Annotated in this window: 47 protein-coding genes and 2 pseudogenes; 11 read left to right on the top strand and 38 right to left on the bottom strand. The window is 64.0% G+C overall.

The genetic code is table 11. The features are described 5' to 3' along the window. The 6 genes and pseudogenes from AWB66_RS27620 to AWB66_RS27595 all read right to left on the bottom strand — a co-directional run. A pseudogene (locus AWB66_RS27620) lies at positions 1-494 on the bottom strand (hypothetical protein); the annotation flags it as partial. Then, positions 491-940 (bottom strand): DUF2844 domain-containing protein, encoded by a 450-nt coding sequence (locus AWB66_RS27615; RefSeq protein ID WP_087633259.1) that lies wholly within the window; start codon positions 938-940, stop codon positions 491-493. The gene AWB66_RS27615 and the pseudogene AWB66_RS27620, both read right to left, overlap by 4 nt. Before the next feature lie 186 nt (positions 941-1,126). Beyond that, positions 1,127-1,654 carry a chromate transporter gene (locus AWB66_RS27610; RefSeq protein ID WP_087633258.1) on the bottom strand — a complete coding sequence of 176 codons (528 nt, stop codon included), beginning with the start codon at positions 1,652-1,654 and terminating at the stop codon, positions 1,127-1,129. Next, on the bottom strand, positions 1,651-2,208 hold the full coding sequence (locus AWB66_RS27605) for a chromate transporter (protein ID WP_087633257.1): 558 nt from the start codon (positions 2,206-2,208) through the stop codon (positions 1,651-1,653). Before AWB66_RS27605 ends, AWB66_RS27610 begins: the two co-directional genes overlap by 4 nt. Before the next feature lie 80 nt (positions 2,209-2,288). Beyond that, the gene (gene panE, locus AWB66_RS27600) at positions 2,289-3,230 is read right to left on the bottom strand and encodes a 2-dehydropantoate 2-reductase (RefSeq protein WP_087633256.1); all 942 of its coding nucleotides are present in this window, start codon (positions 3,228-3,230) and stop codon (positions 2,289-2,291) included. Positions 3,231-3,263: 33 nt separating this feature from the next. Continuing rightward, positions 3,264-3,605, bottom strand: a complete 342-nt coding sequence (locus tag AWB66_RS27595; protein WP_087633255.1) for a hypothetical protein — start codon at positions 3,603-3,605, stop codon at positions 3,264-3,266. Between the two features lie 343 nt (positions 3,606-3,948). On the opposite strand from AWB66_RS27595, the gene gndA reads away from it, so the two are divergent. Continuing rightward, on the top strand, positions 3,949-5,355 hold the full coding sequence (gene gndA / locus AWB66_RS27590) for an NADP-dependent phosphogluconate dehydrogenase (RefSeq protein ID WP_087633254.1): 1,407 nt from the start codon (positions 3,949-3,951) through the stop codon (positions 5,353-5,355). A 54-nt stretch (positions 5,356-5,409) separates the two neighbouring features. On the opposite strand, the gene AWB66_RS27585 is transcribed toward gndA, so the two are convergent. The 6 genes from AWB66_RS27585 to AWB66_RS27560 form a co-directional block, all read right to left on the bottom strand. Further along, positions 5,410-6,534, bottom strand: a complete 1,125-nt coding sequence (locus AWB66_RS27585) for a Gfo/Idh/MocA family protein (protein ID WP_235021258.1) — start codon at positions 6,532-6,534, stop codon at positions 5,410-5,412. Beyond that, positions 6,531-7,592, bottom strand: a complete 1,062-nt coding sequence (locus AWB66_RS27580; protein ID WP_087633253.1) for a sugar phosphate isomerase/epimerase family protein — start codon at positions 7,590-7,592, stop codon at positions 6,531-6,533. Before AWB66_RS27580 ends, AWB66_RS27585 begins: the two co-directional genes overlap by 4 nt. Before the next feature lie 64 nt (positions 7,593-7,656). Continuing rightward, a complete protein-coding gene (locus AWB66_RS27575; protein ID WP_087633252.1) occupies positions 7,657-8,619 on the bottom strand; it encodes a substrate-binding domain-containing protein in 963 nt (320 codons plus the stop codon). Positions 8,620-8,707: 88 nt separating this feature from the next. Further along, entirely contained in the window at positions 8,708-9,724 is a 1,017-nt protein-coding gene (locus AWB66_RS27570) for an ABC transporter permease (RefSeq protein WP_087633251.1), read from the bottom strand. Next, complete coding sequence (locus tag AWB66_RS27565) at positions 9,705-11,201, bottom strand: sugar ABC transporter ATP-binding protein (RefSeq protein WP_087633250.1); 1,497 nt, start codon at positions 11,199-11,201, stop codon at positions 9,705-9,707. Before AWB66_RS27565 ends, AWB66_RS27570 begins: the two co-directional genes overlap by 20 nt. A gap of 1 nt (position 11,202) precedes the next feature. After that, positions 11,203-12,228, bottom strand: a complete 1,026-nt coding sequence (locus AWB66_RS27560; protein WP_200819077.1) for a LacI family DNA-binding transcriptional regulator — start codon at positions 12,226-12,228, stop codon at positions 11,203-11,205. Between the two features lie 202 nt (positions 12,229-12,430). On the opposite strand from AWB66_RS27560, the gene AWB66_RS27555 reads away from it, so the two are divergent. Further along, on the top strand, positions 12,431-12,844 hold the full coding sequence (locus tag AWB66_RS27555; RefSeq protein ID WP_087633249.1) for a YciI family protein: 414 nt from the start codon (positions 12,431-12,433) through the stop codon (positions 12,842-12,844). Between the two features lie 18 nt (positions 12,845-12,862). Here AWB66_RS27555 and AWB66_RS27550 read toward each other — a convergent pair whose 3' ends face one another. Beyond that, positions 12,863-13,570: an SDR family oxidoreductase gene (locus tag AWB66_RS27550; protein ID WP_087633248.1), complete on the bottom strand. Its 708-nt coding sequence runs from the start codon at positions 13,568-13,570 to the stop codon at positions 12,863-12,865. An 80-nt stretch (positions 13,571-13,650) separates the two neighbouring features. Continuing rightward, a complete protein-coding gene (locus AWB66_RS27545) occupies positions 13,651-14,103 on the bottom strand; it encodes a MarR family winged helix-turn-helix transcriptional regulator (protein ID WP_087633247.1) in 453 nt (150 codons plus the stop codon). Positions 14,104-14,377: 274 nt separating this feature from the next. On the opposite strand from AWB66_RS27545, the gene AWB66_RS27540 reads away from it, so the two are divergent. After that, a complete protein-coding gene (locus AWB66_RS27540; RefSeq protein WP_087633246.1) occupies positions 14,378-15,535 on the top strand; it encodes a branched-chain amino acid ABC transporter substrate-binding protein in 1,158 nt (385 codons plus the stop codon). A 3-nt stretch (positions 15,536-15,538) separates the two neighbouring features. On the opposite strand, the gene AWB66_RS27535 is transcribed toward AWB66_RS27540, so the two are convergent. Next, a complete protein-coding gene (locus tag AWB66_RS27535) occupies positions 15,539-16,456 on the bottom strand; it encodes a LysR substrate-binding domain-containing protein (protein WP_087633245.1) in 918 nt (305 codons plus the stop codon). A 119-nt stretch (positions 16,457-16,575) separates the two neighbouring features. On the opposite strand from AWB66_RS27535, the gene AWB66_RS27530 reads away from it, so the two are divergent. Together AWB66_RS27530 and AWB66_RS27525 are read left to right on the top strand one after the other, a co-directional pair. After that, positions 16,576-17,730: a methionine aminotransferase gene (locus tag AWB66_RS27530; protein ID WP_087633244.1), complete on the top strand. Its 1,155-nt coding sequence runs from the start codon at positions 16,576-16,578 to the stop codon at positions 17,728-17,730. A 22-nt stretch (positions 17,731-17,752) separates the two neighbouring features. Further along, positions 17,753-18,541, top strand: a complete 789-nt coding sequence (locus tag AWB66_RS27525) for an ABC transporter substrate-binding protein (RefSeq protein ID WP_087633243.1) — start codon at positions 17,753-17,755, stop codon at positions 18,539-18,541. 476 nt (positions 18,542-19,017) lie between these two features. Here AWB66_RS27525 and AWB66_RS27520 read toward each other — a convergent pair whose 3' ends face one another. Further along, positions 19,018-20,169, bottom strand: coding sequence for a citrate synthase family protein (locus AWB66_RS27520; protein WP_087633262.1), 1,152 nt, complete (start codon positions 20,167-20,169; stop codon positions 19,018-19,020). Positions 20,170-20,353: 184 nt separating this feature from the next. Between AWB66_RS27520 and AWB66_RS27515 the strand changes: the two genes are divergently transcribed. The 5 genes and pseudogenes from AWB66_RS27515 to AWB66_RS27495 all read left to right on the top strand — a co-directional run. Further along, a complete protein-coding gene (locus AWB66_RS27515) occupies positions 20,354-21,712 on the top strand; it encodes an MFS transporter (RefSeq protein WP_087633242.1) in 1,359 nt (452 codons plus the stop codon). After that, positions 21,709-22,737: a 2-hydroxyacid dehydrogenase gene (locus tag AWB66_RS27510; protein ID WP_235021256.1), complete on the top strand. Its 1,029-nt coding sequence runs from the start codon at positions 21,709-21,711 to the stop codon at positions 22,735-22,737. The genes AWB66_RS27515 and AWB66_RS27510 overlap by 4 nt, the downstream gene beginning before the upstream one ends. A gap of 464 nt (positions 22,738-23,201) precedes the next feature. Continuing rightward, on the top strand, positions 23,202-23,921 hold the full coding sequence (locus tag AWB66_RS27505; RefSeq protein WP_087633240.1) for a FadR/GntR family transcriptional regulator: 720 nt from the start codon (positions 23,202-23,204) through the stop codon (positions 23,919-23,921). 99 nt (positions 23,922-24,020) lie between these two features. Next, positions 24,021-24,788 (top strand): SDR family oxidoreductase, encoded by a 768-nt coding sequence (locus tag AWB66_RS27500; protein WP_087633239.1) that lies wholly within the window; start codon positions 24,021-24,023, stop codon positions 24,786-24,788. Between the two features lie 74 nt (positions 24,789-24,862). After that, positions 24,863-25,720: pseudogene (locus tag AWB66_RS27495) on the top strand (MFS transporter); the annotation flags it as partial. A gap of 119 nt (positions 25,721-25,839) precedes the next feature. Here the strand turns inward: AWB66_RS27495 and AWB66_RS27490 are convergent. From AWB66_RS27490 to AWB66_RS33145, 17 genes are all read right to left on the bottom strand, one after another. Then, positions 25,840-27,381 (bottom strand): amidase, encoded by a 1,542-nt coding sequence (locus AWB66_RS27490; RefSeq protein ID WP_087633238.1) that lies wholly within the window; start codon positions 27,379-27,381, stop codon positions 25,840-25,842. A gap of 28 nt (positions 27,382-27,409) precedes the next feature. Next, positions 27,410-28,174 carry an SDR family NAD(P)-dependent oxidoreductase gene (locus AWB66_RS27485; protein ID WP_087633237.1) on the bottom strand — a complete coding sequence of 255 codons (765 nt, stop codon included), beginning with the start codon at positions 28,172-28,174 and terminating at the stop codon, positions 27,410-27,412. Between the two features lie 46 nt (positions 28,175-28,220). Next, positions 28,221-28,871 (bottom strand): ANTAR domain-containing response regulator, encoded by a 651-nt coding sequence (locus AWB66_RS27480; protein WP_087633236.1) that lies wholly within the window; start codon positions 28,869-28,871, stop codon positions 28,221-28,223. Between the two features lies 1 nt (position 28,872). Continuing rightward, positions 28,873-30,027, bottom strand: a complete 1,155-nt coding sequence (locus tag AWB66_RS27475) for a transporter substrate-binding domain-containing protein (RefSeq protein WP_087633235.1) — start codon at positions 30,025-30,027, stop codon at positions 28,873-28,875. A gap of 79 nt (positions 30,028-30,106) precedes the next feature. After that, entirely contained in the window at positions 30,107-31,093 is a 987-nt protein-coding gene (locus AWB66_RS27470; RefSeq protein ID WP_087633234.1) for an acetamidase/formamidase family protein, read from the bottom strand. Between the two features lie 13 nt (positions 31,094-31,106). Beyond that, on the bottom strand, positions 31,107-31,814 hold the full coding sequence (locus AWB66_RS27465; RefSeq protein WP_087633233.1) for an ABC transporter ATP-binding protein: 708 nt from the start codon (positions 31,812-31,814) through the stop codon (positions 31,107-31,109). After that, positions 31,811-32,521: an ABC transporter ATP-binding protein gene (locus AWB66_RS27460; protein WP_087633232.1), complete on the bottom strand. Its 711-nt coding sequence runs from the start codon at positions 32,519-32,521 to the stop codon at positions 31,811-31,813. Before AWB66_RS27460 ends, AWB66_RS27465 begins: the two co-directional genes overlap by 4 nt. Beyond that, positions 32,518-33,573 carry an ABC transporter permease subunit gene (locus AWB66_RS27455; protein WP_087633261.1) on the bottom strand — a complete coding sequence of 352 codons (1,056 nt, stop codon included), beginning with the start codon at positions 33,571-33,573 and terminating at the stop codon, positions 32,518-32,520. Before AWB66_RS27455 ends, AWB66_RS27460 begins: the two co-directional genes overlap by 4 nt. Before the next feature lie 24 nt (positions 33,574-33,597). Then, positions 33,598-34,467 (bottom strand): ABC transporter permease subunit, encoded by an 870-nt coding sequence (locus tag AWB66_RS27450; protein WP_087633231.1) that lies wholly within the window; start codon positions 34,465-34,467, stop codon positions 33,598-33,600. A gap of 61 nt (positions 34,468-34,528) precedes the next feature. Beyond that, a complete protein-coding gene (locus AWB66_RS27445) occupies positions 34,529-35,764 on the bottom strand; it encodes an urea ABC transporter substrate-binding protein (protein WP_087633230.1) in 1,236 nt (411 codons plus the stop codon). Between the two features lie 574 nt (positions 35,765-36,338). Beyond that, on the bottom strand, positions 36,339-37,226 hold the full coding sequence (locus AWB66_RS27440) for a MurR/RpiR family transcriptional regulator (RefSeq protein ID WP_087633229.1): 888 nt from the start codon (positions 37,224-37,226) through the stop codon (positions 36,339-36,341). A 48-nt stretch (positions 37,227-37,274) separates the two neighbouring features. Then, the gene (locus AWB66_RS27435; protein ID WP_087633228.1) at positions 37,275-39,146 is read right to left on the bottom strand and encodes a TRAP transporter large permease; all 1,872 of its coding nucleotides are present in this window, start codon (positions 39,144-39,146) and stop codon (positions 37,275-37,277) included. Between the two features lie 52 nt (positions 39,147-39,198). Next, positions 39,199-40,269 carry a TRAP transporter substrate-binding protein gene (locus AWB66_RS27430; RefSeq protein WP_087633227.1) on the bottom strand — a complete coding sequence of 357 codons (1,071 nt, stop codon included), beginning with the start codon at positions 40,267-40,269 and terminating at the stop codon, positions 39,199-39,201. A 66-nt stretch (positions 40,270-40,335) separates the two neighbouring features. Beyond that, the gene (locus AWB66_RS27425; RefSeq protein WP_087633226.1) at positions 40,336-41,118 is read right to left on the bottom strand and encodes a phytanoyl-CoA dioxygenase family protein; all 783 of its coding nucleotides are present in this window, start codon (positions 41,116-41,118) and stop codon (positions 40,336-40,338) included. A gap of 48 nt (positions 41,119-41,166) precedes the next feature. Then, the gene (locus AWB66_RS27420) at positions 41,167-42,537 is read right to left on the bottom strand and encodes a four-carbon acid sugar kinase family protein (RefSeq protein WP_159462957.1); all 1,371 of its coding nucleotides are present in this window, start codon (positions 42,535-42,537) and stop codon (positions 41,167-41,169) included. A gap of 6 nt (positions 42,538-42,543) precedes the next feature. Beyond that, positions 42,544-43,797 (bottom strand): ribulose-bisphosphate carboxylase large subunit family protein, encoded by a 1,254-nt coding sequence (locus tag AWB66_RS27415; protein WP_087633224.1) that lies wholly within the window; start codon positions 43,795-43,797, stop codon positions 42,544-42,546. A 301-nt stretch (positions 43,798-44,098) separates the two neighbouring features. After that, on the bottom strand, positions 44,099-44,287 hold the full coding sequence (locus AWB66_RS33145; RefSeq protein ID WP_125469796.1) for a hypothetical protein: 189 nt from the start codon (positions 44,285-44,287) through the stop codon (positions 44,099-44,101). A 104-nt stretch (positions 44,288-44,391) separates the two neighbouring features. Between AWB66_RS33145 and AWB66_RS33810 the strand changes: the two genes are divergently transcribed. Next, complete coding sequence (locus AWB66_RS33810) at positions 44,392-44,568, top strand: hypothetical protein (RefSeq protein ID WP_159462956.1); 177 nt, start codon at positions 44,392-44,394, stop codon at positions 44,566-44,568. An 81-nt stretch (positions 44,569-44,649) separates the two neighbouring features. Here the strand turns inward: AWB66_RS33810 and AWB66_RS27400 are convergent, their stop codons facing one another. The 5 genes from AWB66_RS27400 to AWB66_RS27380 form a co-directional block, all read right to left on the bottom strand. Further along, entirely contained in the window at positions 44,650-45,855 is a 1,206-nt protein-coding gene (locus AWB66_RS27400) for an alpha-hydroxy acid oxidase (RefSeq protein WP_087633221.1), read from the bottom strand. A 148-nt stretch (positions 45,856-46,003) separates the two neighbouring features. Continuing rightward, on the bottom strand, positions 46,004-47,326 hold the full coding sequence (locus tag AWB66_RS27395; RefSeq protein ID WP_235021255.1) for an MFS transporter: 1,323 nt from the start codon (positions 47,324-47,326) through the stop codon (positions 46,004-46,006). A 120-nt stretch (positions 47,327-47,446) separates the two neighbouring features. Continuing rightward, entirely contained in the window at positions 47,447-48,172 is a 726-nt protein-coding gene (locus AWB66_RS27390) for a ribonuclease activity regulator RraA (RefSeq protein WP_087633220.1), read from the bottom strand. 47 nt (positions 48,173-48,219) lie between these two features. After that, entirely contained in the window at positions 48,220-49,422 is a 1,203-nt protein-coding gene (locus tag AWB66_RS27385) for a porin (protein WP_087633219.1), read from the bottom strand. Positions 49,423-49,535: 113 nt separating this feature from the next. Further along, entirely contained in the window at positions 49,536-50,237 is a 702-nt protein-coding gene (locus AWB66_RS27380) for a FadR/GntR family transcriptional regulator (protein ID WP_087633218.1), read from the bottom strand. Between the last annotated feature and the right edge of the window lie 232 nt (positions 50,238-50,469).

The raw sequence follows: 50,469 nt of genomic DNA, 5'->3' as shown, positions 1-50,469 counted from the left end.
GTGTTCGGGCCACCCGTCGTGGTCGTGGTCGGGCCGCCGGTCGTGTTCGGGCCACCCGTCGTGGTCGTGGTCGGGCCGCCGGTCGTGTTCGGGCCACCCGTCGTGGTCGTGGTCGGGCCACCCGTCTCGACGACGCCGGCCAACGTGCTGCCGCTGCCGTTCGCGGCGCCATTAGTCACCGTCGACGTGGCGCCGCCCGAACCGCCATTCTGGTTCGCACCGCCTGACGAGTTCCCGGTCGATGTCCCGCTCGACGTTCCATTTGTCGATCCGCCCGTGTTGGCGCCGTTGAGCTTGGAGGCCCCGTCGCCGTTTGCACCGGCGCTCGATGCAGCCGTGTCGGGCTTCGCCGCCGTGTCCGCATCGCTTCCGCCTCCGCCCCCGCCGCACGCCGACAACACCAGACTGCTGCACATCACCGCCGCAGCCAGCCACGCGCCCCGCGCACGCAGGCCGCCGAACGCCCGCGCTCCAATCTTCGAATCGTTGTTCATTGCAGCGCTCCCGCGTCGACGTTGGCCGGGACAAGCCGCGGCACATAGGCCCTTCCGGAAACATCGCCGGCGTGCCCCGACGACTGCAGCACCAGCGCGCCGCTTCGCTCGAAGCGCGACGCGGTGCCGAGCGAGTGCCCTGCGTTCGATCGAGTCGCGAAATTCGGAAAATAGCTGCCCAGCAGTTCGCGCATGTCGGGCCGCACCGGACCGCTCCACGTCACCGCAAAGACGACATTCGACGGCAGGACGTACTCGCGAACGGTCAGCCCGTAAGTCGTCGTCGATTCGCGGACGGTGTAGCTGCTGGCGGGGGGGCTGGACGCATCGAGCGAGCGGGTCGCGAGGCGCGGCGCGGTGGGCAGGCTCGGCGCCTGTCCGAGCGTGGCGTGTGCGAGAGCGGGCAATAGCGCGACGCTCAGTAGTGCGGCATGGACGATTCTCATGCTGGGGCTCCGGAAACTGGGGCGCCATAGTCGCACGGCTTTTTTTGGGATAGCTTAACAAACTGTCGACGCGCCCCTTCGCGAGTCGATGTGAATCGCCGCCCACACGGCTGCTGAAGGCAGAGCGGACGCGACGTTGCCCGCGCGCGCCGCCCTAAAATCAGACTAGTCTTATCCGGAAACCGCTCACTGCCCGAATCCCGTCAATCCGACGAGACTCCCCGCCGCCAGCAGCCACAGCGGATGCAGTTTCGTCCTATATGACAGCACCGCGACGGCCGCCGTGATCGCGCCGAGCATCCACGTCGTATCGGACGCTTCCGCGATCAGCGCCGCGCTCGCCGCGACGAGGCCCGCCGTCATCGGCACGAGCCCGGACTGGATGTAGCGCCGCCACGGCCGGTCCTTGAAGCGCTCCCACGCGTGCATCGCGGCGATCGTCACGAGCGACGACGGCCCGAACTTCGCGATCGACGTCACGATCACGCCCGGCCAGCCCGCGACGTGCCATCCGATCAGCGTGACGACCATCATGTTCGGCCCGGGCGCCGCCTGCGCGAGCGCGAAGAGCGCCGAGAAATCGGCCTTCGACATCCACTGATGCACGTCGACGACCTGTCGCTGCATCTCCGGCAGAATCGAATTGCCGCCGCCGAACGCGAGCAGCGAAAGCTGGCTGAAAATCGCGGCGAGCGAAACGAGAACGTGGTTCATCGGCCCGCCTTCCGCGCGACGAGGACGGAAACCGGCGTGACGACGAGCATCGTCGGCAGGAGCGGGAAGCGCAGCAGCGCGATGGCGACGAACGCCAGCGCGGCGATCAGCGCCATCTCGGGCTTCTTGCGCAGCGGCCACGCGATCTTGACCGCCATCGCGACGAGGAGCCCGGCGGCCGCGGCCGCGAGTCCGGCAAAGAGATGCGCGACGCGCGGGTCCTCATGCGTGCGCTGGTATACGACGCCGAGCGCGATCACGATCAGCGACGGCCCGACGATCAGCCCGAGCAGCCCCGCGAGCGCGCCCGGCACGCCGCGAAAGCGCATGCCGATCGCAACCGAGAGGTTGATCACGTTGCCGCCCGGCAGGAACTGGCAGAGGCCGAGGAGTTCGGTGAACTCGTCGGGCGCGAGCCACTTGCGGCGCTCGACGATCTCGCGGCGCGCGAGCGGCAAGGCGCCGCCGAAAGCGGTCAGGCCGAGCGTGAGGAAGCCGGTGAAGATCTGCGCAACGGTGGGAACGGGCGCGCGAGGACTCGGATCGGGCGGCATGTGCAAACGGTCTGGGGAAAAGCCGCCAGCGTAACGCGTAACCCTTGCGCTTTCCAGACGGCGCGCAGCAACCCGCCGTGTCAGCCTGCGGCTTGGCCCGCGCGCGCGCGCCGCGCTTCGTATGCCTTCAGATGCGTGTAGGCAACCGCCAGCAGCGACACCCCGTCGTGCTTCGTCGTGCGCCGCGCCAGCAGATCGCCGACGATATGATCCGCTTCGATCGCCGCATTGTTTTCCAGGTCACGCAGCATGGACGCCGTCAGGAGCGAGCCGCGCTCCGTGAACATCGCGCGTGCGCGCGCGGCGGTTTGATCGCCCGGACGATGGCCCTGATCGGCCGCGACCGCGCTGCATTCGTCGAAGAGACCGAGCAGCAGCGCCTCGCCGCCCGGCGCCGCGAGAATATCGCCGATCGGCGCGCGCATCAGGCACGTACCCGCCGCGAGGGTCGCGAGGAACACCCACTTTTCCCACATCGACTGGAGGATGTCGTCGCTTACTTGCAGGTCAAACCCGGCGCCGCCCAATTCGGCGGCGATCCGTTCGATGCGCTCAGTGCGTCCGCCCGCGCGTTCGCCGATCGTCATCGAATGCAGCTGATTCAGGTGGACGATTTCGCCCTCGGCGTCGAGCGTCGCGGCGATCACGCACTGGCCGCCCAGCACCCGGTCCGCGCCGAAGCGCGCTTCGAGCACGTCGAGATGGCGCATGCCGTTCAGAAGCGGCAACACGACCGTGTCCGGCCCGACCGCGCCCGCGAACGACTCGATCGCGCCGTCCAGGTCGTAGGCCTTGCAACTCAGCAGCACGAGATCGAAAGGCTCGGTCACGTCCTTCGCGAGGATCGTCGGCGGGCATTCCAGCGCCAGATCGCCGTGCGGGCTCCTCAGCTTGAGGCCGCATTGCCTGAGCCGCTCGGCGCGACGCTCGCGCACGAGGAAGGTCACGTCCCTGCCCGCGTCGAGCAGCCGTCCGCCGAAATAGCCGCCGATCGCCCCCGCGCCCACCACCAGAATCCGCATGTCCCGCTCCTGTCCCATGTTGTGTTCAATGTGTCACGCCTGCCAGACGCCGTATCCGGCTTCCCGCAGACCGATCGCCAGTTCGACTTCCATCTCGCGCGCGCCGTCGTAGGGCATCGGGTTGTAGACGTCGTACAGATGCGGCAGCAGCCGCAGCCCGAAATCCCGCACGTAGCGGTTCGACTGGATGCCGGCCTTGTGCTTGTCGAAGCGCACGTCCGGGTCGATGCCCGTCATGCCGACGTAGACGAACGGCTTGCCCAGCCGGTAGTCCGGATTCGCCCGGCGAAAGCGCGCTTCGTTCCAGACGGAATCGGACAATTCGATCACGTAGACGAAGTAATGATGGCGGCGCGGCTTTCGGGCAAGCGTCATGCGCGGTTCAAGGGCACGGGCGACGGGCGTTCATTCTAGACCGGCCGCGCGGCGCACGCCGGATCGGCGCGCGCGGCCGTCCGGACGGCGCGGCGTCCCAGCCAGACGCGTGCCGAAGTGGTAATCTCGGGTCCGTCTGCGCTCGCGCGGCACCGTGACGCGCCCGGGCATCGCACCGCAACTTTCGGCGCGCTCCGCCGCCCGCCGAAAGAAACGCACGATGCGATGCGGCAGAAAACCGCGAGCGCCGCCCAACCGACACAACCCGACACAACCCGACAACATTCACCCCGCGCGCTGTCCGTCACGAGCAGCCAGCGCGCCGGTCATCCGGAGAGAAAGCATGAGCAAGCAAGCAATCGGCGTAGTGGGACTCGCCGTCATGGGACGCAACCTGGCGCTGAACATCGAAAGCCGCGGGCACGCGGTCTCGGTGTACAACCGCAGCCGCGAGAAAACCGACGAACTGATCGCCGAGCATCCCGACAAGAAGCTCGTGCCGGCCTACACGCTGGAAGAATTCGTCGAATCGCTGGAAACGCCGCGCCGCATTCTGCTGATGGTGAAAGCAGGCGCCGGCACCGACGCCACCATCGACGCGCTGCGCCCGCTTCTGCAAAAAGGCGACATCCTGATCGACGGCGGCAACACGCATTTCACCGACACCATCCGCCGCAACCAGGACCTCGCGAAGTCGGGGCTGCATTTCATCGGCACGGGCGTGTCGGGCGGCGAGGAAGGCGCGCTGAAGGGCCCGTCGATCATGCCGGGCGGCCAGCGCGAAGCCTACGACCTCGTCGCACCGATCCTCACCGAAATCGCCGCGAAGGCGCCGGACGGCGAGCCGTGCGTCGCGTACATGGGACCGGACGGCGCGGGCCACTTCGTGAAGATGGTGCACAACGGCATCGAATACGGCGACATGCAACTCATCGCCGAGAGCTACGACGTGATGAAGCGCGTCGCGGGCCTGTCGAATGAGGAACTGGGCAAGGTCTACACCGAGTGGAACGAGGGTGAACTGGATAGTTACCTGATCGAGATCACGTCGAAGATCTTCTCGAAGAAGGACGAGGAAACCGGCAAGGATCTCGTCGACGTGATCCTCGATCGCGCGGCGCAAAAGGGCACGGGCAAATGGACGAGCCAGAACGCGCTCGACCTCGGCGCGCCGCTGCCGCTCATCACGGAAGCGGTGTTCGCGCGCGTGCTGTCGTCGCTGAAGGATCAGCGCGTCGCGGCGAGCAAGCAGTTGAGCGGACCGTCGCCGAAGTTCGACGGCGACCGCGAAGCGTTCATCGAATCGGTGCGGCGCGCGCTTTATCTGAGCAAGATCGTTTCGTATGCGCAAGGGTTCGCGCAGTTGCGCGCGGCGTCGGACGAATACAAGTGGAACCTGCATTACGGTGAGATCGCGAAGATCTTCCGCGCGGGCTGCATCATCCGCGCGCGCTTTTTGCAGAAGATCACCGACGCCTACACGAAGGACGAAGGCATCGCGAACCTGCTGCTCGACCCGTATTTCGCGGACATCGCCGCGAAGTACCAGGACGCGCTGCGCGACGTGGTGACCGCCGCGATCAAGGCGGGCGTGCCGGTTCCCGCGTTCTCGTCGGCGGTCGCTTATTTCGATGCGTATCGCTCGGAGCGGCTGCCCGCGAATCTCGTGCAGGCGCAGCGCGACTTCTTCGGCGCGCATACGTTCGAACGTGTCGACAAAGCGGGAAGTTTCCACGCCGACTGGTCGTGATTCGCGTGACTGAGTGAGCAGGAAGGGGCGGTCCCGTTGCGGGACCGCCCTTTTTCATTCGATCGTCACCCACGCCGCATTCGCCCGGCTGCTCGTCAGCACCGCGTCGATGAAACGCAGCCCCGCGACGCCGTCGTCGACGGTGGTCAGCCAGCCGTCGCCTTGCGTCGCGCCTTGCTCGATGCACGACGCCGCATCGGTATAAAGCTGCGCGAACGCTTCCAGATAACCTTCGGGATGCCCGGCCGGGACGCGCGTCGCGTGCAGCGCTTCCGCGCTTTGCACGCGACCGCGCGTGATCCGTTCCGACGCGCCGCCGAGCGGCGTGATCCACAGTTCGTTCGGGTTCTGCTGATCGAAGGCGAGCCCCGCCTTCGTCCCGTAGACGCGCAGCCGCAGCGCGTTCTCCTCGCCCGCCGCGACCTGGCTCGCCCACAGCATGCCGCGCGCGCCGTTCGCATAACGCAGCATCGCCTGCACGTGATCGTCGATCGGGCGGTTCGGCACGAACGTCGCCACTTCCGCCGATACTTCCGACGGCCGCATTCCCGTCACGTACTCGGCGAGCTGATACGCGTGCGTGCCGATGTCGCCGAGACAGCCGGCCGGGCCCGCCAGCGCCGGATCGGTGCGCCACGCCGCCTGCCGGTTCGACTGATGCTCGACGGGCAGCGACAGCCAGTCCTGCGCATACTCGACGTTCACGAGGCGCACGTCGCCGAGCGCGCCCGCCTGCACGAGCGCGCGCGCGTGACGCACGAGCGGATAGCCCGTGTACGTGTAGGTGACCGCGAACACGAGCCCCTTCTCGCGCGCGAGACGGGCCAACGCCTCGCCCTCGTCGAGCGACACGGCGAGCGGCTTGTCGCAGATCACATGAATGCCGGCTTCGAGAAACGCCGTCGCGATGCGCGCATGCAGATGATTCGGCGTGACGATCGCGACCGCATCGATGCCGTCTTCGCGCGCGGCTTCCGTCCTCGCCATCTCGCGGAAGTCGGCGTAGCTGCGCGCGATGCCGATCGCCGCCGCGCTAGACGCCGCGCGCTGCGGGTCCGACGACAACGCGCCCGCCACGAGTTCGAAGCGGTCGTCGATACGCGCCGCGATCCGGTGCACCGCGCCGATGAACGCGCCCTCGCCGCCGCCGACCATCCCGAGCCGCAGACGCCGCGTCATGACCGTTCTCCGATGCCGAGCACGCCGCGCAACTGCTCGCGGTTCGCGCCGCTGCCGGCGAAGTCGTCGAAGGCGCGCTCGGCCACGCGGATGATGTGATCGCGGATGAAGACCGCACCTTCGCGCGCGCCGTCTTCGGGATGCTTCAGCGCGCATTCCCATTCGAGCACGGCCCAGCCGGGAAAGTCGTATTGCGCCATCTTCGAGAAGATTGCCTTGAAGTCGATCTGGCCGTCACCGAGCGACCGAAAGCGCCCCGCGCGCTCGACCCAACCCGAATAACCGCCGTAGACGCCCTGTCTTCCATCGGGACGAAACTCCGCGTCCTTCACATGAAACGCCTTGATGCGCTCGTGATAGATGTCGATGAATTGCAGGTAGTCGAGTTGCTGCAACACGTAATGACTCGGATCGAACAGGATGTTCGCGCGCGGATGATTGCCGACCGCTTCCAGAAAGCGCTCGAACGTCACGCCGTCGTGCAGGTCTTCGCCCGGATGCAGCTCGTAGCAGACATCGACGCCCGCTTCGTCGAACGCATCGAGAATGGGACGCCAGCGCGCGGCGAGTTCCTCGAACGCCGCTTCGACGAGACCCGCCGGGCGCTGCGGCCACGGATAGAAATACGGCCACGCGAGCGCACCCGAAAACGACACATGCGCCGACAATCCGAGCCGCCGCGAAGCCGCCGCCGCGTGCTTCATCTGCGCGATGGCCCACTCGGTGCGCGCCGCCGGATTGCCGCGCACATGCGGCGCGGCGAAGCCGTCGAAGAGCGTGTCGTAGGCCGGATGCACCGCGACGAGTTGCCCCTGAAGATGCGTCGACAATTCGGTGATGCACACGCCCGCGTCGCTCACGGTCTGGCGCAACTCGTCGCAATAGGCATCGCTCGTCGCGGCTTTTTCCAGGTCGATCAGGCGCGGATCGGCGGGCACCTGGATGCCCTCGTAACCCAGCCCCTTCGCCCATTGCGCGAGATGCGCGAGGTTGTCGAAGGGCAACTCGTCGCCGAGAAACTGCGCGAGAAAAATCGCCGGGCCTTTGATGGTTTTCATGTCGCTCGCTCCATGAACGCTCGCGCGTTCGCCATCGAACGCACGCGACGCGAAACAGGCAAACTCAGAACGGCGAGTTCGGATAGTAGAACTGCTTCGCGTTGTCCTTCGTGATCAGCACCGAGGGGATGATCGTCGTCGGCGGCAGCTTGTCGCCTTTCAGGCGCGCTTCGGCCGTCAGCTTGATCGCGTCGTAGATGAACTTCGGCGAGTACGAGACATCGGCCTTCACGCGCGGATCGCCGTCCATGATGCGCTTCACCGCCTCCTTCGACCCCGCGCCGCCGAACACTTCCTTGATGTCCGTGCGCTTCGCCTGATCGATCGCCTTCAGCACGCCGATCATCATGTCGTCGTCGGCGGCCCAGACGGCGTCGATGTGCTTGAAGCGCGTGAGGTAATCCTGCATCACCTTGAAGGCATCGTCGCGATTCCAGTTTGCGTACTTCGCGTCAAGAATCTTGATGTCCGGATGCTGTTTCATCACGGATTCGAACGCGGCCCAGCGCTCGTTGTCGAGCGTCGTCGGAATGCCGCGCAAGGCCACGATGTCGCCCTTGCCGTTGAGCGTCTTCGCCAGATATTCTGCCGGCAGCTTGCCGAACGCCGTGTTGTCGCCGGCGACATAGGCATCCTGCGCGCTCGTGTCGGTCAGCCCGCGATCGACCACTGTCACGTACACGCCTTTCTTCTTCACTTGCGCAACCGGTTGCGTGAGCGACGCCGATTCGAACGGGAAGATCACGAGCGCGTTGATCTTGTTGACGGTGACCAGATCCTGCAACTGGTTCGCCTGCTCGGGCGCGCCGCCCGCCGTCTTCACGATCACCTTCAGGTCGGGATGCGCCTTCTCCAGTTCCTTCTTCGCTTCATTCGCCCACCAGACGATGCCGCCCGTAAAGCCGTGCGTCGCCGTGGGAATCGCGACACCGAGGATGACCTTGTCGGCGGCGAACGCGGACGAGGTCGCGGCGAGCGCGCTCGTCGCGAGGGTCAGGGCGCCGAGCGCGCGAAGCATTTTTTTCATGGTGATGTCTCCAGATTTTCAGCACGCATCGCGCGCCCGGTTGGTTGTCGATTAGTTCGGTTCACTGCCAAAACGCTCAACGACGCGATCAACGACGTCCACGCTGCAGGAAAGCCACGAAGATGATCACGGCGCCCTGCACCGCCGCGTTCAGATACACGCTGATGATGCTCGTGAGATTGAGGATGTTGCTGATGACCGAAAGCAAGATCGCGCCAATCACCGTGCCGATCACGCGCCCTTCGCCGCCCTTGAGCGCCGTCCCGCCGACGACCACGGCCGCGATCGCCTCCAGTTCCCACAGAAGGCCCGTGGTCGGCGTGGCCGAGCCGAGGCGCGGCACGTAGAGGACCGTCGCGACGCCGACGCACAGTCCGAGCAGCACGTAAGTCGCGATCTTCACTTGATCGACGCGGATCGCCGCATACCGCGCGACCTGTTCGTTCGAGCCGATTGCCTGCACATGACGCCCGAACACCGTGCGGTTGAGCAGCAGCGTGCCGCCCGCCGCGACGATCAGGAAGACCCAGATCGGCACCGGCACGCCGAAGAGGCTCGCGTAGTAGACGGGGCCGTATAGATCGGCGAGCGAATTGTCGAGCGTGAGCGCGCCGCCGTCGGCAAGCCATGTGAGCAGCGCGCGAAACATGCCGAGCGTGCCGAGCGTCACGATGAACGGTTCGATGCGTCCCTTGGTCACGAGCAAACCATGCGCGAGACCGAAAAGACCCCCTAAAACAAGGGCTAAAACGATGCCGAGCATCACGATCGTGAGTGGCGCGAACGTGTGTCCGCCCACGCCGTCCTTGAGGCCGTTCATCAGCCAGATCATCGTGCCCGCGATCAGCGCGGCCATCGAACCGACCGAGAGATCAATGCCGCCCGAGATGATGACGAACGTCATGCCCACCGCGATGATGCCGATGAACGAGGTGCGCGTGAGCACGTTCATCGCGTTGTCGAGCGTGGCGAAATCGCCGTTGAGCAAGGTGCCGCCGATGCACAGCGCGATCAGCCCGAGGAGCGGCCCGATGCCGTGCAGCCGTCGCACGAAGCCGCCGACGCGGCTCGTTCGTTCGGCGTCTTCAGTGTGTGCCGGTCGCATGCGCGATCAACCTCTCTTCGGTCAGATGTTCGATGTCGAGCGTCGCGACGAGCTCGCCCGCGCGCATCACCGCGACGCGATGACACAAGCCGATCAGCTCGATCAGCTCGGACGAGATCACGATCACCGCGCGGCCTTCCGCGGCGAGCCGGTGGATCAGGAAATAGATGTCGCGCTTCGCCCCGACATCGACGCCACGCGTCGGCTCGTCGAGCACGATCACGCGCGGGTCGGGATGCAGGAACTTCGCGAGCGCGAGCTTTTGCTGGTTGCCGCCCGACAGCATGCGCGCGCGGCTCGCGAGACTGCCCGTGCGAATGCCGAAATCGCCGACGGCCTGCTTCAGCGCCTGCCGCTCCGCCGCGCCGTCGACGAACGGATGCGCATAGCGTTCGAGCGTCATCAGCGTGAGGTTGTCCTTGAGCGACATGTCGACATGCAGCCCGCGCCCCTTGCGGTCTTCGCTCAGATACGTGAGGCCGAGCTTCATCGCGTCGCGCGGATCGCGCGGGCGGGCCGCCGCGAGCGCTTGACCGTCGAGCGAGATGCGTCCGGCGGTACGCACGCGCACGCCGATCAGCGATTCGAACAGTTCCGTGCGCCCCGCACCGACCAGTCCCGCGAAACCGAACACTTCGCCCGCGCGCACCGAGAAGCTCACGTTGCGCGCCCAGCCGGGCACGTAGACGCCCTGCACCTGCAACGCGACGGGCGCATCGTCGGCGAGCGCGGGCTTGTCCGGAAACATGTCCGACACTTCGCGGCCCACCATCAGGTTCGCCATCTGCTGACGCGTGACATCGACGGTCGGCGCGCGCGTCACGAAGCGGCCGTCGCGCATCACGATCACTTCGTCGGTCACGCGTTCCACTTCGTCGAGCTTGTGCGAGATATAAACGATCGTCACGCCGTCTTCCTTCAGCCGCGCCATCAGCTTGAAAAGACGCTGCGTTTCGGCGGGCGTGAGCGTCGCGGTCGGTTCGTCCATGATGAGCAGGCGCGCCTCGCGCAGCATCGCCTTCGCGATTTCGACCAGTTGCTTCTCCGCGACGATCAAATCGCGCACCTTCGTGTCCGGATGCTTGTTCAGGCCGACATCGGCGAGACGCGCGCGTGCGGCTTCGCGCATCGCGGCTTCGTCGAGCAGGAAGCGGCGCCGCTTCTCGTGGCCGAGGAACATGTTCTGCACGATGCTCAGGTGATCCGCGAGATTCAGTTCCTGGTGGATCAGCACGATACCGGCGGCCTCGGCATCGCGCGAACTGTCGAATGCGACCGGCACGCCTTGCACCGACACCGTGCCGCCGCTCGCGCGTTCGTAGCCCGCGAGGATCTTCATCAGCGTCGACTTGCCCGCGCCGTTCTCGCCGAGCAGCCCGTAGATGCGTCCGGGCGCGAGATCGAAGCTCACGCCATGCAGCACGCGCACCGGCCCGAACTGCTTCTCGATCGCATCGAAGCGCACGGCAAGGCTCATCTCACGCGCTCCTTCGCAGGATCAACTGATGCGGCAGCAGCACGCCGCCGACCTGCACCTTCGGTTCGCGCAGGCGCCGCAGCAGCAAGTGCGCGGCCGTCTCGCCCAGTTCCTGCATCGGTTGCGCGACCGTGGTGAGCGGCGGATCGATGTGCGCGGCCACGGCGATGTCGTCGAAGCCGACCACCGCGACGTCTTCCGGCACGCGCAGCGCCACGCCGCGCAAACCGTTGATCACGCCGATGGCGAGCGTGTCGGAGACGGCGAACACCGCGCTCGGGCGGTCCTCGCCGAGTGCGGCGAGCTGCCGCGCGGCGTCTTCGCCCGCCGTGTAGTCGAGACTGTCGAGTTCGATCTGCCACGCCGGAAGCGGATCGATGCCCGCGGCCTCTAGCGCATCGCGATAGCCCGCGAGACGCTGCCGCCCGTAGAGATAGCCGTGGCCCGAATTGATCAGCGCGATCTTGCGATGACCGCGCCCGATCAGATAGCGCACCACGTCCCCGGCGGCTGCATGGTTGTCGATGCCGACGAACGGCACGGCCGCCGCCGGATCGAACTCGCAGCACGCGACCCACGGCAGCGTCGACGCCTCTTCGGCGAGCGCCTTCTGCACGGCGGCCGGATCGAGGCAGATCGCGCCGTCGGCACGGCGGCCGCGCAGCAGGTCGAAATAGCTGCGCTCGCGCAGCGGGTCGGCGCCCGTATCGCAGAGCAGCATGAAGTAGCCGTTCTGGCGCGCGACGCTGTCGATGCCGCGCACGATCGCCGCATAGAACGGATTGCCGAAATCGGGGACCATCGTGAGCAGCAGGCGGCTCTCGGCCGTGCGCAGGTTGCGCGCGAGTTCGTTGATGCGATAGCCGCTTTCGGCCACGGCGGCGAGCACTTTTTCGCGCGTCGGCTGACGCACGTTCGTATGCCCGTTGAGCACGCGCGATACCGTCGCGACCGATACGCCCGCTCGCTCGGCGACATCGGCAATCGACACTTCCTCAATCGGTCGTGCGGTCTCGGACACGGTCATCGCGGCTCGGCGCAGATGGAAATGTAATGGATTACATTATTGGTTGTTGTGCGCTGCGTTCGCAAGACGAATCGGATAGGGACAAACGCTTAAGACGCCATTGCATGGATTGTGTCGATTCTGTGAAGCACCGGGCGTCGTAAGGTCGAGAGCGCGCTGTTTCGCCTTCGCGCCTTCGATCACAACGACAAGGAGCTTTCAAATGCGATTCATGATGCTGATGATTCCCCCCGGCTACGAAACCGCCGAACCCGGAACCATGCCGAGCGCGGACGCCGTCGCCGCCATGATGCGGTACAACGAGGAATTGCAAAAGGCCGGCGTGCTGCTCGCGCTCGACGGACTGCATCCGCCGTCGATGGGCGCGCGCGTTTCGTTCGAAGGCGGCAAGCCGCGCGTGACCGACGGACCGTTCGCGGAAGCGAAGGAAGTCGTCGGCGGATACTGGATGATCCAGGTGAAGTCGCGCGAGGAAGCGATTGAGTGGGCGAAGCGTTGCCCGGGATCGGGCAACGAAGTGATCGAAGTGCGGCAGGTGCAGGAATTCGCCGACTTCCCGCAGGACGTGCAAAAAGCGGCTGCCGGCTTTCCGGAGATGCAGCAAGGCAAGCAGTAACGCGGCGCGTTTGGCTCGTTAGCGCGGCACGCCGGTCAGGTAAATCGGCGTCTTCGTCGACAGCGATTCCTTCACCGCGCGGCCCGTATCGTCGACGACCACTTCTTCCTGGTCTTGCTCGATCGCCCGCAGCACTTCCCGCACGACGTGCTCGGGCGTGGTCTTCGGCGCGGTGACGCCAGCGGTCATGTCGGTGTCGATGTAGCCGGGATGCACGGCGACCACGAGCGTGCCCTGCTCGCGCAATTCCTGGCGCTGCACGTTGGTCACGGCCCACGCCGCCGACTTCGACACGCTGTACGCCCCACCCGACGGCAGCGCGACCCAGCTCAGCACCGACAACACGTTCACCACCGCGCCGCCGCCGTTGCGCTTCAGAACCGGCGCGAACGCCTGCGTGAGCGTGAGCGGCCCGATCACGTTGACTTCGAAGAGATCGCGCACACCTTGCGTCGAGGCCGGATCGATCAGGTCGCCACGCACCGTCGCGCCCGCGTTGTTGATTAGCACCTGCACGTCGGTGTAGCGCTCGGCGGCGGCCGCGACGTCGGCGGGATTCGTGACGTCGAGCCGGATCGCTTCGACGCCTTCGATCTTCACGCTGGCCGGATCGCGCGCGGCGGCGTAGACCTTCGCCGCTCCGGCTTCGACGAGCGACTTCGCGAATTGCTTGCGGAGGCCGCGATTGGCGCCGGTGACGAGTACCACTTTGCCTTTGATCTGCATCTGCTTCTCCAAAGTGTATATGCACTTTAATAATCGAAAAAAAGACCCGCGCCGACGCGGGTCCTGCGTTGCTTCCCGTTTCAACCCGCCGCAGTCAATTCAAACAGCGACTGGCGCAACTGCCGCGCGCGGTCCGGCCCGAACTTCTCCTCGAATTCGGCCTGCGCCGCCTGCCAGCACAGCGACGCCCGCGCGAGCGCTTCCTTGCCGGCGTCTGAGAGCCGCAAGCCGACCGCGCGCGTGCCCGACGACTGCGGCGCCGCTTCGACGATACCGTCGCGCTGCAACGGCTTGAGCGCGCGCACGAGCGTCGTGCGGTCCATCACCATCGCGTCGGCGAGATCGGCCATCTGGATGCCGGGACTGCGCCCGATCGCGGCCACCAGCGTGAACTGCGCGCCCGTGAGGCCCGCGCCGCTCAGATGGCGTTCGTACAATTGCGAGACGTAGCGCGCCGCCTGCCGGATCGCAAAGCAATTGCAATCCAGGTAGGTCGACTTGCGCGCGGTGAGAGGGGCTGAACTGGAAGTCATGAAGGCAGCTTAGTTGTGCATATGCACTTTGTCAAGCGAAGCCGGTTTGTCGCTCGGAAGCACGCGGTTCCGATATGTCCCCTATGCCGAAATCCGCATTCGCGGCGCGACGAAAAGCCAAGACGCACGGATTTTGGCTTCCTAAATTGCGAACTTGAGCGGGGAGCCGCGTTTGACGCGCGCAAAAAGACGCACCCGCATCGGTGCAAGCCCTTCTTGCGCCGACGAATCCGGCCGTGTTCCAGTCGATTGCCAACTAAAAGGAGAGGAAACCATGCGTGTTCGCCCGAGCTTGAAACCGCTTGCCGTGATGCTGGCCTGTGCCGGCGCCCTCACCGTCCTGCCGCTCGCGGCATCGGCGGAAGACTTGGCCGTCAAGATCGGCTTTGCCGCGCCGCTCACCGGCGCGAACGCGGGCTACGGCAAGGACTTGCAGAACGGCGTGCAACTGGCGCTCGACGAGGCCAACGCGAAGAACATCAAGATCGGCGGCAAGACGGCCAAATTCGAGATCGCCGCCGAAGACGATCAGGCCGACCCGCGCGTCGGCGTGCAGGCGGCTCAAAAGCTCGTCGACGATGGCGTCGCGGTCGTCGTCGGCCACTTCAACTCGGGCACGACGCTGCCCGCGTCGCGCGTGTACGAGAACGCCGGCATCCCGGTAATCGACCCGGCCGCGACCAATCCGACCATCACGACGCAAGGCTTCGCGAACGTCTTCACCGTGATTTCGAGCGACGCGCAGAACGCGGGCAACGCCGGCCTCTACGCGGTGACGACGACGAAGGCGAAGCGCATCGCGATCATCGACGACCGTACGGCCTTCGGCCAGGGCGAAGCCGACGAGTTCGAGAAGGCGGTGAAATCGAAGGGCGGGACGATCGTCGCGCGCGAGTTCAGCGACAACCAGACGGTCGATTTCAGCGCGCAGCTCACGCGCATCAAGGCGACGAACGCCGATCTGATCTTCTTCGGCGGACTCGACCGGCAGGCTGCGGCGGTCGTCAAGCGGATGAAGCAGCTGGGCATGAACGCGCAGTTCGTGGGCGGCGGCGGCGTGATGGACGCGGATTTCCTGAAGCTCGCGGGCGATCCGGCCGAGGGCGCGCAGGCGTGGGAATACGGCAGTCCGCTCGACAAGCTGCCGCACGGCAAGGCGTTCGACGACAAGTTCAAGAAGCGCTTCGGCGTGGCGATTCTCTCCTACGCGCCGTTCGGCTACGACGCCGCGTGGGCCGCGATCCACGCGATGCAGAAGGCGAATTCGACCGATCCGAAGGTGTATCGGCCGGTGCTGAAGAAGATTTCGTTCGACGGCATCACCGGCCCGATCGCCTTCGACGACAACGGCGCGCTGAAGAACGCGTCGTCGACGCTGTATCAGGTCAAAAACGGCGCGTGGGTGTCGATCGTCACGAAGAGCGGGATGTAAGCGTCACGCCGCGTGCAGATAGGCGGACAGGCTCGCGCGAGTCTCGGCCGCCTCGTCCGCGAGCCACGCGGCGAACTGCTGCAACGCGGGCGACGGCGCGGGCCGTTCCGGATAGATCAGGTAATACGCCGCGCCGCTCGGCACGCACAGCGAAAACGGCGTGATGATGCGCTTCGCGCGCAAATCTTCTTCGATCAGTGAAAGATCGCCGATCGTGACGCCAAGTCCCTGCATCGCCGACGAAATCGCCAGATCGAGCGTGTCGAAATGCTGCGCCTTCGCCGACGGCAATCCGCGGTAGCCGTAGGCCTCCAGCCAGCGCAACCAGTCGCGCCGGTCGCGCGTGGGATGCAACAGCGTTTTGTCGGCGAGATCGTCGGGCGTCGCGGCGTGGCCTTTCCTGCCTTTCCACAGACCCGGCGCGCAGACCGGCGTCAGCACCTCGTCGAACAGATGATGCGTGCTCACGCCCTTCACCGCCGGCTTGCCGAAGACGATCGCGGCATCGAACTGCTCGGCGTTGAACTCAACGCCATGCGACACCGCCGCCGTCACCTCGACCACCAGCTCGGGCCGCTCGTTTTGCAGCCGGATGACGCGCGGCAAGATCCAGCGCATCGCGCAGGTCGGACATTTCACGCGCAGCGTGCCGGACTGCGCGCCGCTCTTTTCCAGCGCCTCGCCGATCTGCGCGAACGCCTGCTGCAACGGCGCGAGCAGGATCGCCCCATGCGGCGTGAGCGCGAGCCCGCGCGCCTGGCGCACGAAAAGCGCGTAGCCCAGATGCGATTCGAGCCCGGAAATCTGCCGGCTCACCGCGCCCTGCGTGAGATTGAGGACGTCCGCGGCGCGCGTGAAGTTGAGCTTCTGCGCGACGACCAGAAACGTTTTAAGCACGTCGAGAGAAGGAAGCGGTTTCATCGGGGTTCCAGGCATGAATACGAAGCATGGCTAGTATGACAAACTTTCGATTGTCCGCCCATTATTGCCGCGGTTGAATCGACAAAAGACTCATCGCAACCGCTTCTGGAGCCGTCGTCGTGAAAAGTGCCTGCCTGCCTCAATCGAAACTGCCGAACGTCGGCACCACCATTTTCACCGTGATCGGCCAGCTCGCCGAGGAGCACAAGGCGCTGAATCTCTCGCAGGGCGCGCCGAACTTCGCCTGCGATCCGAAACTCGTCGAAGCCGTCACGCGAGCCATGCGGGCAGGACATAACCAGTATTCGCCGATGTCGGGCGTCGTCGCGCTGCGCGAGGCGCTCGCCGCGAAAACGGAGAAGCTCTACGGCGCGCAGTACGATCCGGGCAGCGAAATCACCGTGGTCGCGAGCGCGAGCGAGGGTCTGTATGCGTCGATCAGCGCGCTCGTGCATCCCGGCGACGAAGTGATCTACTTCGAGCCGTCGTTCGACAGCTACGGCCCGATCGTCCAGTTGCAGGGCGCGACGCCGGTCGCGATCAAGCTGTCGGCGCAGACTTTCCAGATCGACTGGGACGAAGTCGCCGCGAAGATCACGCCGAAGACGCGCATGATCCTCGTCAACACGCCGCACAACCCGAGCGGCAGCGCGTTCACCGCGCACGACATCGAACGCTTGACGGCGCTCACGCGCGACACGCAGATCATCGTGCTCTCCGACGAAGTCTACGAGCACGTCGTGTTTGACGGCGCGCTGCATCAGAGCATGGCGCGCCATCCGGCGCTGGCCGAGCGCAGCGTGATCGTGTCGTCGTTCGGCAAGTCGTATCACGTGACGGGCTGGCGCGTCGGCTTCTGCCTCGCGCCGGCCGAACTCACCGCCGAGATCCGCAAGGTCCACCAGTTCATGACGTTTTCCGCCGACACGCCGATGCAGATCGCGTTCGCCGAAGCGCTCGCAGACGAATCGAGCTATCTCGGCCTCGGACCGTTCTATCAGCGTAAGCGCGACCTGCTCGCGAACGCGCTCGCGGGCTCGCGTTTTGAACTCTTGCCGAGCGCGGGCAGTTTCTTCATGCTTGCACGCTTTGGCGCATTCTCCGAGGAAAGCGACAGCGACTTCGTGCTGCGGTTGATCCGCGAGGCGCGGGTCGCGACCATTCCGCTGTCCGCGTTCTACGCCGACGGCACGGACAATCGCGTGATCCGCCTTTCGTTCGCGAAGGACGACGAGACGCTGCTCGAAGGCGCGCGCCGCCTTCATTCGATCTAATACCAAACCGGGAGACTCAGGAATGCTCAGACTGAATCACAAGCTGGCGGCGGCCGTCGTGCTCGCCTGCTCGTTCGGCTGCACCGCGGCGTTCGCCGCCGACACGCTGCGCTTCGGCCTCGAAGCGCAATATCCGCCGTTCGAATCGAAGTCGTCGACGGGCGAGTTGCAGGGGCTCGACATCGACGTCGGCAAGGCCGTTTGCGCCGCCGCGAAGATGACCTGCCAGTGGGTCGAGACGTCCTTCGACGGCCTGATTCCCGCGCTGCAAGGCCGCAAGTTCGACGCGATCAACTCCGCGATGAACGCCACCGACGCGCGCCGCCAGGCCATCGATTTCACGACCGTCGTGTATCGCGTGCCGACGCAGCTCATCGCTAAGACCGGCAGCGGCCTGCAACCGAGCGTCGAATCGCTGAAGGGCAAAAGCGTCGGCGTGCTGCAGGGTTCGATCCAGGAAACGTATGCCAAGGCGCACTGGGCGAACGCGGGCGTGAACGTCGTCGCGTATCAGGACCAGAACCAGGCCTATACCGATCTCGTCGCCGGACGGCTGGACGGCACGCTCGTGCTCGCGCCCGCCGGACAAACCGGCTTCCTCTCGAAGCCGGACGGCAAGGGCTACAGCTTCGCCGGCGCGCCCGTGCGCGACGACAAGATCCTCGGCAGCGGCATCGCCTATGGCGTGCGCAAGGGCGACGACGCGCTGAAGGCGAAGCTCAACGCAGCCATCGAGAAGGTCAAGGCGGACGGCACTATCGGCAAGTACGCGAAGCAGTATCTCGGCGACATCGACATCTCGGCGAAGTAAGCACGCGCAAGCGGGGTTCGTGCAGCGTCTTATCGGCGCTGGCACACTGGCGGATCGTTTTCAAGACTGAACGACAGCAGCCTCGCCGCGCGCCTGCGCGCCCTCATTGCCGAGGGCGTACCGCCCTCGAGCTGTTCGCAAGATCTCTATCGTCCACCTGGTCGGTAACGCGGCACCGGGCGCGATGTGGGGAACACTCGAGATTTTTTTGTGAGCACGCGACTGCGTGATCTCCGTCGTTAAGAGCGAAGTAGCCCGTGACGGAAAGATGAAATGCGGTAACCAACGCGCGGATATGAGCTTGATCCATCGTTGATAAACAGCTCGTCTGCCGCGTTACCAATCAGGTTGGATACGCCGTTATCGTTGGCTCAGGCCCCCACGCTCCACATATCCGGCTGTCCGAATTTGCGCGGCCACCTCTCCTGTCTCACTACAACACGACATTTGAACTTGGGAGCCACACGATGTCGGGGCTATTCTGAAATGTCCTTGATCTCGTCAATCGCCGGGCCGATGTAATGCGCTCTGGGGCGTAAAAGAGAACCGCTCAAGAACTGTTCGATGGAGTGAGCCATCCAGCCCACACTTCGGCCAATCGCAAATAGCGAATAAGCTGCCCCGTCGGGCAGTTTGCAGTAGTCCGCCAGACAAGCGAGTGCCACATCGATCGCTGGCTTCAGCCCCGTCAGACTCTCGACGTCCGCAATCAGCGTGCGTGACTGTTCAGAGGGCTCGAAGGCCCGAAGGAGCGCCTGCGCCCGCGGGTCGCCTTGCGGATAGAGCGGGTGCCCAAACCCCGGCAGCGGCGCGCCGCTCGACATCCAGCGTTGCACCGCGGTCTCGATGCCGGACTGCTTCACGTCATCGAAAAAGGCTCGCACTCGCACATTGGCGTTGCCGTGCAAGACTCCGGACAGCGTCGCGAGACCCGAAAGCATGCACGCGCCGAGCGACGCACCCGTGGACGCCGTCACGCGTGCGGCAAACGCCGAACTGGTCAACTCCTGATCGGCAAGCATCACCAGCGCCCTACGCAGGAGATCCGCATGCCCGTCCGCGTTCCAGGCACGCGCGATTCTCAAGTGAAGTGGTTCCGCTCCCGCAGGCAGGTCGACCAAGCCGCTCGCGAGTCGGCCGATCAGCGCCGCCGCCTCCTGGCACATGTCGACAACCGCGAGCCCTTGCGCCGAATTCCCTTCGGCTGCGGCGTGCCCGATCGCGGCATAAGCGCGTGCCTGCGAAGCTTCGATGCCATGAACGGCAGGGAAAGATGGAAAGTATGGCAGCGTCACCGAGTCCAGCAGGAGTTGGGCGGCCGCTTCCAGTGCTGCATGGTCGGAGAGCTGGATGGCGTCAGTGCCACGGAAATACAGCCGTCCCCGAACGATCGTGGAGATCCGCGTGCTGACGATGGGTTCGCCCCACGCCATCGTGCTTGCGGCAATGGACTTGCGCGCGCGTCCCAGCTTGCGTTTGCTAAGCAGCGCCGCGATGTCCGCTTCCCTGTAGAGCTTGCGATTCGAATGAGCCGGGTTCCCGCGAACTTCGATTTGTCCGCGGCTGACATAGGCATACAGCGTCTGCTGGCGCACCCCCAAGGCCTCACAGGCTTCTTCCTGGGTCATCCAGTGCTTCACGTTGATTATCTCAATCAAGATTGACCACGATGGATGGGGTGGGTCTAATGCGTCACATAAACCACCCTCAAAAGAACTACGCGAAACTGTCCCGACGCCAGCAGCGCTGCTTGCTACATGGTGTCGCGGCTCCGTCTTTTGCGACCGTTCAGGGACATAAAAGGAGACATCGATGGCGTCAGAACGTACCAGTCAGTATATAGCGACCGCTTCGGACCGAACGACCCGCACGCGATATACGATCCTCGCCATGATTCTGCTTCTGGCTACGGTGGCGTACGCCGATCGCGCCATTCTCTCCATCGCGGGCCCGGGCATTTCGAAGGAATTCGGCCTGAGTCCCGTGCAGTTGGGCTATGTGCTGTCGGCTTTCAGCTGGGCCTACGTCGTGGGTCAAATACCCGGCGGGTTGCTGCTCGATCGTCTCGGCACCAAGATGATCTATGGTTCGACGCTCGTTCTGTGGTCCATCTCGACGATGCTGGTCGGCTTCATCGGCAAATTCACGTCGGACGTTTCTGTGGCGCTTGGCCTGCTCTTTGCGCTGCGTTTCGCGCTCGGCCTGATCGAAGCACCGAGCTTCCCGGCCAACAGCCGCGTCGCCGTGATGTGGTTCCCGAAACAGGAGCGTGGCCTTGCGACGTCGCTGTTTGCATCGGCATCGTATTTTGCAGTGGCGATCTTCTCTCCGTTCGCCGGCTGGCTCGTGGCGAAATTCGGCTGGCCCGCCCCGTTCTTCGCGTTGGGCGCGATCGGCATCGCGGCGGCAGGCGGGTGGGCCGTCATGATGCATGAGCCGCGCAACCATCCCCGTGTATCGAAAAGCGAGCTCGACCACATCATCGCGGGCGGCGCGATGGTCGACATCGACTCCAAGCGGGAGTTGGCGGCCCGTCCGAGATTGTCGCGGGGCATGGCGCGGATGCTGCTCGGCAACCGGATGCTGTGGTGCGCGTATATCGGTCAGTACTGCACCATCGCTTTGAGCTACTTCTTCATTACCTGGTTTCCGATCTATCTCGTCCAGGCGCGCGGCATGAACGTCATGCAGGCAGGCATCGCGACGATGATCCCGGCCATTTCGGGCTTCCTCGGTGGCATCGCGGGCGGCGCCATTTCGGACTGGCTGATTCGTCGCGGATGGAGCGTTTCATGGGCCCGCAAGACGCCGTATATCGTTGGCATGTCGGTGGGCTGCAGCCTCGTCCTGGCAGCGTTCGCCGAAAGCAACACGGTGGTCGTGCTGCTGATGGCACTCGCTTTCTTCGGCAAGGGTGCGGCAGCGGGCGCAGGCACCTGGGCCATCGTCAGCGATACGGCGCCGCGCGAAGCGGTGGGTCTCGCGGGTGCGATCTTCAATTGCGTCGGCAACATCGGCGGTATCGTGACCCCGATCGTCTTCGGATACATCGTTCAGGCGACGGGCGCCTACACGGCCGGACTGTATTTCGTTGCTGCGCACTGTCTTGTCGCTGCCGTGATCTATCTGTTCTTCATGGGAAAGATCGAACGCGTAAAGATGAGCGCGTGAGCGGTCCTGACATCAATCGATTTCAACTTATGCAATCACCGGATATGCTTAAACCGACCATCCTGAATGCGGCCGAATTGCCTGAGCGCACGAACGCAGAGCTTAAAGCGCTTTTCAGGGTCCTCGATCTGCCGAAGGAACCCACATCCGCTTCCGCGTTTCTCGAAGAGCATGGGCATGAGATTCGTGCCATCGCGCTGCGCAAAACGAAGATCGACGCCGCATTCCTCGACGCCGTTCCTGCCCTCGAGATCATTTCCAGCTACAGCGCCGGTCTCGACAACGTGGACGTCGAGGCCACCAGGGCGCGAAAGATCAGGATCGAGACGACTTCTTGCATCCTCGCCGAAGACGTGGCGAATGCGGCCCTTGGGCTCGCGCTTGCCGTCACCCGTGACTTCGTGAATGCAGATGCCTTCGTTCGCGCCGGACGCTGGCCGGAAGAGAAGCACTACCGCCTTGGCCGCTCCATCTCGCGCATGAAAATCGGGATTGTCGGACTCGGCACGATCGGCTCGGCGATTGCCAGGCGATTGCAGGCGCTCGGCTCAAGCATTGCGTATTTCGGCCCTGCCCGTAAGCAGATCGACCTCCCTTATTACGACGACGTGGTCCGGCTGGCGCGAGACAGCGACATGCTGATCCTGACCTGTCCGCTTTCGTCTGCAACACATCACTTGGTCGATGCCGCTGTCATCGATGCGCTCGGTCCTCGCGGGTACATCGTGAACATTTCCCGCGGTCCCGTCATAGACGAGAGCGCACTCATCGCTGCCCTTGCGGCAAACAAAATAGCCGGTGCCGCACTGGATGTTTTCGAACATGAGCCGGTAGTTCCGGAAGCACTTATCCAGGATCGTCGACTTGTGCTGACGCCGCATATTGGCTCGGCGACCGAGGAAACGCGCCTGCGCATGGCCGATAACGTCGTTGACACACTCGCGAGTCACTTTGGTCTTGCTGGTCCACGCGACGCGATGGACTACAGGAAGACGGCTGACGATGCGGCGCGAAGCACTAGCTGACTTCGAGGGGATTATCTCCAGGCCCTGCGCTCCACAGCTGACAAAAGCTACGTGGCCAGCGCGAAATAGCCGGGAAGAAGCGCTGTAGCCCATCAGTGTTGCCAAGCGGATACGCGCATGGCTTGACGAACGTCGATAGGCGACTCGCACCCGGCAATCATCGGCTGGTCACGCACCGGCTTTCTAGGTGATGCATGCACAGTCTGTATAGATAGCTATCCTTAGTATTTCGTATGCCTAATTCATGTTGGCGCAAGCGACGAGGGCGCACTCGACGTCGCGCACGCGTCGGGGCGCTTGGATCGGACCGTTCGATGAGACGCGCGGTTCCATCAGATTTGGCTCGGTGAGCCGCCACACGGCGCAAATCACGCCGCTCCCTTCCTGCGGGTCTTCCCGCATTGCAAGCAACCCATTTTCCCAACTATCTTTCTACATCATACGTATGACCTAGAGAGACAACAATGGCAACCCTTCACCGGCAGGTTCTGAATCGAATGGGCGAGCAGATCTGCTCCGGCAAATTCGCGCCGGGCGAGATTCTGCCCGCCGAACCCGTGCTCGCCGAGCAGATGCAGGTGAGCCGCATCACGATCCGCGAGACGATGAAATCGCTCTCCGCTAAAGGCATGCTGGAAGTACGCCGCCGTTACGGCACGATCGTGCTCCCGCGCTCGCAATGGCAATTGTTCGATCCGGACGTCATCACTTGGCGCGCACGAGCGGGAACGCTCGACCCCGGCCTCATCGAGGATCTGATGGAGTTGCGCCTGATCATCGAGCCGAATGCCGCCAGGCTCGCCGCCAAGCGCGCCACGGACGATGACCGCAAGGCCGTGCGGCGCGCTTACAAGGCGATGGAACGAGCCGTCGCGGGCCACGGCGAGTACGTTCCCGCCGACCTCGCCTTCCACGGCGCGATCCTCACCGCCTGCCACAACCAGTTCGTGCAGCAGATGCAGAATGCCTTGTCGGCGATCCTGCGCACGAGCTTCGAACTCAGCTCGGAAATCGCGGGCGGCCCGGCCCGTTCGCTGCCGATGCACGAAGCGCTTTGCATCGCGATCGAGAAAGGCGATCCGAAGGCCGCGGAGCAAGCGGTCCTCACGCTCATCCGGCGCGCCGAGAAGGACTTCGAGGATCGGGCTGCGCTGAACAGCACCGTCAACGAGAAGCCCGCCTGAGCGCTTAGGCGCCGCAACCCACGCACACATTCATCGCGACCGGCAAGCCGGCCGCGAGGGGCGCACTCGCGCCTTGATCAACACGCGAAAGGAAAACGCATGACATCGCTATTCGATCTGAGCGGCCGCACAGCGCTCGTGACGGGCTCCGCAAGAGGCATCGGCTTCGCGCTAGCCGAAGGGCTCGCCAGTTCGGGCGCCGCCGTGATCCTGAACGGCACGCGCGCCGAAACCGTTGCCGAAGCGACGAACCGGCTCGAAAGCAAAGGCTTCAAGGCGCAAGGCCGCGCCTTCGACGTCACCGACGAAGCAGCCGTCGCCGACGCATTCGCGCAATGGGACAAGGACGGTGTACAGGTCGACATCGTCATCAATAACGCGGGCATCCAGTTTCGCAAGCCGCTCGTCGAACTCGAACTCGCCGACTGGCAGCGCGTGATCGACACGAACCTGACGAGCGCGTTCATCGTCGCGAGAGAGGCGGCGCGCCGCATGATCGCGCGCGGCACGGGCGGCAAGATCATCAACATCGGCTCGCTGACGAGCGAAAGCGCCCGCGCGACGGTCGGTGCCTACACGGCGGCGAAGGGCGGCATCAAGATGCTGACCCGCGCGATGAGCGCCGAGTGGGCGTCGTCGAACATTCAGGCGAACGCGATCGGCCCGGGCTACATCCTCACCGACATGAACCAGGCGCTGGTCGACAACGCCGCCTTCGATGCGTGGGTCAAGAGCAGCAATCCCTCGCAACGCTGGGGCAAGCCGGAAGAGCTCGTCGGCACAGCGGTGTACCTGTCGTCGCAGGCATCGAGCTATGTGAACGGCCAGATCATCTATGTAGACGGCGGCTGGCTCGCCGTGCTCTAAACCCAGGACTTCGCGGGAACAAGAAGAACAGCCCGCGCCCAACCCATCGCTTGCAGTAACGATCCGGAGACATCATGGAAAGCGTCAAACCCGTGGCACCCCAAAGATGGTGGTATCTGATGCCCATCATCTTCATCACTTACAGCCTCGCCTACCTCGACCGCGCGAACTACGGCTTTGCCGCTGCCGCCGGGATCGACAAGGATCTCGGCATCACGCACGGCATGTCGTCGCTGATCGGCTCGCTGTTCTTTCTCGGCTACTGCCTGTTTCAGGTGCCCGGCGCGATCTACGCGCAACGCAACAGCGTGAAGAAGCTGATCTTCTTCAGCCTGATCCTGTGGGGACTGTGCGCGGCGGCGACCGGCATGGTCAGCAACATTCCGATGCTGATGGTATTGCGCTTCGTGCTCGGCGTGGTGGAGGCGGCCGTGATGCCGTCGATGCTGATGTATATCAGCCGATGGTTCACGCGCACCGAACGCTCGCGTGCCAACACGTTTCTGATTCTCGGCAATCCGGTGACGGTGCTGTGGATGTCGGTCGTGTCGGGCTATCTGGTCCATAGCTTCGGCTGGCGCGAGATGTTCGTCATCGAAGGGCTGCCGGCGATCGCCTGGGCCATCGTCTGGTGGTTCACGGTGAAGGACCGCCCCGCCGATGCGCCGTGGATGAGCGAAGCCGAAAAGACGGAACTCGCCGCGCGCCTCAAGGCCGAGCAGGCGCACATCGCACCGGTACGCGACTACAAGACCGCGTTTCGCTCGTCTATCGTGCTCAAGTGCTGCGCCATCCACGCGCTGTGGAGCATCGGTGTGTACGGCTTCATCATGTGGCTGCCGTCGATCCTGAAGCAGGCGTCGACGATCGACATCGTGTCGGTCGGCTGGCTCGCGGCCGTGCCGTATCTCGACAGTGCGCTGGTTGGGCTCGGCGGGCAGCCGTCGCGACGATGCACGCGAGCCGCTCGGTCTCCCCCGACTCGCCGGGGGCTGAACATGTCACGGCGCGCTTAAACTTCGCCTCCGGGACATTCATTGCGCAAACCGATTCAATCCAGTATCGAAGCCTTCCGAGCGCCCGCGCCAAGCTCATACGCATAGGCGTATCCAAGCAGCGCCGCCTCATCCCATTGGCGACCGACGAAGATCAGCCCGAACGGAGATCCGGACTCGTAATAGCCCGCCGGTACCGCGATGCCCGGCAGCCCTGCAATGTTGATCTCACCGACCGTCGTCTCCTGGATGGTTTCCTTGCCGTGAAGCGCTGGAAGTTCACATCGCATCTGCGGAAAAATGAGTGCATCGAGTTGATGCCCGTTCATGACTTTCTCGAAGATGCTTAGATAATGTGCCTTGAGTTCGACGAACTCGGGCATCTCCGGCGGCAACGACGGATCGGCCAGCGCAGCCTTGAAGTCCGCGAGGCTCTGCATATAGTGCAGCACGCCGTCTTTACCGAAAGCGTCTTCGTCCCGGGTCGCTTCAGCAAATTCCGCAAAGGTTTTTAGCGCAGCATGCTTGCCGAGCCGCTGTAGATATTTTTCGAGATCGTATGGAATCGATTCGAGGCCGCGCGCGTCGAAATTGCGGAGCGGCGGGGTCGGCTTTCGCAATTCGGCAAATCCGGAGCCGTCGAACGGATCGTCGATAAGGATCGCGCCCAGCGCAGTGAGTTCGCCCTTGACTCGCTCATACAGCGTCGCGGCTTCATCGGAAAGCGGCTGCGCGCGCCATCCCGGCCCGTACAGACCAATGCGTTTGCCGCTCAGTGCATGCTTGTCCAGTTGCGCCGCGTAGCCGCCTTCCGGCAGCCGTCCGACGCCGGCGAGCGTCTTTGGGTCTTCGCTCGAATATCCCGCGAGGATGTCGAGGCAGAGCGCTGCGTCCCTGACGTTGCGCGCGATGGGTCCCACGACATCCCGATTGCCCGACAGCGGCACGACGCCTGCATTCGGAACCAGCCCGATGGTCGGCTTGATGCCGACGAGGTCCTGCGCGGAAGCAGGATTCTGAATCGACCCGCCGGTTTCTTCGGCAAGTCCAAGAACCGCCATGCCCGACGCCACCGCCGACGCCGTGCCCGCGCTGCTGCCTCCTGGTGCGCGGTCGGGCATCACGACATTGATCGTGGGCCCCGCCCAGCTGTCGTTCGCGTGCGTGCCCATATGGCTCAGGATGGGGACGTTCGTCTTGCCGAGCAGGATGGCGCCCGCGCGCCGCATGCGCGCGACGACCGGTGCGTCGCGCTCGGGCATCAGGTCGATGCCGCCCTTCTTGCTATACAGCTTCGCCCATCCCGCAGTGGTCGGAAAACCGACCATATCCATCGGGTCCTTGATGACGACCGGCACCCCCGCGAGCGGGCCGAGTGGCTCGCCGGCAGCGCGCCGTTCGTCGATATTCCGCGCATCGTCGATTGCCGCCGGGTTCAGGAAGATCAGCGCATTGTATTTGCCGTTATAGCGTTCGATCCTCTCGAAGCAGGCGCGCGCCAGCTGCTCGGCCGTGAACCTGCCGGCCCGAAAACCCTCCTGCACGATCTCGACCGTCAGGTTGTCGAGGTCGAAGTCCATCGCACTGCCTTTTTCCATTCGATGCTCCTGTTGAGTTGGCCCTGCCTCAGAGTTGCACGCCGCGCGTGAGCGCGCCGTCGACGACGAAGTTCGCGCCGCTCACGAAGCTCGCGGCCGGGCTCGCGATGAACGCCACGGCATTGGCGATCTCCTGCGGCCTCGCCATGCGTCCGGTCGGATTGAGGGCAAGCGCGCGTTCGAACAGCGCCGCATCGTTATGCTCGATCCAGTCCCACACGCCGCCTTCGAAATACACGTTGCCGGGCGACACCGTATTCGCGCGAATGCCTTTCGATGCCAGTTGATTCGCGAGCCCCTGCATGTAATGCACGAGCGCGGCCTTGAACACGCCATACGGCCCTGCGGCGAAATCGATCTCGCGTGCCGAGACGCTCGATATCGCGACGATCGATGCGGCCTTGCTTGCCGTCAGGAACGGCATCGCGGCATCGACGAGATTGACCGTGCCGAGCAGATCCGTCTCGAACTCCTTGCGCCACGATTCGATGTCGTTGCCGATCGCCAGCGCGCTGACGTTGGCTACGACGATGTCGAGTCCGCCCCACTGCGCGCCGACGCTCGCGACCCACGCCTTCAGCGCCTCGCCATCCGACACGTCGACGGCCGCGCCAGAGGCGCGCGCGCCGCTGATTTCCGCCAGCGCGCTCGCCACCGACGCGACGCTGGCTGCGTCGCGCGCGCAAATGGCGACATCCGCGCCTTCCGCGGCAAGCGTTCGCGCGATCGCGAGGCCGATGCCCTTGGTGCCGCCGGTCACGATCGCCTTCAAGCCCTTCAGTTGCAGGTCCATGCTGGTCGCTCCTATGCGTATCCATGAGTAACGTTCGACGGCGCGCTCACTCCTTCTCGCGCCGCGCCTCCGATGCCATACCGCGCGTGATCTGCAGCACGTCGCTCGCCTGAATGACCGAGTGGCAGATATCGTCGATGGTCACGCGCTTCTCCATCGCCTGCGCGCGGAGCATGTCGTACGCCTCGCGTTCGCTCACGCGGTGCATGGTCATCAGAATGTCCTTCGCTTCCTGCAGATGCCGGCTGTCGAGCAGCTTCTGCTCGAGCTTGGCGATGCGCTGCGAATGCTGACGCGCGCGCTTCGCGTGATACAGCGCCATCACCACGCTGGATAGCAGCCCCGACGCGCGGATCGGCGTCGTGACGATGCCGTCCGAACCCATCTTGATGGCCTGATCGATGAAGGTCGGATTCTCGTAGCTCACCACGCAGATGACGGGCGGCGCATCGGGTCCGGACCACTCGCTCTTCGGCGCGCGTTCTTCCGGCAGCAACGCGCGAAACACCAGGTCCGTCCTGTCGGGCAGCGTGTCGGTCGGCGGCCAGTAACGTTCCACCTGAAAGCCGATGCGCCGCAGATGGTTGGTGAGCGTCTGCCCGTCGTCGTCATCCGGATGGAAGACGACGACGCGAGCATTGCGTTCGAGGATCGAGCTCGTCAGGCTTCGCTGGCCTCTGTCCGTTCGCGGGCTCACGTCAGTAGTCCCGCGTGCTCAGCTTCGTCACCCAGTCCCCGAGCGTCTGGCGCGTCATGTACGGATCGGGGCCGACGGCGAATTTCGATTCGCGCAGAATGGTGAACTGGCCGTCCGCGTTGGCGCGACCGATGCGCGGGTAGAGCGCCATGTGATGATTGACTGGATCGATCCGCACCCGGCCTTGCGGGGCGGCAAATTCCGAGCCGAGGAGATGCGGCATGATGGTTCCGATCTCGTCCGAGCCCGCACGGGCGCAGGCTTCGGCGAACATGTGCATTTGATAGTACGCGGCCTCCCAGTTCATGTCCGTGGGTGTATCCGCGCCAAAGCGCGACTGATGATGGCGCACGGCGCGATGATTCTCCGCCGCGTCGATGCTCTGGAAATAAGGCGCGGCCGTGTAATGCCCGGCCGCAATGCCCGGCTCCATTGCATGAATCTCGGTCTCGGAGGTATTGAGGCTGCCGATGGGCACCCGGGACGGATCGAAGTCCGCGTGCGCATAGGCATCGTAGAGATAGGGCACGGTCGCACCGATGACCGTACAGAAGATCCAGTCGGGCGACTTGCGCCTGATGTCCGCGACGACCTGTGCGAACTGACCGCGCGTCGCGTCGAGCGGGAGGTAGCGCTCGCCGAGAATCGCGCCTTCGGGATGCTGAAGCAGGAGTTCCTGCATCGTGCGATTGCATTCATACGGATAGACATAGCGCGAACCGACGAAATAGACCCGCGCGCCGAAACTTTCCGTCATGAAGTCGGCAAGCTGCACGCCGTTCTGATTCGGCGAGGCGCCGCTATAGATGATGTTGTCGGAATATTCGAAGCCCTCGTACATCTGCGCGTAGAACAGCAGTCGATTGTGCTTCTCGACGACGGGCAGCATCGCCTTGCGGCTGGTCGACGTGTACCCGCCGAAAATGGTGTTGACGCCGTCCTTCACGATCAGCCGCTCCGCAAGCTCGCGAAACGCAGCCGGGTCCGAAGCGGGGTCGTAATGAAGGGCGACGAGCTCGCGCCCGGCGATGCCGCCGCGCGCGTTGATCTCCTCGATGGCGAGGCACGCGCCGCGCCACTGGGACTGCTCGAGCAAGGCGGTCGAGCCACTTGTCGAGCAAAGAAGGCCCACTCGGATGGGATCGGATAAAGCCATTTCGTGACACCCTCTCGAATGCGCGCGGCACGGACGCCGCGCGTTGATCGTCTTGCCTCTGATCTAATCGGCTAATGTGTCACTTGAGGTAGTGCTTCGCGACCATCGCGCCGACCGTATATTTTGGATCGACAAAATTACCCAGGCGAACCTTGCCGACCTGGCTCAGCATCATGTACGCGTCCCACTTGTCGAAGCCGTATTCGGCGGCCATCCACAATACGAGTTCGCGATAGGCGATGCGAGTCGCGTCCTCCAGCGGCCGCGCGCTGCCGATGCTCATCAATGCATCCTCGTTCTCGAGGCGCGGCCAGTCGATCTTCCAGTGCTTGATGAGATCGACGCGAACGGTCGTCGTGCTCTGATATTCGACCGCTGTGCCACAGACCTCGCCATCGCCCTGGCAGGCATGGGCATCGCCGATGAAGAGCCGCCCGCCCGGCGAACGCACCGGCAAGTACGTGATGCTGCCCGGGCCCATGTCGGGCACGTCCATGTTGCCGCCGTGATTGTCGGGCGTGAGCGAGTTGATCGAATCGATCTCGGGGGAAAGACTGAGCGTGCCGATATGCGGCTTGTATGGGAGCGTGTTGCGCTTGCTCCAGTATACGTTCTCTTCGTCGATCCTGATCTTGCGCACGATTTCCGGCAAAGGCTCGTTGAGCAGCGCGGTGTAATCGGTGCCGGTCAGGCCGCCGAAGTTCGGGATCATGCAGCAAAAGCCGTGCGGGTCATCGCCGCGCGGCGCCATCTTCTCGATATACACGGCGACGACATCGCCCTTCTCCGCGCCTTCGATCATGATCGGCCCGTTCTGCGGATTGAGAAACGGCACCTGCAGGACCTGCGACGGCTTGTCCGTCTCCTCCTTGATCTTGCCTTCGAAGGCATCACGCGTTTCGACCACGACGCGATCGCCCGGCTTCACGTGCAGCACCGGCTGCGAGTACGGACCGATCGTGTAGTGATACGTCTTTTGCATCTCCTCGGTGAGATGATGTTCCACCGGTTCACGATCGGCGCCGACACCGCGCTTCATCATGATCGATTCTTCAAGCCATTTCATCTTCTGTTCTCCGTCACAGTGCCAGGTACTGGCGAATCAGTTGTTCGTCCCCGAGCTGCGAGGGACTCAGTGTGTCGACGATACGGCCCTTGTCCATCACGCAGCAGCGCGTCGCGATGCGTTCCACCATGCCCATGTCCTGCTCGACGAGCACCACGCCGATGCCCGTCTCGCGCGCGATCTGCTGCAGCGTCTCGCCGATCAGGTCGACGATCGATGGCTGGATGCCCTCCGACGGCTCATCCAGCAGCAGCACCTTCGGCGCACTGATGAGCGCGCGAGCGATTGCCAGTTGCTGCTGTTCGCCGCCACTCATGGTTCCCGCTTTCTGCTCGTAGCGATTCTTCAGAATAGGAAAATAGCCGACGACTTTCTCTCTCATTTTCGCCGCTTGCGCGCGATTCGCCTGCGCGCCGACCTGAAGGTTTTCCGCGACCGTCAACGCGCCGAAAATCTCCCGACCCTGCGGCACATAGCCCATGCCTTTTTGCGCGCGAACGTACGGTTTCTCGTGGCCGATCGCGTCGCCGTCGAGTGAGATTTGCCCGGCATCGAGCCTGACGAGGCCGATGAGCGCGCGCATCAACGTGGTCTTGCCCACGCCGTTGCGCCCGATCAGCGCCAGCACTTCGCCTCGTCCCACGCCGAATGACACGCCGTTGAGCACGCGTCCGCCGCCGTAACCCGCTTCCACGCCTGACACTTCGAGCAACGCGCTCATTTCTTCTTCCCCAGATAGACTTCCGCGACATCGTCACGTGCGAGGATCTCCTCAAGCGGCCCGTCAGCGAGCAGACGGCCGCCATGCAGCACCGTCACGCGCGAGGCGATCTGCTTGACGAAGGTCATGTCGTGCTCCACGACCATCATCGTGAGCCCGGCCGCCGACAGACGCTTGATGAGCTCGCCCGTCGCGTGCGTCTCCTCGACCGACATGCCCGCCACCGGTTCATCGAGAAACAGCAGCTTCGGGCGCAGGGAAACGGCCATCGCGATTTCGAGCCACTGCTTCTTGCCGTGCGACAGGTTGCGCGCGAGCACGTCCTCCTCGTTCTCCAGCATGAACCGCTGCAAGAGTTCTTCGAGGCTCTCAGGGCGGTCGTCCCTGGCGCGATGCAGCGACAACTGCAAATGCTGGCGCACGCTCAGATCCGGGAACACGCCCGGAATCTGGAACTTGATGCTCATGCCCATGCGTATGCGTTCGTGCGGCAGCACATGACTCATGTCCTGACCGAGAAACCTCACGCTGCCTTCGGACGGATGATGCTCGCCGGTGATGAGCTTGAAGAACGTGCTCTTGCCCGCGCCGTTCGGCCCGATCACGCAGCGGATTTCGCCGGCGTCGATCTTGAAGTCGATGCCATTGATGACGTGCGCGCCTCCGAAGTGCTTCTTGAGTCCGCGCGTTTCCAGCAGCGTGGTCATGACTTGCCCTCCTCTCGCCTGATGCAAGTACGGCCGTGCCGCGCGGCCACGTTGTTGCGGCTCGACAGACGACGCAGCTGCCGCGACACGAACGGCAGCAAACCCTCGGGCGCTGCCAGCACGACGATCAGCAGAATCGCGCCGAGCAGGATCAGCGCATACTGGCTGCCGTACACCGCGAGACTTTGCGAGAGCCACACGAGGAACGCCGTGCCGAGTATGGTCCCGCCGATACTCTTCCTGCCCGACGTCGCGACCCAGATGACCGGCATCGCCGCGGCGGTGAGGCCCATCGTCGATGGCGTGATGTAGGAGCCCCAGATCGTGTACAGCGCGCCGGACAATCCACCGAGCGTGCAGCCGAGCACGAACACCAGCAGTTGATGGCGGCGGATATCGACGCCCAGCATCTCCGCACGCTGCGGGTTCTCGCGAATGGCGATGAGCGTGAGGCCGAACGTGCCGTCGAGCAGCTTGCGCATCGCTGCATAGACCACGATCAGCAGGATCAGCACGAGGTAATAGAAGCTCGCGTTTTCCAGCGTCAGGGGCCCGCCCGGCCAGGGGATCGTCAGTGGCGGCATGCCGCCCATGCCGTTGTATCCGTTCAGACGCGCCTCGCCGATCGCCCATTGCGGCCCCGCCGTCTGCGACATGAAGGTTTCGAGCACGAGCGTCACCGAAAGCGTGACGATGCCGATGAACACCCCCTTGATGCGGCCATAGAAAATCATGTAGCCGATCAGCGCCGCGGCGACGACGCTCGCGACCAGCCCCGCGCCGAGACCAAGCCACGAATCGAACCACGTGTCGCCGTAATTCAGCGTGAAGATCCCGTAGCAATAGCCCGACAGTCCGAAGAAGGCGGTCTGCCCGAACGACAGGATGCCGCCGTAGCCCCACATCGCGGCGAGCCCGAGCGCGCTGAACGCCCACAGGAGGCAGTACGCGAGATTGCCGCTGGTGTTCGCATCGACGACGAGCGGCAGGCACAGCGCCACGAGCCACGGAACGCTTTGCAGCGCGCGCGTCGTGGCGCTCGTCGAAGGCATGTTCAATTGCTTCAAGTCAGCCTCCTAGCGCAAGCGCGTGAAAAGATTGCCGAGGCCCTGCGGCATCAGCCGGATCACGACGATGACCGTCACCAGCAGCCCGATCTGCCCGAATAACTGACCATAGGACGCCGTGAGCGCCGTCTGGATGATGGCGAGCACACCGGCGGCCGGCGTCGTTCCCGCGATTACGTTCGCGCCGCCGACGACCACCGATACGAACGCCTGCACGATGAAGTTGCTGCCCATCGTCGGCACCGCCGTCATCGTCGGGGCGTAGAGCGCGCCCGTCAGACCGGCGAGGCCCGCGCCGAGCGCGAAGGTCAACGTATAGAGCCGGTCCGTGCGCAAACCGAGACATTGCGCGATATTGGGATTCTGAATCGTCGCGCGGGCGCAAACGCCGTAATTCGTCTTGAAGAACAGCAGATAGAGTGCGAACAGAATCGCCAGCGCGATGACTGGCAGCACGGCGCGATACGTCGAAAACGAATAGTCACCGAGTGCGAAGGACCCGAACGGCGTGCCGATGCCTTCGAGCGACGGACCGGCGATGAGCAGCATCGTCTGCTGCACGATGAGGCTGATCGCCCACGTCGCCACGACGGAATCGAACAGGCGGTCGTACAGATGCCGGATCACGAGCCGCTCGATGACCACGCCCGCGAGCGCCGCCGCGATCGCGCCGAGCAGCATCGCAAGCGGCAGCGGCACGCCGCGCTTGGCGGCGAGAATAGTGGCGTAGGCGCCGCACATGATGAACTCGCCATGCGCGAGATTGATGACGCCCATCATGCCGAAGATCACCGCGAGACCAAGCGCCGCGAGTACCAGATAGGCAAAGCTGTCGCCGAACTGATAGATGACGGAATAGAGAACGGATAAGGTGGCCATGCTTGCTCCACGTTCAGGAGGCGGGCGCGCCGTGCCTTAAGCAACGGCGCGCCCGCTTGAATCAGGACTTCTTGGGCAGGTTCGACGGCGAGTACTGACGGTGATCCGGCTTGTTCGGCAGATCGCAGCCGACCTTGCCGAGCCAGTACGGTTGCACGTCGTTCCAGACCTTGGGAATCTCGACGGAATGATCCTCCTTCACGTGCACGAGGTAGATCGTGTGACTGGCGTGATGGCTCTTCGGGTCCATGCAGACCTTGCCTTGCGCGCCTTCCGTGCAGATGTCGCCGCTCTCGAGCGCCTTGCGCACCGCATCCTGATTCGTCGACTTGGCCTTTTCGACGGCGGCCTTGTAGAGGAAGATGGCGTCGTACGCGTTCGCCGCTTCCTGGTTGATGTACGGCTCGTTCGGGAACTTCGCGTGGAAGCGCTTCTTGAAATCGTTGCTGGCGGGTGAATCGACTTCTTCGACGTAGTTCGCCGTCACGTACATGTCCTTCAGCGCAGGCGGTTTGAAGCGCTTGTGCTCATAAGCCTGACCGACGTTCACCGAGCTTGCCATCGGCATGTTCAGATGCGCCGAAGCCTGCTGCTCGTAGTACGACGCCTGATTCGCGCCGACCAGCAAGGTGACCACGAAGTCGGGCTTCGCCTTCTGGATGTTCTGGATGGTCTGCCCGAATTGCGATACGGACAGGGGAATGAATTCCTCGCCCACCATCGTTCCGCCGTTCTCCTTGACGATGTTGCGCACCCACTCTGCGGAAATCTGCCCGAAGTTGTAGTCGGCGGCGATGGTGTACACCTTCTTGCCGTACTTTTGCATCATCCAGGGAATGAGCGTCGAGAATTGCTGCTCGGGCACCGCGCCGGTCACGAAGGTGTTGGTGTCGCAGACGCCGCCTTCGTACTGGTTGTCGTACCAATAGAGCTGATGCGCCCGGTCCATGATCGGACGGATCGCTTCTCGCGAGGCGCTGGAGAATGCGCCAAAGATGACGTCCGGTTTGTCGGTCTGAACCAGCCGCCGCGCGAGTTCCTGGAACTTCGTGTTGTCGGACTGCGTATCGTAAGCGATCAGTGACACCGGACGTCCGAGGATGCCGCCCTTTGCATTGATCTCATCGACCGCCAGTTGCGTGGCGTGGATCTTCGGAATCGTTGCCAGTGCAAAATTGCCCGAGGCGTCTTCCAGTAAGCCGATCTTCACGGGATCGGCGGCGCTCGATGCGAGCGAAGTCAGTGCAAGTCCTGCGGTGAGGGCGAGACGCGTCCAGCCCGACAGCTTCAGCAACATGCGGGTTCTCCAGAAAAGAAGACTAAGACAGGGGAAAACTGCGGACAAAAAAAAGCCCCCTGCCGAACCAGCGGTTCGTCAGGGGGCTTCTGTGCCGGGTCCTCGGGCGGACATCTTTGTCAGGCCTCGAAGGATGAACCAGTGTAAAGCGCCATATTTTTATTTGTCAATCAGCGGTCAAAAATCGACGGGAGCACACGATTCCGAGATCGCCACCTACGCGCCCGCCCGACCGCCTCTCGACACTGGCGGAGCCTCGCCAGACGTGAGGACGATCACGATGACGACAGTCGGCTCTGTCGGCACTTGATTGCACTCGCGCGCAACCCGCGCGTCCCAGTCGCCGTTCGAGGTCTTAGCTGCACTTGCCACAGCGAGCCAATCTCAAAGCGCTAAACATTAACTCCGTCGTTGCACTTCGGTTTGAAACCGCCTTTGCACGAACGACGTGTTGATAGTGATGCGGTCGACAGGCAGCGGTATGAGGCACGCAACGCTCGATTAGCCGGTGCCGAAATCGTCGAGCGAGAAGGCACGCCAAGCCTTCGTACGCTACCGTGTAACCGGAGCGTCGTCACACTTTCCCTTCCGCCACGGAACGATCCGTTTCGGCGAGCATCTGCACGGCATCGTGGTGGTGATGAATCGCGTACGCGGAATAGATCACGTCCAGCACCGCGATCTGCCCAATCTTCGCGGTGGTGGATTCATGCGGCTCCGGGCGTTCGAAGCCGTCGGTCTGCTCGGCGGTCAGCAGTGAGATGTCCGCATGACGGGTGATCGGCGAGTTCGGGAACGACGTGATGCAGACCGTGTGCGCACCCTGCTCCTTGGCGATCTGCAGCGCGCGCACTGTCGCCTTCGTGCGTCCGGAATTGCTGATGCCAAACACGACGCATTTCGAATCCAGATTGAGCGATGCGAACTGCTGGATGCTTTGGTCACGATAGAAGATGCACTTCTTTCCCACGCGGAAAAAGCGCACCACTCCGTTCTCCGCTGCAAGCGCCGACGTTCCGGTCGCGAAGAATACAACGTATTCGCAGGCACTGAGCGCCTGAACCACCTGCGCGACCGTCTCGGGCCGCAGCTTCGCCATCGTCTGGTCGAGTGTCTCACGCAATGCGCCGTGCACCTTGCGCACGACGATGTCGAGCGGATCGCCCGGCTTGATGTCGTCGTAGATCTCGCGTGTCTCGCTGACCGGCAACTGCTCGCGGCGGCGCGACAGTTCCTCGGCCAGCGAGATCTTCATCTGCTGGAAGCTGTCCAGGCTGAATTCCTTGACGAAGCGCGTCACCGTCGCTTCCGACACGTCGCACTTTTCCGCCATCTCGCGGATCGTCATCGATTTCGCCTGCGCCGGCGAGCGCACGATATATGTCCCGATGCGGCGCAGCGCAGGATTCAGTTCGGGCAGTCGCTCGCGGATCACCGCAATCGTCCCGTTGGCAGCAGTCATGTCGTTCCCTACGTTCTGATAAATGCGCACCGAGGCGCAATGCCCCGATTAAAGGAACCCGGTGGACACCCACGGCACCGCGGCGACCACCAGGAGTCCGACGATCAGCGCAGCCAGGTAGCCCCAGATGCGGCGCATCGCCAGCGACGGATCGACCTTGCCGATCGCACATGCCATGTAGTATCCCACTCCAAATGGCGGCGCAAACAAGCCGACGCCCATCGCGAGCACGACCACCATCGCGTACTGCACTTCGTGGATACCCATCATCCGCGCGACCGGAAACAGCAGGGGCCCGAACAGCACAATCGCCGGGATCCCTTCGAGCACGCTGCCGAGCACGATGAACGCGACGATCGAGACCGCCATGAAGGTCGGTGCGCCGCCCGGCAGATGCGACATCACATAGGCGAGGTCCTGCGAGAAGCCGGACTGCGTGAGCGCCCAGGCCATGCTGGTCGCGGTCCCGATGATGAGCAGAATCGAGCCGGAGAGCGCGGCCGTATCGACGAGCATCGGCTTCACGCGGCGCCAGTCGAACTGCCGGTAGATCAGGAGGCCCACGATCACCGCGTAGATCACGCCGATCGTCGAGACTTCCGTTGCCGTCGCGACCCCCTCGACCACTGCTGTTCGGATCACGACTGGCAGGATCAGCGCCGGCAGCGCGATCACGAAGCTGCGGCCAATCAGGCGCAAGCCCGCGCGCGCGCCGCTTTGCTTCGCTTCGTGGCGGCTTCTCATCCACACGACCGCGCACAGCGCGAGACCGAGCGTCACCGCTGGCAGCAATCCGCCGATGAAAAGCGCCGTGATCGAGACCCCCGTCACCGAGCCGATCGTGATGAGCACGATGCCCGGCGGCACCGTCTCCGTCTGAGCCCCAGTCGCGGCGAGCAGCGCCGTGAGGTCGCCAGGGTCGGAGCCGCGCTTCTTCATTTCGGGGAATAGCACCGGGGCGACGGCGGCCATGTCGGCGGCCTTTGATCCCGAGATGCCCGAGAGCAGGTACATCGCGCCGATCAGCACGTACGACAAGCCGCCGCGCACGTGGCCGAGCAGGTTGGCAAGGAAACCTACCATCGCCTTCGCGATGCCCGTCATCTCCATTAACTGGCCGACGAACACGAAGAGCGGCACCGCGAGCAGCATGATGTGCGACATGCCCTCGTCCATCCGGCCGACCACGACCGTGAGCGGCACCGACGTCGTCAACGCGAGATAGCTGAATGTGGCAAGGCCGAACGCGAAGGCGATCGGCACGCCCGTGAGTACCGTCGCCGTGACGACCACGACGAAGAAGACCACGAGGTTGTAGTTGCCGAGGCGCTCGAGCACCGGCATGGCAAGGGCGAGCGTGGCCGCGATCCCCGCGACGAGCAGCACCGCCGCCATCACCGCGCGCCAGTTGGCGACGCGCGCCAGTTGCAACAGCGCCGAGAGCGTCATGAGCGCCGCGCCGACCGGCATGGCAGCCGCGCGCCACAGGGTCGAGATTTCGAGCGCGGGGGTCGTGACATCGGCCTCGTGATACGCATAGCCAAACGCGGGTGCGAGGATCAGCAACAGGAATGCGAGCGATGCGCTGATGGCGAGCACATCAAAGAAGGCACGCTTTGTGGGGCTCAGCCGATCGACGAGCGCCGTCATGCGCATGTGGTTGCCGCGCCAGAACGCGATCACGGACCCGAGCATCGCGAGCCACAGGAACAGCAGCGATGCAAGTTCGTCTGACCAGTCGAGCGGTCGGTGCAGCGCATAGCGCGCGAGGACGCCGCTGAAGAGCAGCACCACTTCCGCGAAGACGAGCAGCGCCGCCGCCACTTCGACGGCCCATATGAGCGCGCCCTCCACCCTTGCCAGCAGGTTGCCAGAGCTCGCGCCTAGCGGCCCCGCCTGCGTCATTTCGGTCTTGATCATCGTCTCACTCCGGTCTCCGGGTTGGTCTGCTGCCGCTCGCCCATGAATTGCTTCACGCCAGCTTGCCCACCGCCTGCTCAAGCAGGGCCCAATTATCTTCGCCGTATTTCTCCTTCATCTCGGTGTAGAAGCTCGTCTTCGCGAGCGCGCTGCGGAACGCGCCGCTGTCGACGGAGGCGAACTGCAGGCCCTTGCTCGACAAATCGGTCTGCAGACTTTTGCTGAGCGCGGCAATATCGGTGCGCTGGTCGCGCACCGAGCGCTCCAGTTCCGTGCCGACGATCTTCTGCAAGTCCGGCGGCAGGCGGTTCCACGCGTCCCGGTTGGCGAGGGTCCAAAAGCCGTCCCAGATGTGGTTCGTCAGGCTGCAGAACTTCTGCACCTCGTAGAACTTGCCCGTGTTGATGAGCGCGAGCGGATTCTCCTGCCCGTCAACGACGCGCGTCTGAAGCGCGCTGTACAGCTCGTTGTAGTTAAGCGGCGTTGGGCCCGCGCCGAGCGCGCTGAAGAGCGACGTGTACGCCGGGTTCGGCGGCACGCGCAGCTTGAGGCCCTTCAGGTCGGCGGGACCGTTCACCTGCCGCGTCGAAGACGTGACCTGCCGGAAGCCGTTGTCCCACAATCCGCCGATCGCGACGATACGTCCCGTGCGCGCGACGTCCTGGCGGATCTTCGCGCCGAGCGCGCCGTCCATCGCGCGCCAGACCTGCTCGTAGTTCGTGAACGCGAAGCCAACACTCGCTATCCCCGACGACTTCACGTAATTGCCGAGGTTGCCGTGGCCGAGCGTCATGAACTCGGCGGCCCCGCTGCGCGTCTGCGAGAGCGTGTCGGCATCGGAGCCGAGCTGGTTCGCTGGGAACAGTTTGATATCGACACGCCCGCTCGTGATTTCGCGGATGCGAGCGAGCGCTTCCGCCGCGCGCTTGTTCAGCGGATGCGCGACATCGAGCGCGGTCGCGAACTTGTAGTTGAACTCGGCGGCGCGCGCGCCTTGCGGCCAGATCGCGGCAAAGCCGGTCGCGGCGGCGAATCCGCTTGCAACGCTCGCCTTGAGCAAGGTGCGGCGCTTCGTGTCTACAGCGTCGCCGGTCTGAACGGCATCGCGTGATCGCTTGTCCATCTTCGTCTCCTGGTGCGCTTTGAAGCGCTCTTTATCGTGGTAGCGGATAGCGGCGTGAAGCAGCGCCTACGTGCGCAGGCTTTCGGCGTATTCGGCAAACGCGGCGGGCGGCGTCGCGTGCACCGGCTCGAAGGTCTGGTGCGCGATGAACTCGGGGCGCGTCGGACGCTGGATCGCATTCGACACGGCGCTATACGTCACATAGACGATGCGGCGCGGCAGCGGCGTCATGTTGCCGGCCGATCCGTGCACCGAGTTGCCATGGAACATCAGCACGCTGCCTGCGCGGCCCGTCGCCACTTCGATGTCGCTGCCGGTCGTGATCATGGCCTCGACATCAGCGAGATCCATCCAGCGGCGGTTGTTCTCTTTCGGCGTGGTCGGGATCATGCCGCGCTTGTGGCTGCCCGGCACGAACATCAGCGCGCCGTTGGTCGTGAAGACGTCGTCGAGGAAGATCGCGATGTTCATCGCGCGCGCCTCGGGCATGCCGTCATCCTCGTGCCAGGTCACGAAATCCTGGTGCCACGGGAAGTTGTCGCCGTCGAACGCGACTTTCGGATTCACCTTGAACTGGTGGATGTAGAGCGTCTCGCCGATCAGCTGCTCGACGGGCGCAACAAGGCGCTCATCGCTTGAGAGCGTGCGGAACACCTCGCTGTACTTGTGGCAGCCGAACGCCGTGCGCGGCGCGCCGCTCTTCTCGCGCCAGATTTCCGGACGATGTTCGCGCGTGATTTCCGCCGCTTCGTGGCGAAGGACCTCGACTTCCTCGGCCGAGAACACATCGGGCAGGACGAGATAACCCGCGTCGTTGTACTGGTCGATCTGGCTTTGCGTCAGTTCCATGCTTTGTCTCCTTGTGCGGGTCTGCGTGACCCGGGTTCAGCGTTGTCTTTAATGCCACGCGCGCCCTTCGCGCGCCTGGACGAAGTGATCATCGGCGCCGTTCTGGCCCGCCTTCAGCAAAACCTGCGCGCCGTCGAGCGCGCCGCCCGCCGCATGGATGCGCATGAACGCGTCCTGCGAGGCCGGGTTGACCGCGTCGACGCTCAGGGCATCGATGCCGAGCCGGCGCATCGTCTGGCTGGACGTATCGCCGCCGGCGACGATGAAGCGCGGCAGCTGGCGGCGCGCGGCCACGCGCCTGAGCACTGCGCCGTACACCCCGCCGATCACCGCCGACGACTCCGCCTGCATGCGGTCGCACACGTCGCGGCCGGCGGCAATGGTCGCATCGTCGGGACCGGCGGCCGTATATACGACGATGCTCTGCTCGCGTTCCAGCGCCTCGCAGATGCCGGTGGCAAGCACGTCCGCGATCGCGTCCTCGCTCTTCGATGCCAGTTCTTCAAGCGAAACGCGGATCGCGCGCCAGCCGTGATCCTGCGCATGCGCGATCTGCGCGGCCGTATGCGGCGTGCAACTTCCCGACAGCGCGACGATGCTGTCCACCGCGCGTTGCGGCGCGGGCACCGGCGCGTTTTGCGCTGCGCCGCGCAGGTGTGCGGCAAGACCTGCCGCAAAGCCGTGTGACGCAAGCGTGAACACCGTCCGGCTCGCCGACGCCTGCCACACCGCGTCGGCGATCTTGCGCAGATCGTCCGCTTCCATTGCGTCGAACACGGTGCCAGAGACATCGCGCGCGTTCAGGCGCTTCACTAGTTCCGCGACGCTCGCCGAGCGTAGTGAGGGAAAGTCGCACAGGCCGATGAGGCGCTTTGTTTGCTGCGCGAGATGCACGCGCAGGTCGGCTTCGCGCATCGGCGTGGCCGGATGCGCGGACATGCTCGGATGCCGGTCGAGCCGGTAAACTTCGCCCCGATACGGCGCAAAGTGATTGCCGAACGCCGTATAGCGGCCGAAGTCCGGATGCGCGGCTACGATTGGCACGTTCTGCGCGCCGAAGCAGCGCTCGGCCAATTCCAGCACGGTGCCAAAGCTCCCTTGCTGCGGTGACGAGTCGAAGGTCGCGCAGATCTTGTATTGCGCGATGCGCGCACCCGCCGCGCTGAACAGCCGAAACGCCGGCTCGATCTCGGCGGCCATCTTATGCGGCGGCAGCGCGCGCGCGATGCCCGCGATGCCGACCACATCGAATTGCGAAAACGCCTCGCTGAAGCGTTGCGCGCCCGGCGTCTCCACAAACATGATGCCTCGCAGGCCGCGACGATGGAACTCCAGCAGGTTGCCCGCGGCACCGGTGAAATCGTCGCCGTAGAAGCAGACGGGCGCCGCGCGCGAGCCGAGCGGTTGAAGGTCGCTCATCATGCGTCAGGCCGCGAATGCGCCGAGCGCACGCGCGAGCGACGGACGCGCATTCGCGTATTCCTCGAGCGAGACGCGCGCGAGCGCCGCTTCCCACGCGAGCCGGATGCTTTCGACGCCCGCGGTGATGCCGTCCGGATGCCCGAGGATGCCGCCTCCGCATGCATAGATGAGATCGGTCGATCCAAGCGCGTCGTAGGTGTCGGCCGCCTGCGTGACCGTCTGGCGCGACGAGAATACCGGCATCACGTTCCAGGCCGGACCGCCGTCGCTGAAGACGGGCGTCACGCACGATTGCGCCGAGCGCACGACCGACTCGTTCGACTCATAGAACTTGTTGTCGATGCCATTGACGTGGATGTGATCCGCGCCCGCGATCCGGAAAAACTTGTGCCATGCGCGGAAATCAACACCGAAACCCGGTGCTCGGCTCATCGTGCCAAAGCCGTTGCGGTGTCCGTGGATCGGGAGTTGCGCATGGCGGCGCAGGTAAGCGAGCGCAGGCAGTCCCACCCAGTTCAGGCTCACCATCACGCAGTTGCCGCCCGCCTCCAGTACCTTGTCGTGGCGGCGAAGCATCTCGTCGATTTCGCCCGTGATGTTAAACGCGTACATCACCTTGCGCCCGGTGCGGTCGCTGTAGCGGCGCAGCACGTCCATCACCGCGTCGACGCGCCTGTCGAACTGGCAATGCGGGGGATCGGCCATGAGTTCGTCGTCCTTGATGAAGTCGATGCCGCCTTCCGCCAGCCGCTCGACGAGATCGGCCGTTTCGGCAGGCGTGAGGCCCACGCTCGGCTTCACTATCGTGCCGATCACCGGCCGGTCGTCCTCCACGCCCGCGAGACGCCGCGTTCCCGCGACGCCGAATTGCGGCCCCTGGTAGGCATCCGCGAGCACCGAGGGCAGCTCCAGATCGACGAGCCGCAAGGCACTCACCGACTTCACGTCGAAGATGTTGCCGGCGGCCGTGGCGAGCATGTTCGGCAGCGACGTGCCGGTGTTCTCCAGCGGCCACGAGAGCGTCACATGGCAGCGCTTCACCGACGAGGCGGCGGGATGCGCGATCGATGCCCCCGGCGACGGATCGATCTCCTCGATGCGCTCGATGCGTGCACCGTGCAGCTCGGCAATCGAGGCACGCTCGCCGGGAATCGCGACGAAGGTGGCGGTGGACGATTCGCCGGCCATTTCGGCTGCGGCGTCCTCAGGACGACGGGAAGTTTCGATCAGGTAAGTGGCGGCAAATCTGTTTGACACAAGCGGTCTCCGGGTTGGCGTAGACGCTATGAAATAATATTTTTTTCACTTAGTCAAACAAAAGTGAATTTTATTTGCTAAAGCTAGGGTATGTTCTGATGCCCTGCCAGTGCGACGCGCCGCCGGGTCATCCAGGTTCGGGCAACCTGCTCTGCTACGCCCCGGTGAAAGAGGTGGCCGCGCAGATTCGGACAGCCGGCTAAGTGGAGCGTGCGGGGCCTGAGCCCGCGGTAATGCGGGCAGAGGAACCGAGCAATGACGAAGAGCACCCGACGCACGCACTCAGCGGCGTTCAAAGCCATCATGTCTTAAGCGGCGCGCTCAACAAGGCGGGATTGCTGAGCGCAAAGCGATGATCGACCGTAGCCACGCGTTGCCGGTTTGGCAGCAAGTCCGGCTTGTCGGTATCGCGAGATCGAGCGCGTATTACCGAGCGCAGGCGCTCAGCGAAACGGGCCAGTTGATGATGCGTCGGATCGACGAACTGCATCTGGAGTTTCCGTTCGCCGGGGCACGGATGCTGGCGCGCTTGCTGCGCCGGGGGGCCACGAGCTCGGCCGCCGCCGCGTGCGCACGCTCATGAGGCGTATGGGCGTGGAGGCGCTGGAAGAAGCGTTCACCCGTTACGGGCTGCCCGGCATCGTGAACGCCGATCAAGGCAGCCAGTTCACGGCGGGCGCGTTCACCGAGGCCGTGCTGGGCCGGGGGATTGGTCTGTCCAGCGAGGCCACTTCTTTTGTTTCAATTGCGAGGACGCAGGAAAATTGCTAAAGCCGTCGGATTCGACAAGCTGGCGCGTCAGCTTGTCGAAGCGTCCGGTGTCGTTAAATCACTGGCGCGGCTTCTCGCACGTCACGCTCCATAGATATCGCCGGCCTCGAACCTTTTCACCCGCAGGAAGTGCGGTCCAAGCTCGTCCAAGCGGGTCACGCCCAGCAGCCCCATGTCCGCACGAAGCTCCGCGTTGATGAGCCCGATCGCATGCTCGACACCTTCTTGCCCGCCTATGCACGCGGCATAGTTCATCGGACGCCCGATGAACGCGCATTTGGCGCCCAGCGCAACCGCTTTCAACACATCGGTGCCGCGACGAAAACCGCTGTCGATCATCACCGTCATGTCGGGGCACGCCTTCACGACATGCGCGAGCATTCGCAGCGGCGAAACGGAGCCATCGAGCTGACGCCCGCCATGATTCGAGACGATGACGCCGTCAGCGCCGATCTCCCGTGCCATGACTGCATCGCCGGGATGCAGGATGCCTTTAAGCACAAGCGGTCCCTGCCATCGCGCACGAATCGCACGGATCGCGTCCCAGTCCAGGTGCTCGCGCCCGCTGAAGTCGCGGTTCGCGCGGTGCGATAGCAACGGCTCGCCGCGCTCTGCCGATGCATTTTCGAAGTGGGGCATGCCGTGGCGAAGTATCGTCCGCAGAAAGGTGAAGAGCGACCACGTCGGGTGCATGATGCCGTCGCGAAGCAGTGGCAGGTTCGGCCGCAGAGGCGTCCTGAAGCCCGTGCGCATATTGTTTTCGCGATTCGGCACAACCGACGAATCCACCGTGACGACGAGCGTGGAAACATTGGCGGCGCTGACCCGATCCACCAGCGCGTGCATCTCGCCAAATGTCTTTGGCATATACATCTGGAACCACGTGCCCGGGGCCGCTTCGATCACTTCTTCAAGGCGAATCAGCGACGCCGCGCTGAGGATCATCGGCACGCCGTACGCTTGCGCCGCCTTGGCCTGCGCAAGATCGCCGCGGTAGCCCGTTAAGGAGCTAATGCCCATAGGGGCGATGCCAACGGGCGACTCATAGCGCACCCCGAAGAGTTCTATCGCCTGGCTCCGCTGCGAAACATTGCGCAGCACGCGGGGGATGAAGCCGAGTTCGTCGAAGGCCGCACGATTGTCGGCGAGCGATGCATTGTCTTCCGTCGCCCCGTGGACATAGCCGAAGAGCGGACGCGGCAGGCGACGCTTGGCGGCGGGCTCGAAATCCGCGAGAGAAAGGAAGCCGCGCATACGGCTTGAGACGTTGGTTTGCCGCTTAGTCATGACGATGCAACTGAAGTTCGAAGATACAAAAAATAGACCCGACGTCAGGCCTTGCCATGGTACGACGTTGATCGGCCGCCGCGCTCGCGTACATTCACAGCCGATGCGGCGCGCCGCGCGGGCGCGCCTAGGGATCGCGCATGCCGCATCAGCGAGCAGCGGAGACCGACTCCTGATGGCCGCGCCCGCCGAGTCCGAGCCTGAGCCACACCGCGAACGCGCCAATGCCGAGCAGTAGCAAGCTTACGGCAGGCACCAGCATCGGCGCCGACGTGCTGTGCATCACCTTGCCTACGAAGGGCATGATGTTCTGCGCGAGGAACCCGCCGACGCTCGAGCCAGCGGCGATGACCGCGAGCGCCACCGCACCACCCGCACCCTTCATGAACGATACCGGCAAGAGCCGCGGCGGCAGCGCCCAGAAGCACGGAATCATCAGATACAGGCAAGGCGCGCCGAGCGAGAGCGCCGCGAAGCGCACGGTGTTCGAGAACGGTCCTACGCTCGCGACGAAGCACACAATGCCGAACAACGACGCGCAGAACGCCGCGATCAGTACCGCGCGCGGCGTCTGGAGACGGCGCGGCAGCCACAGCAGCATAAGCGAAGTTAAAAGCCAGGGAATCATGTTGAGCATGCCGTTGACGCTGCTCGATACCCCGAAACCGCGCACCAGCGTCGGCAGCCAGTATGCGATGCCATAGATGGCGATCGAGATCGTGCCATAGCCGACGGAAAAGAGCGCGACGGTCATCAGCGATCCGAGTGACCACCCTTTTTGTGTCGCGCGCACCGGCGCAGGATCGCGACGCAGGCTGTCCTCGATCACGAGCTTCTCGGCAGCCGTGAGGAACCGCGCTGTCTGCGGATTGTCGGGCAGGTAATACAGCGAAACGAACGTGAGCAGCACCGCGGGCGTGCCCGTCGTCAGAAATACCCACTGCCAGCCTTCCAGGCCCAGCAAGCCGTGCAGTTCCAGCGAGAAGCCGCCGATCAGCGACCCGAGCATGTTCCCCATGCTGCTACCCAGCGTGAGCAGTCCGATGATGCCGGTACGCTGACGCTCCGGAAACCACATGCCGAGATAGAGGATGATGCCAGGATACAGCCCTGCTTCCGCCGCACCGAGCAGGAAGCGCAAGACCTGGAAAATCGTCTCGGATGGCGTCCATGCGAGCAGCAGCGTCGCGAGGCCCCAAGTCAGCATGATGCGGGAGATCCATCGCCTCGCGCCAAAGCGATGCATCGCCAAATTGCTCGGCACCTCGCATAGCAGGTAGCCGATAAAGAACAGCGACGACGCAAACCCGTAGGACGCTTCGCTCATATGCAGGCTATTCAGCATCTGCAACTTGGCGAAGCCGATGTTCGCGCGGTCGATATACGCGGTGAGAAAGATCGCGATCAGCAGCGGCACCAGCCGCCACGCGACGCGCGTGAAAAGTTCAGCATCGTTAGTTCGGTTCGTCACTATCGTCTCCATGCCCGGCGGCGTTCGCCGCTCGCCGTGGCGCATTTGATCACTGCGGTGGCGCGGCGTGTCGGACCCACACGCGCGGCATCGCTCAATGTTCGTTCGTCAAGGCGCGCGTTACTGCCCGCTGCTTGCCTTCCAGCTTTCGAACTCCGCGCGAGTCGCCTCATCCGGCGGATAGAGCCCGAACGTGGACCGGCCTTCGCGCACGCGAGCATCGACCCAGTCTTCGAAGATCGTCATCGCGGCGGCTTCCTCGGCGATCTCGTTGGCGATATGCGCCGGTATCACGACGACGCCCTCCGCATCGCCGACGATGACGTCCCCCGGATACACGGCGACATCGCCGCACGCGATCGGCACATTCAAATCGGCGGCATGATGGTGGATCAGGTTGGTCGGCGCGGAAGGACGCGCCGCATAGCACGGAAAGTTCAGCGTGCGCAGATCCGGCGTATCGCGGAAGCCACCGTCCGTCACGACGCCGGCAGCGCCGCGCATCATCATTCGGCTGATGAGGATGCCGCCCGCAGATGCCGCGCGCGGGTCCTTGCGGGAATCGATGACCATCACCTGGCCGGGCGGGATCTCTTCGACGCCGCGCCGTTGAGGGTGCGTTTTGTCAGCAAAGACGGACAGCGTGTCGAGGTCTTCGCGCGCCGGAATGTAGCGCAGCGTGTATGCCTCGCCGACCATCCGGGACGCCGCCGGATTGACCGGCGTGACGCCCTGGATACAGACGTTGCTGAAGCCGCGCTTGAAGAGGGCTGTGGTCAGCGTTGCAATGCTGACGCCACGAAGGCGTGAGCGGTTTTCGGGTGTGAGAGCACTTGTCTGTGTCACAAAGCGATCCTGTTCGGAGTGGATGAGTGAAGCGGCGGCACGCAGCTTCAGAACTTGTGGCGGATCGCGATCCGCACGGCCGCCTGCTGATCGGATGAGGAGGCCGTAAGGCCGTTGAGCGCGGCGCGCGCGGCGTGCCCCGTCGAGTCAGTGCCGGACGCATGCTGCAACACGCCGATCACATAGAAGTCTGTGCGCTTGGATACGGCATAGTCCGCGCCAATCGACCCCTGGTGGTACTTCGCATCATTGGCGTTGTTCCCGACCGTGTAGTTGTAGGCGACGCCGAGCGACAGCGCGGGCGTGAACTGATACTGAAAATCGGCTTCGACGCTGTTGAACGTCGCCATGCCGCCGAAGCCAGCGGGATTGAGCGGCGACACCGCGCCGCTCAAATGCCGGAACTGCGTGTTCGAGTAGATCGCGCCGAGCGTTGCGCGGCCGATTGCATACGTCGCACCGGCGCCGAAAATGCGTTGACTTTGCGCCGACGCGTACCCGTTGATGACCGGCGAGCTGCCGAAGTTGTTGCTTGCGGCCGTCGCGCCAACTGCCGTGCCGAAGAACGACACGTTCGGATTGCGTGCGACGAGATATCCCGCGCCCACGCTAAGCGGCCCGCCCGAGTAGCCGAAACCCACCGACCAGATCTGGTTCGTACCGACGCTGCCCGGCGTGCCGCCGAAGCTGTACAGGCCTTCCGCGGAGAAGCCGCCGTAGTTCGCGGTGCGATACTTCACCGAGTTATTGATGCGGTTGGCGTTATTGAGGTTATCGAGGTCGCCCGGGTGCGCGCCGATGCTTCCTGAGAACAATGCGCTTGGCATCAGCGGATGCACGTAATCCACGACCGGGTCGTACTGGCGCCCTGCCGTCACTGCGCCGTATCGCGTGGAAAGCCCGACATACGCCTGACGGCCGAATTCGAGCGAGCCTTGGCCCATCTTCCCGTTGGTCACGTCGAAGCCGTTCTCCAGCACGAAGACCGCCTTTATCCCGCCTCCGAGGTCTTCGACACCTCGCAGGCCCCATCGGCTGCCGCTCAGGATGCCGCTCGACAAGCTATAGAGGTTGTGACCATGGCCGGCGCTCGTCTGGACGTTGCTCGTGTAGTTCACGCCTTCGTCGATGATGCCGTACAGAGTCACGCTGCTTTGTGCCTGCACAGGGGCGGTGACGGCGAACGTGAACGAAGCCGCGCATGTGAGGCGCGTGATTCGCAGTGAAGAGGCTGAGGCTTGTTTTTTCATCGGGTGTCCCCTCTATGTGGTTGTTGAGTTTGTTGTACGCTTATCAGGTTGTCTGACTAACTTGATAAAGCCGGGACGGCTGGCGAAAGGCATTTACCCCGCGCCCTGCCGTTTTAGTTGTTCGACGGAAGTTCTATGCCTTGACGTTTCGCCGCCGCACGTAGATGCCGTTCAGCGGACGCCGCAGCGGCGCGATGGTCACCGCGCTCGATCGCGTCGAAGAGTTCGCCGTGCTCGCGCTGCGCGTAGTCGCCTGCGCTCAATGCAGTCTTTTCCCACTGAGCGCGCCGCGCGAAGGCGAGTTGGCCGCGTAGAAAATCATGAAAAGCGACGAAGTATTCGTTCTTCGTCGCCGACGCGATCGCTCGATGAAAAGCGACATCCGCCGCAGAAGCGGCGTCAAAGTCGTTGCGCGTCTGCTCCATTTCGTGAATCGCGGCCGTCATGCGCGCGAGGTCGGCGGGCGTGCGACGCCGTGCGGCAGCCGCCGCTGCTTCGGTCTCCATCCACAAGCGCAATTCGAAGAGCTGCGCTAAGTCGAGTTTGCGCCCACCCTGGCTTGGCAAGCGAAAGACCGTGCCCGACGGAGTCTGGGATATGAACGACCCCGCGCCGCGCCGCGCTACCAGCACGCCATCCGATTTCAACTGCGCAATGGCTTCGCGAACGACAGAACGGCTGACGTTCAGCCGTTCCGAGAGCTGTTGCTCGGTCGGCAACCGCGATTCGGCCGGCAAATGTCCCCCGTCGATCTCGGCGCGTATGGCGCCGACCACGCGTTGGACGAGTGAATCAGGGCGTTCGAGTTCAAGCATCGTGCAGTGATCTGGTCAGGTTGTCGGACAATACCATGAGGGCGCGTTGTCGTCAAAGGTGGTTTGCACGCCCCGGTTGAATCGCTCTGTCGGTGGCAGTGGATTCGTGGCTCAATGGCTGGAACGGAAGTCAGAGACGCTTCTTTCTCGATGCGCAGGTTAAGCAGTCTTGGACCTACCCTTTGATCCCATCAAGGCGGCACGTACCGATATCGGCTCATGCATTCGCAGC

The organism is Caballeronia telluris, assembly GCF_001544495.1.
Taxonomy (GTDB): domain Bacteria; phylum Pseudomonadota; class Gammaproteobacteria; order Burkholderiales; family Burkholderiaceae; genus Caballeronia; species Caballeronia telluris.
The sequence above is the reverse complement of the archived record's forward strand: the minus strand, read 5'-3'. Positions and strand labels throughout refer to the sequence as shown.

Bases quoted from the DNA above. Each gene is read 5' to 3' on its own strand.
- AWB66_RS27615 (WP_087633259.1), bottom strand. From the start codon at position 940: ATGAGAATCGTCCATGCCGCACTACTGAGCGTCGCGCTATTGCCCGCT.
- AWB66_RS27610 (WP_087633258.1), bottom strand. From the start codon at position 1,654: ATGAACCACGTTCTCGTTTCGCTCGCCGCGATTTTCAGCCAGCTTTCG.
- AWB66_RS27605 (WP_087633257.1), bottom strand. From the start codon at position 2,208: ATGCCGCCCGATCCGAGTCCTCGCGCGCCCGTTCCCACCGTTGCGCAG.
- panE (WP_087633256.1), bottom strand. From the start codon at position 3,230: ATGCGGATTCTGGTGGTGGGCGCGGGGGCGATCGGCGGCTATTTCGGC.
- AWB66_RS27595 (WP_087633255.1), bottom strand. From the start codon at position 3,605: ATGACGCTTGCCCGAAAGCCGCGCCGCCATCATTACTTCGTCTACGTG.
- gndA (WP_087633254.1), top strand. From the start codon at position 3,949: ATGAGCAAGCAAGCAATCGGCGTAGTGGGACTCGCCGTCATGGGACGC.
- AWB66_RS27585 (WP_235021258.1), bottom strand. From the start codon at position 6,534: ATGACGCGGCGTCTGCGGCTCGGGATGGTCGGCGGCGGCGAGGGCGCG.
- AWB66_RS27580 (WP_087633253.1), bottom strand. From the start codon at position 7,592: ATGAAAACCATCAAAGGCCCGGCGATTTTTCTCGCGCAGTTTCTCGGC.
- AWB66_RS27575 (WP_087633252.1), bottom strand. From the start codon at position 8,619: ATGAAAAAAATGCTTCGCGCGCTCGGCGCCCTGACCCTCGCGACGAGC.
- AWB66_RS27570 (WP_087633251.1), bottom strand. From the start codon at position 9,724: ATGCGACCGGCACACACTGAAGACGCCGAACGAACGAGCCGCGTCGGC.
- AWB66_RS27565 (WP_087633250.1), bottom strand. From the start codon at position 11,201: ATGAGCCTTGCCGTGCGCTTCGATGCGATCGAGAAGCAGTTCGGGCCG.
- AWB66_RS27560 (WP_200819077.1), bottom strand. From the start codon at position 12,228: ATGACCGTGTCCGAGACCGCACGACCGATTGAGGAAGTGTCGATTGCC.
- AWB66_RS27555 (WP_087633249.1), top strand. From the start codon at position 12,431: ATGCGATTCATGATGCTGATGATTCCCCCCGGCTACGAAACCGCCGAA.
- AWB66_RS27550 (WP_087633248.1), bottom strand. From the start codon at position 13,570: ATGCAGATCAAAGGCAAAGTGGTACTCGTCACCGGCGCCAATCGCGGC.
- AWB66_RS27545 (WP_087633247.1), bottom strand. From the start codon at position 14,103: ATGACTTCCAGTTCAGCCCCTCTCACCGCGCGCAAGTCGACCTACCTG.
- AWB66_RS27540 (WP_087633246.1), top strand. From the start codon at position 14,378: ATGCGTGTTCGCCCGAGCTTGAAACCGCTTGCCGTGATGCTGGCCTGT.
- AWB66_RS27535 (WP_087633245.1), bottom strand. From the start codon at position 16,456: ATGAAACCGCTTCCTTCTCTCGACGTGCTTAAAACGTTTCTGGTCGTC.
- AWB66_RS27525 (WP_087633243.1), top strand. From the start codon at position 17,753: ATGCTCAGACTGAATCACAAGCTGGCGGCGGCCGTCGTGCTCGCCTGC.
- AWB66_RS27520 (WP_087633262.1), bottom strand. From the start codon at position 20,169: ATGACCCAGGAAGAAGCCTGTGAGGCCTTGGGGGTGCGCCAGCAGACG.
- AWB66_RS27515 (WP_087633242.1), top strand. From the start codon at position 20,354: ATGGCGTCAGAACGTACCAGTCAGTATATAGCGACCGCTTCGGACCGA.
- AWB66_RS27505 (WP_087633240.1), top strand. From the start codon at position 23,202: ATGGCAACCCTTCACCGGCAGGTTCTGAATCGAATGGGCGAGCAGATC.
- AWB66_RS27500 (WP_087633239.1), top strand. From the start codon at position 24,021: ATGACATCGCTATTCGATCTGAGCGGCCGCACAGCGCTCGTGACGGGC.
- AWB66_RS27490 (WP_087633238.1), bottom strand. From the start codon at position 27,381: ATGGAAAAAGGCAGTGCGATGGACTTCGACCTCGACAACCTGACGGTC.
- AWB66_RS27485 (WP_087633237.1), bottom strand. From the start codon at position 28,174: ATGGACCTGCAACTGAAGGGCTTGAAGGCGATCGTGACCGGCGGCACC.
- AWB66_RS27475 (WP_087633235.1), bottom strand. From the start codon at position 30,027: ATGGCTTTATCCGATCCCATCCGAGTGGGCCTTCTTTGCTCGACAAGT.
- AWB66_RS27470 (WP_087633234.1), bottom strand. From the start codon at position 31,093: ATGAAATGGCTTGAAGAATCGATCATGATGAAGCGCGGTGTCGGCGCC.
- AWB66_RS27465 (WP_087633233.1), bottom strand. From the start codon at position 31,814: ATGAGCGCGTTGCTCGAAGTGTCAGGCGTGGAAGCGGGTTACGGCGGC.
- AWB66_RS27460 (WP_087633232.1), bottom strand. From the start codon at position 32,521: ATGACCACGCTGCTGGAAACGCGCGGACTCAAGAAGCACTTCGGAGGC.
- AWB66_RS27455 (WP_087633261.1), bottom strand. From the start codon at position 33,573: ATGCCTTCGACGAGCGCCACGACGCGCGCGCTGCAAAGCGTTCCGTGG.
- AWB66_RS27450 (WP_087633231.1), bottom strand. From the start codon at position 34,467: ATGGCCACCTTATCCGTTCTCTATTCCGTCATCTATCAGTTCGGCGAC.
- AWB66_RS27445 (WP_087633230.1), bottom strand. From the start codon at position 35,764: ATGTTGCTGAAGCTGTCGGGCTGGACGCGTCTCGCCCTCACCGCAGGA.
- AWB66_RS27440 (WP_087633229.1), bottom strand. From the start codon at position 37,226: ATGACTGCTGCCAACGGGACGATTGCGGTGATCCGCGAGCGACTGCCC.
- AWB66_RS27435 (WP_087633228.1), bottom strand. From the start codon at position 39,146: ATGATCAAGACCGAAATGACGCAGGCGGGGCCGCTAGGCGCGAGCTCT.
- AWB66_RS27430 (WP_087633227.1), bottom strand. From the start codon at position 40,269: ATGGACAAGCGATCACGCGATGCCGTTCAGACCGGCGACGCTGTAGAC.
- AWB66_RS27425 (WP_087633226.1), bottom strand. From the start codon at position 41,118: ATGGAACTGACGCAAAGCCAGATCGACCAGTACAACGACGCGGGTTAT.
- AWB66_RS27420 (WP_159462957.1), bottom strand. From the start codon at position 42,537: ATGAGCGACCTTCAACCGCTCGGCTCGCGCGCGGCGCCCGTCTGCTTC.
- AWB66_RS33145 (WP_125469796.1), bottom strand. From the start codon at position 44,287: ATGCAGTTCGTCGATCCGACGCATCATCAACTGGCCCGTTTCGCTGAG.
- AWB66_RS27400 (WP_087633221.1), bottom strand. From the start codon at position 45,855: ATGACTAAGCGGCAAACCAACGTCTCAAGCCGTATGCGCGGCTTCCTT.
- AWB66_RS27385 (WP_087633219.1), bottom strand. From the start codon at position 49,422: ATGAAAAAACAAGCCTCAGCCTCTTCACTGCGAATCACGCGCCTCACA.
- AWB66_RS27380 (WP_087633218.1), bottom strand. From the start codon at position 50,237: ATGCTTGAACTCGAACGCCCTGATTCACTCGTCCAACGCGTGGTCGGC.